This window comes from Marinobacter mangrovi (assembly GCF_016798325.1).
Classification (GTDB): Bacteria; Pseudomonadota; Gammaproteobacteria; order Pseudomonadales; family Oleiphilaceae; genus Marinobacter_A; species Marinobacter_A mangrovi.
The window spans coordinates 341187-398857 of the sequence record NZ_JAERVO010000003.1 but is presented as its reverse complement, the minus strand read 5'-3'; the positions used below and the strand labels follow the sequence as shown (position 1 = coordinate 398857).

Annotated in this window: 54 protein-coding genes (2 of these 54 cut by a window edge); 38 read left to right on the top strand and 16 right to left on the bottom strand. The window is 64.0% G+C overall.

Annotated features, from left to right (window positions below; all coding sequences use genetic code 11):
* From JL474_RS11490 to gshB, 6 genes are all read right to left on the bottom strand, one after another.
* Positions 1-766, bottom strand: partial view of an aspartate carbamoyltransferase catalytic subunit gene (locus JL474_RS11490; protein WP_203142170.1) — the 5' portion only. 242 nt of this gene lie to the left of the window's left edge; the window shows 766 of its 1008 coding nt (coding positions 1-766); the start codon lies at positions 764-766; its stop codon lies off the left edge, out of view.
* 4 nt (positions 767-770) lie between these two features.
* Positions 771-1298 (bottom strand): bifunctional pyr operon transcriptional regulator/uracil phosphoribosyltransferase PyrR, encoded by a 528-nt coding sequence (gene pyrR, locus JL474_RS11485; protein ID WP_123633776.1) that lies wholly within the window; start codon positions 1296-1298, stop codon positions 771-773.
* A 93-nt stretch (positions 1299-1391) separates the two neighbouring features.
* Positions 1392-1820, bottom strand: a complete 429-nt coding sequence (gene ruvX / locus JL474_RS11480) for a Holliday junction resolvase RuvX (RefSeq protein ID WP_123633777.1) — start codon at positions 1818-1820, stop codon at positions 1392-1394.
* On the bottom strand, positions 1813-2370 hold the full coding sequence (locus tag JL474_RS11475) for a YqgE/AlgH family protein (RefSeq protein WP_203142169.1): 558 nt from the start codon (positions 2368-2370) through the stop codon (positions 1813-1815). Before JL474_RS11475 ends, ruvX begins: the two co-directional genes overlap by 8 nt.
* Before the next feature lie 74 nt (positions 2371-2444).
* Positions 2445-3311, bottom strand: coding sequence for an energy transducer TonB (locus tag JL474_RS11470; RefSeq protein WP_203142168.1), 867 nt, complete (start codon positions 3309-3311; stop codon positions 2445-2447).
* 148 nt (positions 3312-3459) lie between these two features.
* Positions 3460-4404, bottom strand: coding sequence for a glutathione synthase (gshB, locus tag JL474_RS11465; protein ID WP_123633780.1), 945 nt, complete (start codon positions 4402-4404; stop codon positions 3460-3462).
* A gap of 461 nt (positions 4405-4865) precedes the next feature.
* On the opposite strand from gshB, the gene pilG reads away from it, so the two are divergent.
* From pilG to JL474_RS11405, 12 genes are all read left to right on the top strand, one after another.
* Positions 4866-5258, top strand: coding sequence for a twitching motility response regulator PilG (gene pilG, locus JL474_RS11460; RefSeq protein ID WP_123633781.1), 393 nt, complete (start codon positions 4866-4868; stop codon positions 5256-5258).
* Between the two features lie 33 nt (positions 5259-5291).
* Entirely contained in the window at positions 5292-5654 is a 363-nt protein-coding gene (pilH, locus tag JL474_RS11455; RefSeq protein ID WP_123633782.1) for a twitching motility response regulator PilH, read from the top strand.
* A gap of 19 nt (positions 5655-5673) precedes the next feature.
* Positions 5674-6219 (top strand): chemotaxis protein CheW, encoded by a 546-nt coding sequence (locus JL474_RS11450; RefSeq protein WP_123633783.1) that lies wholly within the window; start codon positions 5674-5676, stop codon positions 6217-6219.
* Positions 6220-6296: 77 nt separating this feature from the next.
* Complete coding sequence (locus JL474_RS11445) at positions 6297-8369, top strand: methyl-accepting chemotaxis protein (RefSeq protein WP_203142167.1); 2073 nt, start codon at positions 6297-6299, stop codon at positions 8367-8369.
* 48 nt (positions 8370-8417) lie between these two features.
* Complete coding sequence (locus tag JL474_RS11440) at positions 8418-9311, top strand: CheR family methyltransferase (protein WP_203142166.1); 894 nt, start codon at positions 8418-8420, stop codon at positions 9309-9311.
* Between the two features lie 11 nt (positions 9312-9322).
* A complete protein-coding gene (locus tag JL474_RS11435) occupies positions 9323-17458 on the top strand; it encodes a hybrid sensor histidine kinase/response regulator (protein WP_236012196.1) in 8136 nt (2711 codons plus the stop codon).
* Complete coding sequence (locus JL474_RS11430) at positions 17458-18507, top strand: chemotaxis protein CheB (protein ID WP_203142165.1); 1050 nt, start codon at positions 17458-17460, stop codon at positions 18505-18507. Before JL474_RS11435 ends, JL474_RS11430 begins: the two co-directional genes overlap by 1 nt.
* Before the next feature lie 10 nt (positions 18508-18517).
* On the top strand, positions 18518-18982 hold the full coding sequence (locus JL474_RS11425; RefSeq protein WP_123633788.1) for a chemotaxis protein CheW: 465 nt from the start codon (positions 18518-18520) through the stop codon (positions 18980-18982).
* A gap of 85 nt (positions 18983-19067) precedes the next feature.
* Positions 19068-19559, top strand: coding sequence for a Fur family transcriptional regulator (locus JL474_RS11420; RefSeq protein ID WP_203142164.1), 492 nt, complete (start codon positions 19068-19070; stop codon positions 19557-19559).
* Positions 19552-20325, top strand: coding sequence for a zinc ABC transporter ATP-binding protein ZnuC (znuC, locus tag JL474_RS11415; protein ID WP_203142163.1), 774 nt, complete (start codon positions 19552-19554; stop codon positions 20323-20325). The genes JL474_RS11420 and znuC overlap by 8 nt, the downstream gene beginning before the upstream one ends.
* Positions 20312-21127 (top strand): zinc ABC transporter permease subunit ZnuB, encoded by an 816-nt coding sequence (znuB, locus tag JL474_RS11410; protein ID WP_203142162.1) that lies wholly within the window; start codon positions 20312-20314, stop codon positions 21125-21127. The genes znuC and znuB overlap by 14 nt, the downstream gene beginning before the upstream one ends.
* Positions 21128-21363: 236 nt before the next feature.
* Positions 21364-22818, top strand: a complete 1455-nt coding sequence (locus tag JL474_RS11405) for a PAS domain S-box protein (protein WP_203142161.1) — start codon at positions 21364-21366, stop codon at positions 22816-22818.
* 4 nt (positions 22819-22822) lie between these two features.
* Here the strand turns inward: JL474_RS11405 and JL474_RS11400 are convergent, their stop codons facing one another.
* Together JL474_RS11400 and JL474_RS11395 are read right to left on the bottom strand one after the other, a co-directional pair.
* The gene (locus JL474_RS11400) at positions 22823-23068 is read right to left on the bottom strand and encodes a CDGSH iron-sulfur domain-containing protein (protein WP_203142160.1); all 246 of its coding nucleotides are present in this window, start codon (positions 23066-23068) and stop codon (positions 22823-22825) included.
* Between the two features lie 55 nt (positions 23069-23123).
* On the bottom strand, positions 23124-24203 hold the full coding sequence (locus JL474_RS11395; RefSeq protein ID WP_203142159.1) for a patatin-like phospholipase family protein: 1080 nt from the start codon (positions 24201-24203) through the stop codon (positions 23124-23126).
* A gap of 166 nt (positions 24204-24369) precedes the next feature.
* On the opposite strand from JL474_RS11395, the gene JL474_RS11390 reads away from it, so the two are divergent.
* The gene (locus JL474_RS11390) at positions 24370-25011 is read left to right on the top strand and encodes a TetR/AcrR family transcriptional regulator (RefSeq protein WP_203142158.1); all 642 of its coding nucleotides are present in this window, start codon (positions 24370-24372) and stop codon (positions 25009-25011) included.
* Positions 25012-25115: 104 nt separating this feature from the next.
* Positions 25116-26207: a GGDEF domain-containing protein gene (locus tag JL474_RS11385; RefSeq protein WP_203142157.1), complete on the top strand. Its 1092-nt coding sequence runs from the start codon at positions 25116-25118 to the stop codon at positions 26205-26207.
* 39 nt (positions 26208-26246) lie between these two features.
* Here JL474_RS11385 and JL474_RS11380 read toward each other — a convergent pair whose 3' ends face one another.
* A complete protein-coding gene (locus tag JL474_RS11380; protein ID WP_203142156.1) occupies positions 26247-27158 on the bottom strand; it encodes an alpha/beta fold hydrolase in 912 nt (303 codons plus the stop codon).
* A 353-nt stretch (positions 27159-27511) separates the two neighbouring features.
* Here JL474_RS11380 and JL474_RS11375 point away from each other — a divergent pair, with 353 nt between their 5' ends.
* The 3 genes from JL474_RS11375 (at position 27512) to JL474_RS11365 (ending at position 29175) form a co-directional block, all read left to right on the top strand.
* Positions 27512-27700 (top strand): hypothetical protein, encoded by a 189-nt coding sequence (locus JL474_RS11375; protein ID WP_123633798.1) that lies wholly within the window; start codon positions 27512-27514, stop codon positions 27698-27700.
* A gap of 171 nt (positions 27701-27871) precedes the next feature.
* Complete coding sequence (gene folE / locus JL474_RS11370; RefSeq protein WP_203142155.1) at positions 27872-28435, top strand: GTP cyclohydrolase I FolE; 564 nt, start codon at positions 27872-27874, stop codon at positions 28433-28435.
* A 17-nt stretch (positions 28436-28452) separates the two neighbouring features.
* Positions 28453-29175: an SDR family NAD(P)-dependent oxidoreductase gene (locus JL474_RS11365; protein ID WP_203142154.1), complete on the top strand. Its 723-nt coding sequence runs from the start codon at positions 28453-28455 to the stop codon at positions 29173-29175.
* On the opposite strand, the gene folK is transcribed toward JL474_RS11365, so the two are convergent.
* Both folK and JL474_RS11355 read right to left on the bottom strand, forming a co-directional pair.
* Positions 29059-29604, bottom strand: a complete 546-nt coding sequence (gene folK, locus JL474_RS11360; RefSeq protein WP_203142153.1) for a 2-amino-4-hydroxy-6-hydroxymethyldihydropteridine diphosphokinase — start codon at positions 29602-29604, stop codon at positions 29059-29061. The genes JL474_RS11365 and folK overlap by 117 nt on opposite strands.
* A 51-nt stretch (positions 29605-29655) precedes the next feature.
* Positions 29656-30381 (bottom strand): MBL fold metallo-hydrolase, encoded by a 726-nt coding sequence (locus JL474_RS11355; RefSeq protein ID WP_203142152.1) that lies wholly within the window; start codon positions 30379-30381, stop codon positions 29656-29658.
* Between the two features lie 162 nt (positions 30382-30543).
* Here JL474_RS11355 and JL474_RS11350 point away from each other — a divergent pair, with 162 nt between their 5' ends.
* The 8 genes from JL474_RS11350 (at position 30544) to JL474_RS11315 (ending at position 40373) form a co-directional block, all read left to right on the top strand.
* Positions 30544-30972, top strand: a complete 429-nt coding sequence (locus JL474_RS11350; RefSeq protein WP_203142151.1) for a CoA-binding protein — start codon at positions 30544-30546, stop codon at positions 30970-30972.
* Positions 30973-31436: 464 nt separating this feature from the next.
* Positions 31437-32705: an HD-GYP domain-containing protein gene (locus JL474_RS11345; RefSeq protein ID WP_203142150.1), complete on the top strand. Its 1269-nt coding sequence runs from the start codon at positions 31437-31439 to the stop codon at positions 32703-32705.
* Positions 32706-32711: 6 nt separating this feature from the next.
* Positions 32712-33662, top strand: coding sequence for an AEC family transporter (locus JL474_RS11340; protein ID WP_203142149.1), 951 nt, complete (start codon positions 32712-32714; stop codon positions 33660-33662).
* A 183-nt stretch (positions 33663-33845) separates the two neighbouring features.
* Positions 33846-36116: a putative bifunctional diguanylate cyclase/phosphodiesterase gene (locus JL474_RS11335; RefSeq protein ID WP_203142148.1), complete on the top strand. Its 2271-nt coding sequence runs from the start codon at positions 33846-33848 to the stop codon at positions 36114-36116.
* A gap of 79 nt (positions 36117-36195) precedes the next feature.
* Complete coding sequence (locus JL474_RS11330; RefSeq protein WP_203142147.1) at positions 36196-36522, top strand: hypothetical protein; 327 nt, start codon at positions 36196-36198, stop codon at positions 36520-36522.
* 78 nt (positions 36523-36600) lie between these two features.
* Complete coding sequence (locus JL474_RS11325) at positions 36601-37041, top strand: MerR family transcriptional regulator (protein ID WP_203142146.1); 441 nt, start codon at positions 36601-36603, stop codon at positions 37039-37041.
* Positions 37038-39803, top strand: a complete 2766-nt coding sequence (locus JL474_RS11320) for a heavy metal translocating P-type ATPase (protein WP_203142145.1) — start codon at positions 37038-37040, stop codon at positions 39801-39803. Before JL474_RS11325 ends, JL474_RS11320 begins: the two co-directional genes overlap by 4 nt.
* A 120-nt stretch (positions 39804-39923) precedes the next feature.
* Positions 39924-40373, top strand: coding sequence for a DUF411 domain-containing protein (locus JL474_RS11315; protein WP_203142144.1), 450 nt, complete (start codon positions 39924-39926; stop codon positions 40371-40373).
* A 6-nt stretch (positions 40374-40379) separates the two neighbouring features.
* Here JL474_RS11315 and JL474_RS11310 read toward each other — a convergent pair whose 3' ends face one another.
* Positions 40380-40736 (bottom strand): EF-hand domain-containing protein, encoded by a 357-nt coding sequence (locus JL474_RS11310; RefSeq protein ID WP_203142143.1) that lies wholly within the window; start codon positions 40734-40736, stop codon positions 40380-40382.
* Between the two features lie 102 nt (positions 40737-40838).
* Here JL474_RS11310 and JL474_RS11305 point away from each other — a divergent pair, with 102 nt between their 5' ends.
* The 4 genes from JL474_RS11305 to JL474_RS11290 all read left to right on the top strand — a co-directional run bounded on the left by JL474_RS11305 (position 40839) and on the right by JL474_RS11290 (position 45391).
* A complete protein-coding gene (locus JL474_RS11305; RefSeq protein WP_203142142.1) occupies positions 40839-41393 on the top strand; it encodes a hypothetical protein in 555 nt (184 codons plus the stop codon).
* Positions 41394-41523: 130 nt separating this feature from the next.
* Entirely contained in the window at positions 41524-43509 is a 1986-nt protein-coding gene (locus JL474_RS11300) for a ribonuclease R family protein (protein ID WP_203142141.1), read from the top strand.
* 75 nt (positions 43510-43584) lie between these two features.
* Entirely contained in the window at positions 43585-43779 is a 195-nt protein-coding gene (locus JL474_RS11295) for a hypothetical protein (RefSeq protein WP_123633812.1), read from the top strand.
* A gap of 91 nt (positions 43780-43870) precedes the next feature.
* Positions 43871-45391 carry a putative bifunctional diguanylate cyclase/phosphodiesterase gene (locus tag JL474_RS11290; RefSeq protein ID WP_203142140.1) on the top strand — a complete coding sequence of 507 codons (1521 nt, stop codon included), beginning with the start codon at positions 43871-43873 and terminating at the stop codon, positions 45389-45391.
* A gap of 23 nt (positions 45392-45414) precedes the next feature.
* Here JL474_RS11290 and JL474_RS11285 read toward each other — a convergent pair whose 3' ends face one another.
* Positions 45415-46302: an acyltransferase gene (locus tag JL474_RS11285; RefSeq protein ID WP_203142139.1), complete on the bottom strand. Its 888-nt coding sequence runs from the start codon at positions 46300-46302 to the stop codon at positions 45415-45417.
* 122 nt (positions 46303-46424) lie between these two features.
* Here JL474_RS11285 and JL474_RS11280 point away from each other — a divergent pair, with 122 nt between their 5' ends.
* Positions 46425-47597, top strand: a complete 1173-nt coding sequence (locus tag JL474_RS11280; protein WP_203142138.1) for an alpha/beta fold hydrolase — start codon at positions 46425-46427, stop codon at positions 47595-47597.
* Here the strand turns inward: JL474_RS11280 and JL474_RS11275 are convergent.
* A complete protein-coding gene (locus JL474_RS11275; RefSeq protein ID WP_203142137.1) occupies positions 47594-48268 on the bottom strand; it encodes a haloacid dehalogenase type II in 675 nt (224 codons plus the stop codon). The two genes, JL474_RS11280 and JL474_RS11275, sit on opposite strands and share 4 nt — an antisense overlap.
* Positions 48269-48378: 110 nt before the next feature.
* Here JL474_RS11275 and JL474_RS11270 point away from each other — a divergent pair, with 110 nt between their 5' ends.
* From JL474_RS11270 to JL474_RS11255, 4 genes are all read left to right on the top strand, one after another.
* On the top strand, positions 48379-49293 hold the full coding sequence (locus tag JL474_RS11270) for a LysR family transcriptional regulator (RefSeq protein WP_203142388.1): 915 nt from the start codon (positions 48379-48381) through the stop codon (positions 49291-49293).
* 135 nt (positions 49294-49428) lie between these two features.
* A complete protein-coding gene (locus JL474_RS11265) occupies positions 49429-50646 on the top strand; it encodes a multidrug effflux MFS transporter (RefSeq protein WP_203142136.1) in 1218 nt (405 codons plus the stop codon).
* A 217-nt stretch (positions 50647-50863) separates the two neighbouring features.
* The gene (gene tpx / locus JL474_RS11260) at positions 50864-51361 is read left to right on the top strand and encodes a thiol peroxidase (protein ID WP_203142135.1); all 498 of its coding nucleotides are present in this window, start codon (positions 50864-50866) and stop codon (positions 51359-51361) included.
* 167 nt (positions 51362-51528) lie between these two features.
* Positions 51529-52815 (top strand): MATE family efflux transporter, encoded by a 1287-nt coding sequence (locus JL474_RS11255; protein ID WP_268890326.1) that lies wholly within the window; start codon positions 51529-51531, stop codon positions 52813-52815.
* Between the two features lie 169 nt (positions 52816-52984).
* Here JL474_RS11255 and JL474_RS11250 read toward each other — a convergent pair whose 3' ends face one another.
* The gene (locus JL474_RS11250) at positions 52985-53410 is read right to left on the bottom strand and encodes a thioesterase family protein (protein ID WP_123633819.1); all 426 of its coding nucleotides are present in this window, start codon (positions 53408-53410) and stop codon (positions 52985-52987) included.
* 128 nt (positions 53411-53538) lie between these two features.
* On the opposite strand from JL474_RS11250, the gene JL474_RS11245 reads away from it, so the two are divergent.
* The gene (locus tag JL474_RS11245; RefSeq protein ID WP_328797814.1) at positions 53539-55182 is read left to right on the top strand and encodes an MBL fold metallo-hydrolase; all 1644 of its coding nucleotides are present in this window, start codon (positions 53539-53541) and stop codon (positions 55180-55182) included.
* Positions 55183-55191: 9 nt separating this feature from the next.
* Here JL474_RS11245 and JL474_RS11240 read toward each other — a convergent pair whose 3' ends face one another.
* Positions 55192-55734 (bottom strand): macro domain-containing protein, encoded by a 543-nt coding sequence (locus JL474_RS11240; RefSeq protein WP_123633820.1) that lies wholly within the window; start codon positions 55732-55734, stop codon positions 55192-55194.
* A gap of 335 nt (positions 55735-56069) precedes the next feature.
* On the opposite strand from JL474_RS11240, the gene JL474_RS11235 reads away from it, so the two are divergent.
* The 3 genes in view from JL474_RS11235 to JL474_RS11225 are tightly spaced (at most 57 nt apart) and all read left to right on the top strand, a layout consistent with a single transcriptional unit that may run on beyond the window.
* The gene (locus JL474_RS11235; protein ID WP_123633821.1) at positions 56070-56447 is read left to right on the top strand and encodes a DUF4398 domain-containing protein; all 378 of its coding nucleotides are present in this window, start codon (positions 56070-56072) and stop codon (positions 56445-56447) included.
* A 25-nt stretch (positions 56448-56472) separates the two neighbouring features.
* Positions 56473-57282, top strand: coding sequence for an OmpA family protein (locus JL474_RS11230; RefSeq protein WP_123633822.1), 810 nt, complete (start codon positions 56473-56475; stop codon positions 57280-57282).
* A 57-nt stretch (positions 57283-57339) separates the two neighbouring features.
* Positions 57340-57671 carry the 5' portion of a DUF2784 domain-containing protein gene (locus JL474_RS11225; protein ID WP_203142134.1) on the top strand. It continues 40 nt past the right edge of the window, so the window shows 332 of its 372 coding nt (coding positions 1-332); the start codon lies at positions 57340-57342; the stop codon falls past the right edge of the window.

Sequence of the window (57671 nt, the reverse complement as noted above, 5' to 3'; positions counted from 1 at the left end):
CCCGCTCACTGGGCAGCAAGGCGCCTTCCATGCGTTCGCGCTGCAGGCGCAGCATGATGATCACGTCGATGTCCTTGAGCCCCGAGCGCATGTCGTAAGCCACGGAGCAGCCCAGGCTCTCCACGTCCGTCGGCAGCAGCGTGCTGGGGGCAATCAGGCGCACCTCTTCAGCACCGAGGACGTTCAGCGCCTGGATCTGGGAGCGAGCCACCCGCGAGTGCAGGATATCGCCGACAATCGCCACTTTTAGCCCTTCGAAACCGCCCTTGTGCTGGCGAATGGTGAGCATGTCCAGCATCGCCTGGGTCGGGTGCGCGTGACGGCCGTCGCCGGCGTTGATGATGGCCACGCCCGGCGTCACCGATTGGGCGATGAAATGCGGCGCGCCACTGCGGGAATGGCGCACCACGAACATGTCGCTGGCCATGGCCTCCAGGTTAAGCAGGGTGTCGGACAGGGACTCGCCCTTGGAGGTGGCGGAGGTGCTGATGTCCAGGTTCAGCACGTCCGCCGACAGGCGCTTGGCCGCCAGTTCAAAGGTGCTGCGGGTGCGGGTGCTGGATTCGAAGAACAGGTTCACCACCGTGCAGCCCCGCAGCAGCGGGACTTTCTTGATGCGGCGCTCGCCCACTTCGATGAAGGAGTCGGCGGTGTCCAGGATGCGGGTGAGCAGCTCCCGGTCGAGGCCGTCGATGGTCAGGAAATGGCGCAGCTGGCCCTGTTCGTTGAGCTGCAGCGCGCGCGCTGAGGCGTCCGTTGTCGTCATCGAATCAGGCTCCTTTTGCCGGCGTTGCATCGGCCTGGCGCAGTTCCACGCTCAGTGGATCCGGGCCCTTGAGCTTGACCCGCTCATTGGCTTTCAGCGTCAGGGTCTGCCCCACCACGTCCGGCTGGATCGGCAGTTCCCGGGCGCCCAGGTCGATCAGCGTCGCCAGGATGATGCCGGCGGGGCGGCCGTAGTCAAAGATCTCGTTCATGGCAGCGCGGATGGTGCGCCCGCTCATGATGACGTCGTCCACCAGGATGATGTGGCGGTCCTCGGTCTCGAAAGGCAGATGGGAAGGCCGGACTTTCGGATTCAGTCCGATCCGGGAAAAGTCGTCCCGGTAGAAGGAGATATCCAGCTCACCAAAGGGCTCGTCCAGGCCCAGGCGCTTGTGCAGGATATCGGCGAGCCAGACACCGCCGGTACGGATGCCGATCAGTACCGGCCGTTCGATGCCACGCTCCTTGAGGAGGCGGCGCAGGCCCTGCTCGAGATCGTCGAGCAACGCGTCCACGTTCAGCAATGCCGTCATTGTAGTCCCCCGTGCGAACAGCGGCGCTAGTCTACCATGGCCAATCGGGGGAAGCAGCGGGCAGACGGGGTCGCAAGGCAGGGAGGCCGGCGGTCAGCCGTTGCTGGAAAACCAGGTCTCCAGAATGATGACTGCCGCCAGGTCGTCGACGCCGTGGGTGCCGAAATCACGGGAGCCGCCGCGGGCCATGACCTCGCCTTTGGCTTCGAAACTGCTGAGGCGCTCGTCCACCATCTCTACCGGATGATGGAAACGGCCGTGGAGGCGCTTGCCGAACTTGCGGGCACGCAGGCACATCTCGCTCTCGGTGCCGTCCATGTTCAGCGGCAGGCCGACCACAAACAGGTTGGGCCGCCATTCGTCCACGACTTTGGCAATTTCATCCCAGTTGGGTTGCCCGTCCCGGGCCTTGAGCATGGCCACCGGCTTGGCGGTGCCGAGCATTTCCTGGCCCACGGCAATGCCGATGCGGCGGGTGCCGAAATCAAACCCCATCACCCGGCGCTGACCGACCTCAGGCATGGCCCACCGTATCGGTCAGCTGGTTAAGGTCGATGCCCATGGCGCGGATGACTTCGGCGTAGCGCTGCTCGCTCTCCACCCGGAACAGCAGGTCGTGATTGGCCGGACACACCAGCCAGCTGCTGGTATTGAGCTCTTCTTCCAGCTGGCCGGGCGACCAGCCGGAATAGCCCAGGGCCATCAGGAACTCCGACGGGCCCTCACCGCAGCCAATGGCTTCGAGAATATCGCGGGACGTAGTCATGGTGAGCTGATCGGTAATGGCCATGGAACTTTGCCATTCCCCGAACGGACGATGCAGCACGAAGCCCCGCTCCGGCTGCACCGGGCCGCCGGCGTAGACGGGCTGGCTGACTTCCTCGCCGTCCAGGTCGAGCTGTTCCAGCACTTCACCTACGGAAATATCCAGCGGCCGGTTGATCACCAGCCCCATGGCCCCGTCGCTGTTGTGCTCACACATGAAGATCACGGTCCCGTGAAAACCCGGGTCCTCAAGATAGGGCGAAGCCACCAGCAGGCGGTTACGGAGTGAATCGTCAGCAATCGTCATAGGATCTAGTATTCGTGCGGAGGCGCGCCGGTGCAAGCCTGGAAATGTGACCGGCCGATGGCAACGCCGGGGAATCAGCCGGAGGACAGGCCCCGGCGCTGGAACGACCAGGTGCGAATAATTTCCAGCTGGTCGAACTGGTCGCGCATTTTATCCGAGAACGGGGCGAAAGGCGCAGACAGACGCACAATGCGGATGGCCGCATCGTCCAGCACCTTGTTACCGGAGGAGTTGAGGATCTGCACGTCCTTCACGCTGCCGTCCTTCTCCAGCACCACGACCATACGCAGGGAGCCATAGATGCCCGAGCGGCGGGCTTCCGGCGGGTAGTTGAGGTTGCCCACGCGGGTCACCTTGCTGACCCAGTTCTGCACGTACCAGGCGTTATCGGACTTGAGTGTGGAGGCCGCCGTCACCCGCTTGATCCGCGGTTTCTTGGCGTAGGCGCGCTGCTGCTGGTCAAGCCGGGCTTCGAGACTGGCAATTTCCAGACTGCGGTCCATCAGGCTCTTTTTCTTCTTCACCGGCGCCTTTTCAACCGGCTTCTCTTTCTCTTTTTTCTGCTGCGCCGGACGCGACTTGGCCGTCGTGGTGACGACCTGCTTATCGGGCTGGGGCCTGGGTTCCGGCTGAGATTGCTGCACCGGCTGGGGCTGGACGGGTTTGACCTGGGTATTCTGCACCGGCGCCTGGTGCGTGGTGGTCAGCTCCTGCTTTTCCTGTTCGGTGCCGCTGCCTTTCTGGTTGGTCTGCGCCAGGAAGTCGGCCTCGTCGGGCGCCTTCTGGTCATCGTGCTGGGCCAGGGTGATTTCCAGCGTCTCGGCGGCCGGTGCCGGGTCGTCCGGGGCAAACGAAATCCCCAGCACGATGACGGCATGAAGCGCCAGTGCCATAAAAAAGGTAAAGGAAAACCGATCGAAATCACTGACCTGGACAGCCATGCTCGCCACTTAATCAACCACTGACCACTGCATGAGACGCGACGGTGCGGCGAAGCGCACCCTCAGATAAGGCCCCAAGTTTGCTGTCTTCGCCGGCACTTGTCCATCCTGCCAACAAATCGTCACAGGATGTCACGGTACGTCGACATCACAACCGGGCTTCGATGGCGTCCAGCAACTGCGACGAAATGTCGATGCCGAATTCCCGGTCCAGCTCGCGCACGCAGGTGGGGCTGGTCACGTTGATTTCGGTGAGGTAGTCGCCAATGACGTCAATACCGACAAAAATCAGCCCTTTCTCTTTCAGCGTCGGCGCGATGCGCTCGCAGATTTCCCGGTCCCGATCGGTCAGCGGGCGGCCTTCGCCGCGACCACCGGCCGCCAGGTTGCCCCGGTTCTCGCCCTGGGACGGAATGCGCGCCAGCGCATAGGGAATCGGCTCGCCGTCGATCATCAGGATGCGCTTATCGCCGTCCTTGATCGCCGGCAGGAACTTCTGCGCCATGATCTGGTGATTGCCGTCGTTGGTCAGCGTCTCGATGATGACCCCCAGGTTGGCGTCCCCTTCCTTCACCCGGAAGATGGACTTGCCGCCCATGCCGTCCACCGGCTTCATGATCACGTCGCCATGGCGGGCATAGAATTCCCGCAGGCGTTCGGCGGAGCGGGTCACCACCAGCGGCGGCGTACAGTCAATGAAGCGGGTGGCGAACAGCTTTTCATTGCAGTCGCGCAGCGCGTTCGGCGGATTCACCACCAACGCGCCCTGGTCGGCGGCGGCATCGAGAATATAGGTGGCCATCATGAATTCCCGGTCCACCGGCGGGTCCTTGCGCATCAGGATCACGTCCAGTTCGCCCAGCGCCATCTCGAACTCATCACCGAACGTGTACCAGTCGTCCGGGTCCATGCGCACCGTCAGTTCGCGCACCCGGGCACGGGCTTCGCCGCCGTCCAGGAAGAGGTCGTGCTGCTCCATGTAGATCAGTTCCCAGCCCCGCTGCTGGGCGGCCCATAGCATCGCCAGCGACGTGTCCTTCTTGTAGTGGATGTCCTCGATGGGATCCATGACGATACCGAGTCTGACGGTCATAGCGCGACTTCAACCTCTTTCTGGAAACAGGAACGGGTCAGCAGAGCAGCCCGACGCTCAGGTGCTATGCTGGCAGGCACAGCGGATATTTCCGGGCCGGACCGATGGTAGTGTACCGACGTTCAGTATGCATTACCCAAAGCCGCCGAATCACTACGCAAAAGCCGGCCCCGCAAGCGCTCTTGTAAGCGCAAGAGTACATTTGGTCACAAACTTATGCTTTTTCTCAAGCGACCTATAATCTATAAATAGTCAGGCTTTATAGAACGCCCCTTGAATGTGTGTTAAAAAGGCCCGTCAAATCTCCCACTGGTCTCGGAAACCGGTCTGACGGCGCCAACGAAGCCGGGCTGGAAGCAAGGCCAGCTACCGAATCGACTGCGTGACCGGCTGGAACAGCCAGAGTGATTCGAATCGGAGCTGAACAACAACGATCCTGTAGAGCGCAAGGCTGTTGGATAATGGATGACAACTTCGAAAACCTGAAGATTATGGTGATTGACGATAGCAAGACGATTCGTCGCACCGCCGAAACCCTTCTCAAAAAGGTTGGCTGTGAAGTCATCACCGCAACGGATGGATTCGATGCCCTGGCCAAGATTGCCGACACCCAACCTGACATCGTGTTCGTCGATATCATGATGCCACGCCTGGACGGCTACCAGACCTGCGCCCTGATCAAGAACAACTCCGCGTTCAAGAAGACTCCCGTCATCATGCTCTCCAGCAAGGACGGCCTTTTCGACAAGGCCAAGGGACGTATAGTCGGTTCCGACCAGTACCTGACCAAGCCTTTCAGCAAGGACGAACTGCTGAACACCATTCGTCAGTACGTTCCCACGGCGGAACAGTAAACCGATTGATACAACGCATTTATCGAGGAACTCATGGCCCGCATCCTGATTGTCGACGACTCTCCGACCGAGGTTAAGAAAATCTCCAGCATCCTGGAAAAGCACCAGCATGAAGTGCTCTCCGCGGACAACGGTGCCGATGGCGTCGCCAAGGCCCGCGCCGAACAGCCCGACCTGGTCCTGATGGACGTCGTCATGCCCGGGCTCAACGGTTTCCAGGCTACCCGTCAGCTGACCCGCTCGCCGGACACGGCTTCCATTCCCGTGGTGATCGTCACCACCAAGGATCAGGAAACCGACCGCGTCTGGGGCACCCGTCAGGGCGCCAAGGGCTATCTGGTCAAACCCGTCAACGAAGATGAGCTGATCAAGACGATTGCCAGTCTGATCGCCTGACCGCCAGTATGGAGTAAGCATGTCCGCCCAGGCTGCCCCTTTTGCCGTACTGACGGATATCGCCCGGCGTAGCAAGGCCCTCGCTTCGGGCCTGCCGGCCCAGCAGGAAGCCATTGAGCTGTGGAATGGCATCGGCTTCACGCTGGCCGGACAACGCTACGTCGCCCCGATGGGCGAAGTGGTCGAAATTCTTCACGTCCCCCGGTACACCCATATACCGGGGGTTCGTCCATTTATGCTCGGCGCGGCGAACGTCCGTGGCCGGCTGCTGCCCCTGATCGACCTTGCCCACTTCTTTGACCTGGGCCGCAGTTCCCGCAGTCACCGGGAGCGTCGCGTGCTGGTCATCGAACAGGGCGACGTGTTCAGTGGCCTGGTCGTCGACAGCGTCTCAGGCATGCAGTATTTCGCGCTGGAAAGCTTCACCGAAGATCCGGCGCAAGTCCCAGACATCGTTCAGCCTTTCGTTCACGGAGGCTATCGACGCAACGAAGAAACCTGGAATGTGTTCTCGACCTTCGCACTGATGGACGATGAGCGTTTCCTGGATGTTTCTCAGTGGTGAACAGGACGGCAGGGCCTGTTCACTGAATCCCCAGACCCGAAGGACCAACTTGCCGACATAAGGCCGGGAGCCAGAAAATGAAGAAAAGAGCCGGAAGATTCAATGCGGGTCAGGGCGCCAACAAGCTGGTTGGCGGCCTGATCGGTGCATTGATCGTACTGACCGTCCTGCTCGTTGCTGTGCTGTTCATCATCAACCGCGACAGCCGCCACGATCAGGAATACATCGCCCACGCCAGTGAGCTGCGGGTCCTGTCACAGGAGATCGCGAAAAACGCCTCGGAAGCGGCCGGCGGTACGCCGGAAGCGTTCGACCAGCTGCAGCGCTCCCGTGACCAGTTCGCCAAACTCTGGGGATTCCTCACCGAGGGCAATCCGAAGACCGGTCTTCCGGCGAGTGAGCTGGCCACCAAGAGCGGCGTACAGGCCGACTGGAACGCCGTTCGCGAGCGCGCCGACACCATCATCTCCACCCGCGAGGCGGTGCTCGGCCTGCACAAGGTGGCCCAGACCCTGAACGAGAACATCCCGCAGCTGCAGGTGGAGTACGACGACATCGTACAGATCCTGCTGGATAACGACGCGCCGGCAGAACAGGTTGCCCTGGCCCAGCGTCAGTCCCTGCTGGCGGAACGGATCGTGCGCTCGGTCAACAACGTATTGTCCGGTGACGAAGACGCGGTAATCGCCGCCGACCGCTTCGGTCGCGACGCCAAGCTGTTCGGTCGCGTCCTCGACGGCCAGACCAACGGCAACGCCGCCATGGGCATCTCCAAGGTCCAGGACGAAGACGCCCGCTACGGTCTGGACGCGGTTTCCGAACTGTTCGAATTCGTCTCCCAGAACGTTGACGCCATCCTGGACGCCTCCCCGGACCTGTTTACTGTCCGCCGCGCGTCCAACGAGATCTACCAGAGCTCCCAGGCCCTGCTGAACGAAACGTCCACATTGGCGGATCAATTCCGTGACCAGGCCGACTCCCGCCTGATCAGCCCGATGCTGGCCTACATCCTGCTGGCCGCCCTGGCTGCCGTTATCGTCGTCATCGGTCTGACCATCTACCGGACCTCCCAGGCGCGACTGGCGTCGACCCAGGACCAGAACGAACAGAACCAGAATGCGATCCTGCGACTGCTGGACGAACTGGCCGACCTGGCCGATGGTGACCTGACCACCGAGGCCACGGTCACCGAGGACTTCACCGGGGCCATCGCCGACTCCATCAACTACGCGATCGACCAGATGCGCGGCCTGGTACAGTCCATCCGGGGTACCGCGGTTCGAGTCTCCTCCGCCGCCCAGGAAACCCAGGCGACAGCGATGCATCTGGCCGATGCTTCCGAGCACCAGGCCCAGGAAATTGCCGGTGCCTCTGCGGCCGTGAACGAAATGGCCGTGTCCATCGACCAGGTCTCCTCGAACGCTGCCGAATCCTCCGCGGTTGCTGAGCGGTCGGTTGCGATCGCGAAGAAAGGCGCGGAAGTGGTACAGAACACCATCCGTGGCATGGACAACATCCGTGAGCAGATCCAGGAAACGTCCAAACGGATCAAGCGACTGGGTGAATCCTCCCAGGAAATCGGTGACATCGTCTCCCTGATCAACGACATCGCCGACCAGACCAACATCCTGTCCCTGAACGCTGCGATCCAGGCCTCCATGGCCGGTGACGCAGGTCGAGGCTTCGCGGTGGTTGCGGACGAGGTTCAGCGCCTCGCGGAACGTTCCTCTGCGGCCACCAAGCAGATTGAAGCCCTGGTTAAGACGATCCAGTCTGACACCAACGAGGCGGTTATCTCCATGGAACACACCACCGCCGAGGTGGTCCGTGGTGCCCGTCTGGCCCAGGACGCGGGTGTGGCCCTCGAGGAAATCGAGAACGTCTCGATGAACCTTGCGGAACTCATCCAGAACATCTCCAACGCGGCCCGTCAGCAGGCGTCGTCCGCGGCTCACATCTCCAACACGATGAACGTTATCCAGGAGATCACCTCGCAGACCTCCTCCGGTACCAACGCGACCGCGAAGTCGATCGGTAACCTGGCCGAAATGGCCGGTGAGCTGCGCTCCTCCGTTGCCGGCTTCACGCTGCCGGAGGAAGATCTGCCGGAAGAAGAAGAGGAAGACAGCGACGTTCCCGTGGTGAGCTGATAGCGGGGTGCAAGTGACGACGCCGGAAAGCACGGCTGAATCATGATCATGGCCGAAACGCGCGACGACAGATCCGCCGGTATCTGGACGCTGCGGCCCCTTCCCCAGATGGACGGGGCCCAGTTCCAGCAGTGGCAGACGCTACTGGAGGAGCGGACCGGAATGACCCTGACGCCGGATCGACAATCGTTCCTGCAGACCAATCTGGGCATCCGGATGCGCGAAATCGGTTGCGAGACCTATCAGGCCTATTACGAGAAAGTGGTTTCCGGCCCCGGCGCCATCGTCGAGTGGGCCACTCTGGTGGACCGACTCACCGTTCAGGAAACCCGTTTCTTTCGTGATCCGGACGCCTTCCGACTGGTCTCGGACTATGTCATGACCCGGCCACGGGACAGCCTCAAGAAACGCCCCCTGGAAGCCTGGAGCGTGGGCTGTTCAACCGGCGAAGAACCTTACACCCTGGCGATGCTGCTGGATCAGTGCATGCAGCAGCTGGAACTGGAACCCCTGTTCGGGGTGACCGGATCGGACATCAGCAAGCCGGCCCTGGAAAAGGCACAGAGAGGGGTATTCGGGGGCCGCAGGCTATCCACAACAGAGCCTGCGGTTCGGGAACGCTACTTCCATCCGGCTGCCGGCAATGAATGGGCAATCGACCCGGCGATCAAACAGCGGGTCTGTTTTACCCGACTGAACGTGCTGGACCTGAATCAGGCACCGATGCATGGCATGAATATCATTTTCTGCCAGAACCTGCTGATCTACTTCCGCCGCTGGCGGCGCAGGGAAATTGTCAGGCGACTGACCGAACGACTGGCACCGGGTGGACTCCTGGTGCTGGGTCAGGGCGAACTGACGGATTGGCAGCATCCCTCCCTGCAGCGGGTGCCATCGGATAGCGTGCTGGCGTGGATCAAACGCCAGACAGACGAAGAATAACCGGAGTGGTTATGGGCAATCACCATGACAGCATCGCCCTGGATTGGGTTAGGGGCGAAATTCAGGACACCCTGAAACAGGGTCAGCAGGCATTGGAAGCCTATGTCGACAATCGTGACGACACGGCACGCCTGCGTTTTTGCCTGAACTATCTCCATCAGGTGCACGGCACCCTGCAGATGGTCGAACTCTATGGTGCGGCCCTGCTCACCGAAGAGATGGAAAAGCTGGCCCAGGCCGTCCTCAACGACGCTACCAGCAACGTCGATGAAGCCATCGAAGTCCTGATGCAGGCGATCCTGCAGCTGCCGCAGTACCTGGAGCACCTGGACAGCAACCGCGATGATTTCCCGCTGGCGCTGTTGCCGCTGCTCAATGACCTGCGCGCCGCCCGCGGCGAAGCCCTGCTTTCCGATACCTCGCTGTTCAAGCCGGACCTGTCGGCAGCGGACTTCCGGGCCAACCCGGCGGCCACCCAGCGTCTGCAGGATCCGAAAGTCCTGGGCCATGTCCGCAAGCTGCGCCAGATGTTCCAGTTTGCGCTGGTTGGCATCATCCGCGAAGCCGAACTGGACTCCCACTTCGACTACATGGACAAGGTGATCCAGCGGGTCATCAAGCTGTGCCAGGGCACCCCCCGCGGTGAACTCTGGCAGGCTGCCGGTGGTTTTCTGGACACGCTCAAGAGCCGGCACAACCCGATCAACTCTGCCGCCAAATCCCTGCTGCGCCAGCTGGATGCGGAACTCAAGCGTCTGCTGGACGAACACGGCGATATCCTGCAGCAACCGGTGCCCGAGGCGCTGTTCAAGCATCTGCTGTACTACGTCGCCCGGGCCGACGACCTGGGCATGCCCCGGGTCAACGACCTGCGCAGCCGCTATAAGCTGGCGGACGCCCTGCCCTCCGACGAATCCGTGGACGATGCCCGCCAGCGGGTCTCCGGACCGGGTCGCGAGGCCATCCAATCCGTGGTCAGCGCCCTCAACGAGGAACTGGCCCGCCTGAAAGACCAGCTCGACCTGTTCGTGCGCGCCGAATTCCGCCAGAACAGCGAACTGGAAGAATTGCTGCCGGGCCTGCAACAGGTAGCCAATACCCTGGCCGTCCTGGGTCTGGGCATCCCGCGCCGGGTGGTCACCGAGCAGATCGAAATCGTCCAGCGCCTCAGCCACGATGACGAGCCGGCCGACGATGGCATCCTGATGGACATCGCCGGCGCCCTGCTCTATGTCGAAGCCACCCTGGCCGGACTGGAAAAAGAACGTCAGACCCATTCCGAAGACACCGGCGACGCCGTCCAGTACGGCACCCAGGAACTGAACGACGCGAACCGGGCGCTGCTGCGCGAGTCCCGCAATTCGCTGGAACAGGTCAAGACCGCCATCGTCAATTTCATTGCCGCCCAATGGGACCGGCGTGAAATCGAGCATGTCCCGGGCCTGCTGCACAGCATCCGCGGCGGCCTGCAACTGATCCCGCTGGAGCGTGTCGGCGACATGCTCGCGTCCGCCGAGCGCTACGTCACCGATGTCCTGCTGGACGGGCAGCGCGTCCCGGACTGGCAGCAGTTGGACACCCTGGCGGACATGGTGACCAGTATCGAATACTACCTGGAGCGCCTGGCGGAAGGCATTGAGGACAACGAAAGCGTCCTCAAGATCGCCGAAGACAGCCTGCGCAGCCTGGGCTTCCCGGTGGGCGAAGAACCCACCTGGAACAACGAGCCGGCCGTCACATCCGCCGAGCCAGAACCGGCGCCGGCCACCTCCGGACCCGACGTCCCGAAAACCTCCGACGCCGACCTGGTGGACGACGAAATCCTCGAAATCTTCATCGAGGAAGCCGAGGAAGTCCTGGCCACCATCCGCGATTTCTACCCGCGTCTGCGTCAGGATCACGACGATCGCGAAGCGCTCACTGAAGTCCGTCGCGCGTTCCATACCCTCAAGGGCAGCGGTCGACTGGTGGGTGCCACCAGCATTGGCGAACTGGCCTGGGCGGTGGAGAACCTGCTCAACCGCGTGATCGACCAGAGTGTACGGCCTACGGAAGAACTGTTTGCCCTGGTGGATACCGCCATTGATCGCATTCCGGGCCTGATCGCCGAGTTCCGTGACGGCAGCGCCGATGGCGACGTCAGCGATCTGATTGCCCAGGCCGACGCTCTGGCCACCACCCGCAAGACCGGCCCGGACAGCGAAACCACCGCTGAACCGGCAGCCGACGTCGCCGAGAGCGCGCCGGAAGCGACGACCGACGACACCGTCGAATCCGCCGCGCCGTCGCAGGACGACGGAATCGACGACGACCTGATCGATGACGAAATCCTCGAGATCTTCATCGAGGAAGCGGGCGAGGTACTGGAGACCATCCGCGAATACCTGCCCATGCTGCTGCGCCAGTTTGACGATCGGACCGCGCTGGCCGAAGTTCGCCGGGCATTCCATACCCTCAAGGGCAGTGGCCGCATGGTGGGCGCCAGTGCCGTCGGCGAGCTCGCCTGGGCGGTGGAGAACATGCTCAACCGGGTGATCGACGGCAGCGTGTTCATGAACGACGACATCGCCCGTCTGCTGGATGACGTGGTTGGCGTGATTCCGGCCCTGGTCAGCGATTTTGAGGCCCGCCGCCCGGCGTCGCTGGACACTTCATCGCTGGAGGCCCGGGCGACCGCGCTGGCCAACGGCGAGATCCTGGAATCCAGCCGCATGCCGGAAGACGGCGACAGCGCCGGATTCGAGCCGGATGCACCAGCGGTCGAGGCCGCCCCTGGAGACCGGCAAGAACAGGCGGAAGACGATGACGCCGGCGACGAACAGCTGGTGGACCCGGTCCTGCTGGACATCTTCGAGAGCGAAACCGAAACCCATCTGCAGGCGCTCAAACAATTCCTGGCGGAGGCCGAAGGCCGCGAAACCACCGCCTACACCGATGGCCTGTCCCGCGCCCTGCATACCCTGAAAGGCTCGGCCCACACCGCCGGCATCGAGCCGCTGGCGACCATCATCTCGCCGCTGGAAAAATTCGTGAAAACCGCCCGCGCCGAGAACCATCGCGCCGATCGCGACGTGATGGCCCTGCTGGCCGACGCCTGCGACTTCATCGAGCGAGGCCTGGGGCAGATCCGATCAGCGCCGCAGCAACCGCTGGCAGGCACGGAGGCGTTCCTCGAACGCCTGGATATGCTCGCTACCCGCACCCTGTCGTCCAATCCGGTCAGTACCGAAAATGCGGAAGCCGAGCACCGCCCGGACCCGCAGCTCATCCAGCTGTTCCTGAACGAAGGCCTGGATATCCTGCTGGACGCCGACTCCATCCTGGACGCCTGGGCCGCGGCACCCGGCGAGAACGAACAGCTCGACAAGCTGGTGCTGGAACTGCGCCAGCTGGCCCGCGGCGCCGATGTGGCCGGCCTGGCCGATGTGTCTGAACTGGCGGACCGGCTCGAGCGGACCTATGCCGCCGTGTTCGACGCCAAGGCCCAGCCGGACAGCGAGTTCTTCAGCGTTGCCCGCGCCGGCCATGAAGCCCTCATCAACATGATGGACCAGGTGGCCGCCGGTCTGGCGACCAAGCCGGATCACGACCTGCTTGGCAAACTGCAGGCCCAGCTCGACCAATTCCGCGAACAGGCCGACTCCAGCTTCGCCCAGGATCTGGAGGACATCGACAACAGCTTCGAGGAAGACCTGGAGCTGCCGACCCTGGACATCGAAGCCGACGAACCCGGCGCCGCCGAGGTCGAAACACCGGAAGCCGACGACGGTCTCGACCCCGAGCTGGTCGAGATCTTCCTGGAGGAAGCCCGCGACCTGATCGAAGGCACCGGCGAACGCCTGCAACAGTGGACCGAGCAGTCGTCCGACACCGAATTGCTGCGCCACCTGCAGCGCGACCTGCACACCCTCAAGGGCGGCGCGCGCCTGGCCGACATCAGTGCCATCGGCGACCTGTCCCACGAGCTGGAAACCCTGTTTGAAGGCTTGACCGACAACCGGCTCAGCACCCGCGAGGATCTCGAAGACCTCCTGCTGCGCAGCCACGACCGGCTCGCCGCCATGGTGGATGCGATCAGCACCGGTGACCAGCCACGCCCGGCGCCGGACCTGATCCAGGAGATCCAGGCCTACATCAGTCAGCATGCCGGCGGCAGTGATGCCACCTCGTTCGACACCGAATCCGAAGATGAGATCGAGCTTGAGCTGCCGCAACTGGATGTCGCCGAAGAGGACGAGTCCGGCACACCGGATGCGACCGACATGGACGACGCCGAGCCGGTGGCGCGCACCGGCGCGCTGCAGAACCTGGATCCGGAACTGGCGGAAATCTTCCTTGAGGAAGCCGGCGACATCATTGATACCACCGCCGAGCAGCTGCACCAGTGGCAGGGCAATCCCGACCAGCCGGAACTGGTCAAGGAACTCCAGCGCGAACTGCACACCCTCAAGGGCGGCGCCCGCATGGCGGAAATCGCGCCCGTGGCCGATATTGCCCATGAAATGGAGACGCTGTTCGAGCGCATCGTCGAAGGCCGCCTGAAAGCCACGCCGGAGCGTACCGATGTCGCCCTGCGCGCCCACGATCAACTGGCGACGATGGTGGATGCCATCGCCGAAGCCGGACAGTGCCCGGAAGCGCCGGACGTTCTGGACGCCCTGAAAGCCGCCCTGACCGACGCGCCGGCCGCGACACCGATTGACGAAGAAACCACCGAATCGCCGGAAGACGAGCCGGCAGCGCCTGAAGCCGAAGCCGAAGCCGAAGCCGAAGCCGAAGCCGAAGCCGAAGCCGAAGCCGAAGCCGAAGCCGAAGCCGAAGAAAGTGTGTTCGACGACGCCCTCCTGGTGGAAGCCATGGACCAGGCCGCGGCGGACGACGACGCCGGCGATGCCGAGGACCTCGACCAGGAGCTGGTCAGCATCTTCCTGGAAGAGGCTTACGACCTGGTCAACTCCACCGCCAGCACCCTGCACAGCTGGACCGAAGATCCCAGCAACACCAAGCTGGCTGGCGAACTGCAACGCGACGTGCATACCCTCAAGGGCGGCGCACGCATGGCCGGTGTCGATGCCATCGGCGATCTGACCCACGTGCTGGAGGACCTGTTCGAGCGCGTCGCTGAAGGCCGCCTGGACGCCACGTCCGACATGACCGACCTGCTGTTTGCCTGCCACGACCGGCTGGCGCAGATGGTGGAGCAAGTGGCCGCGCAGAAACCCTGCGAGCCGGCCACCACACTGATCGAGCGCGTCGAAGCCATCCTCTCCGGCCGGGCCGACAAGGACACACCGGCTGAAGACAGCGCTCCGGTCGATTTGCCGCCCGTGGAGGTGGACGAGACGCCTGCCGAGCCGGCCGTAGCCGACAGCGAGCCGCTGGATCGGGACGACGACCTGATCGGCATTTTCCTGGACGAAGGCGTAGAGATCCACGACGCCATCAAGGAATGCCTGGCGCAATGGCGCGAAGAGCCGGAAGCCTTGGCCAGCATGACGTCGCTGCTGCAGGAGCTGCACACCCTCAAGGGCGGTGCCCGACTGGCCGATGTCGACCCCATCGCGGACCTGGCGGAAACCTGGTACGAGCGCCTGGAATCGACCCTGGCCGACGCCGCCGACGGTGCTGCCGCGCTGGCCCTCAGTGAGAAGGCCTCAGCTCAGTTGGCGCAGATGCTGCGCGATATCGAGGAAGGCCGTACGCCGGTGGCCGACGCCGAGTTGATCGAGGCGCTGGCTCAAGGCGTCACGCCAGTAGATGACGCCCCGGTAACGGAAGAGAACGAGCCTGCCCAGCCTGAAAGCGTCGATCCGGAAGTCCTGGAAATCTTCCTGGAAGAAGCGGGCGAACTGCTCGACCAGATCGAAAACCTGCTGGAAGACTGGCGCAAGGAGCCGTCCAGCGACCACTTCAACCGCGAGCTGCAACGGGCCCTGCACACCCTCAAGGGCGGCGCACGCCTGGCGCAACTGGTTGAGCTGGGTGACCAGGCCCACGCCTTCGAAACCCGCCTGATTGACCTGGGCGGCAACGAACCCGACAGCGCCACCTGGAACGCCATTACCCGGGATCACGACACCCTGACCGACATGGTGGGTGAGATCCGCAAACGCTATGAAGACGCCGGCGCCGGCCCGGTCACCCTGCCGAGCAGTCCGGAGACCAAGGCAGACACACCGGATGAGGCCGTGCCTCCAGCGGAGCCATCCGCCGAAGCCGCAGCGGACGCCAAACCGGAACCACAGGCCAAGCCACAACCCAAGCCGCCGGCCAAAAAGGCCCGGAACCGCAAGGCGGACCCGGCCCGTGCCGCGCAGGAAACCATCCGCGTCAACGCCCCGCTGCTGGATGAGCTGGTCAACTTGGCCGGTGAAACCAGTATCACCCGTAGCCGCCTGGAGCAGCAGTCCAGTGACTTCGGCCACACGCTGGACGAGATGGCCGCGACCATCGAACGTCTGCGCGAACAGTTGCGCCGGATGGACATCGAGACCGAAGCCCAGATCCTGTTCCGCGCCGAAAAAGAGCACGGTCCGGACTACGGCGAGGACTTCGACCCGCTGGAGATGGACCGCTACTCCTCCATCCAGCAGCTGTCCCGGGCCCTGAGTGAATCGGCCTCGGATTTGGCGGACCTGCGCGAGACCATGTCCGACCGGACCCGCGACACTGAAACCCTGCTGGTCCAGCAATCCCGGATCAACACCGAGCTGCAGGAAGGCCTGATGAAGACGCGGATGAACCCGTTCGCGTCCATGGTGCCGCGCCTGCGCCGGATTGTTCGCCAGATCAGCGGCGAGCTGGGCAAGAAGGTGGAGTTTGACGTCCGCAACGCCGAAGGCGAAATGGACCGCAACATCCTTGAACGGATGGTGGCGCCGCTGGAGCACATGCTGCGCAACGCCCTTGACCACGGCATCGAAACACCGGAAGACCGCCGCAAGGCCGGCAAGCCGGAAACCGGCGAAATCATCCTGTCGCTGACCCGAGAAGGCGGTGAAGTGGTGCTGCGGATGATGGACGACGGCGCCGGCATCCGCACCTCGGCGGTTCGCGAAAAGGCCATCAAGCAGGGCCTGCTGCGCGAAGACGAGGATCTGTCGGACCGGGAGGTCCTGCAGTTCATCCTGCAGCCGGGCTTCTCCACCGCCGCCCAGGTCACGCAGATCTCCGGCCGCGGTGTGGGCATGGACGTGGTGGCCAGCGAGATCAAGCAGCTCGGCGGCAGTCTGGACATCGACTCGATGCTGGGCCAGGGCACCACCTTCACCGTGCGCCTGCCGTTTACGGTCTCGGTCAACCGCGCCCTGATGGTGTCCACCGGCGAGGACTTCTACGCCATCCCGCTCAATACCATCGAGGGGATCGTGCGGGTCAGCACCTACGAGCTGGAAGAGTATTACAAGCCGGATGCGCCGCTGTACGAATACGCCGGCCAGGAATACCGCCTGCAGTACCTGGGCGGCCTGCTGCACAGCGAGCACCATCCCAAGCTGCAGGGACAGGCCCTGCCGCTGCCGGTCATCCTGGTGCGCGGGGCTGAACAGCCCATGGCGCTGCAGGTGGACAGCCTGATGGGCAGCCGGGAAATCGTGGTCAAGTCCCTCGGCCCGCAGTTCTCGTCCGTACGGGGTGTCTCCGGTGCCACGATTCTGGGTGACGGTAACGTGGTCGTGATCCTCGACCTGCCGGCGATGATCCGCTCCGACATGCTGTCCGAGCGCCAGCGCCTGGCGGATCTGGAAGCGGCTCAGGCCCAGGCCCGTCGCGACGACCGCGAGACCCTGGTCATGGTGGTGGACGACTCGGTCACCGTGCGCAAGGTCACCTCGCGCCTACTGGAGCGTAACGGCATGGAGGTCATCACCGCGAAGGACGGCCTGGACGCTGTGGCCCAGCTGCAGGATCACCGCCCGGACATCATCCTGCTGGATATCGAGATGCCGCGGATGGACGGTTTCGAAGTGGCCAGCTTCGTGCGCCACGACGACAGCCTGCGCGACACGCCCATTTGCATGATCACCTCGCGAACCGGACAAAAGCACCGGGAGCGGGCCCTGGCGCTGGGCGTCAACGAGTATCTGGGCAAGCCGTTCCAGGAAACCCAGCTGCTTGACACCATTGAGCGCCTGACCGGGAATCAGTGATGACCCGCGAAGTGCTGCCGCCGGGCGTGGCTATCGTTTCCGATAGCCCGCTCCAGCGGCGCCGACTGCAGGACGCCGTCGGAAAATTCGGCCTGGACAGCCGCTTTACCGGAGACCCGGATCGCCTGCTGGCGCAGCCGGCGATCCCGGACGTTGAACTCTGGCTGGTGACGCTTGAAGACGAAGCCGATCATCCCACGCTGTTCGATTTCCTGCTGGAGAATACCGAGGCGCCGATCCTGTTCGGTGTGGACGAGGCTCCGGCACCGGGCACGACCGAGGCCTTTCGCTGGGAACGGCGCCTGCTGGATAAACTGGAACAGCAGCTGGGCGAGCTGGAACAGCTGGACAGCGCCACGACTTTAGAGGCGCTGGATCATCCGGAAGAGCCGGTAAGCCGACGGGAGCGGCCAGCCTGGATTCCCGCCGGCAAGACGGACGAGCCGGCCGAGGAGATCTGGATTCTGGGAGCATCACTGGGCGGTCCGGCCGCGGTGAAAACGTTCCTCGACAACCTGCCGCCGGGGCTGCCGGTCGGCTTTGTCTATGCCCAGCACATCGATGGTCATTTTACCGAGGTGCTGACCCGGGTGCTGGGGCGCCACGCGGACTACAGCCTGCGCCGGGCCGAAACCGGCTATCGGGTACGCAACGGCGACGTGGTGCTGCTGCCGGTGGAAAACGAGTGGTATCTGGACGACAGCGGCCGCCTGCAGGAAAAAGCGACGCCGTGGCCCGGTCCCTATGGACCGTCCATTGATCAGGTACTGCTCAATGTGGCCGACCATTACCGCGACCGCTGCCATGCTATCCTGTTTTCCGGCATGGGCAACGATGGCGCCATTGCGGCCCCGCTGCTGCACGCCTACGGTAGCCGCATCTGGGTCCAGAACAGTGAAAGCTGTGGCAACAGCTCGATGCCGGACTCGATCCGGGCCACGGGCTGCACCAGTTTCGTCGGCGATCCGGCGCAACTGGCCCGAAAACTGACGCAAACCCTTGAAGAAGCCTGTTTGCTCAAGCGCAAGCAGGATCGCGATTCCGCCTGAGGACGACACCATGGCCGACAATTCCCAAGTCCTTCCCTGCGTACTGATTCCGGTGACGGACCGTCAGTTGCTGCTGCCCAACGTTTCCATCGCCGAAATCGTCGACTATGCCGAGCCGGAAGCGGCCGATGGCGGCCCCGAGTGGCTGATCGGCTACCTCAACTGGCGCGGCCTGCGCCTGCCGGTAATCTCCTACGACGCGGCCAACGGCGGCCAGGGCGCCCGCCCGGATGGCGCCCGCGGACGGATTGCGGTGCTCAACACCATCAGCGACAGCCACCAGGCGATGCCGTTCCTGGCCATGGTGACCCAGGGGATTCCCAGCCAGACCAAGCTGGCCGAGCCCGAGATTCAGCAGGTGGAAGGCGACACCGGTCCGGCGGACCTGATGGTGGTGGACGTCGAAGGCCACACGGCCTATATCCCCAATCTCGAATACCTGGAATCCCTCGCCGCCAAATCCTTCGCGGCCTGAACCAGGCGCTGCGATCGATACGGACCTCGTCCGACCGGGCAATGCGATGTTATAATGTTTCATCCATTGACCGATCGGACGCACCATGTCACAGACACCGCTGCCCTACCGCCCGCATAACCACCGGGCCTGCGTGGATCAGGCCCTGGCCGATGCCCATCGCATCTGCAACGACGCCAAGGCCCGCCTGACCCCGACCCGCGAGCGGGTACTGGAACTGATCTGGCAATCCCATAAACCGCTCGGCGCCTACGACCTGCTCGGCGCGCTGGCCCAGGACGGCCACAACGCCGCGCCGCCCACCGTCTATCGAGCCCTCGACTTTCTCCAGCAGCACGGGCTGGTGCACCGGATCGCGTCCCTGAACGCGTTCGTCGGCTGCGCCCACGCGGGGCATCGCCATACCGGTTTTTTCCTGATCTGCCGGGCCTGCCGCAACGTCCTGGAGCTGTCGGCGCCGCACGTTGCCGAAGCGGTGGACCAAGCAGCGCAGGATGAAGGGTTCGCCGCCGAAGACACCACCCTGGAAATTGCCGGACTGTGTCCCGCCTGTCAGCAGGAGGGCGGCCATGAGTGAGGCGCTGGTCACGCTGGACGATGTCAGTGTGCGCCTGGGCGGCCAGAACATCGTCGATCACGTACAATTGACCGTCAGCCGCGGCGATATCATTACCGTCATCGGCCCCAATGGCGCCGGCAAGACCACGCTGATCAAGGCCATCCTGGGGCTGCAGGCCATCAGCGGCGGCCGCATCCGGCGCACGCCGGGCCTGCGGCTGGGGTACGTGCCCCAGCACATCCATTTCCAGCCGACGTTGCCGCTGACGGTGAAGCGCTTCATGGCGCTGACCGGGGCCGCGCCCGCGGAGTGCCGGGCGGCGCTGGAACGGACTGCGGTCCATCATCTCTATGACTCGTCCATTCATCACCTGTCCGGCGGTGAAACCCAGCGTGTGCTGATCGCCCGGGCGCTGGTCCGCCAGCCTGACCTGCTGGTACTGGACGAGCCGGCCCAGGGCGTCGACGTCAACGGTCAGGCCGAGCTGTACGAGCTGATCCGTGAACTGCGGGACAACCTTCACTGCGGCGTCATCATGATTTCCCACGACCTGCACCTGGTGATGGCGGCCACCGACAAGGTGCTGTGCCTGAACCAGCACGTCTGCTGCAGCGGTTATCCGGAGCAGATCTCCCACGATCCCGCGTTCGTGGAGCTGTTCGGCCGTCACGTGGCGGACAGCGTCGCCATCTACCATCACCACCACAATCATGACCACAACCTGCACGGCGATGTGGTGGATAACGCCCCGACGGAGACCTCCCACGATCATGCCTCTCATTGACGCCCTGCTCGACGATTTCTTCTGGCGCGCGCTGATCGGCGGCCTGGGTGTGGCGCTGGTGGCCGGTCCACTGGGCTGCTTCGTGGTGTGGCGGCGGATGGCCTACTTCGGCGACACCCTGGCCCATTCGGCGCTGCTGGGCGTGGCCCTGGGCACGCTGCTGCAGATCCAGCTCAGCCTGGGCATCGCGGTGGTCTGCATCGGGCTGGCGCTGCTGCTGGTGGTGCTGTCCCGCAATCGCAGCCTGGCGACGGACACGCTGCTGGGCATCCTCGCCCACAGTGCCCTGGCCATCGGCCTGGTGACCCTGAGCTTCATGCCGGACGTGCGGCTGGACCTGACCGGCTACCTGTTCGGCGACCTGCTGGCCATCAGCCGCACGGATGTGGCCTGGATCTACGGCGGCGCCGCCGTTGTGCTGGCCCTGCTGGCCTGGCTCTGGCGTGGCCTGCTGATGAGCACCATCCATGAGGAGCTGGCCAAGGCCGAGGGCCTGCCGGTGGAACGGTTACGCCTGGGCCTGATGCTGATGTTCTCGCTGGTGATTGCGGTGGCGATGAAGATCGTCGGCGTGTTGCTGATCACCGCTCTGCTGATCATTCCCGCCGCCACCGCCCGGCGCCTGGCCAGCAGCCCGGAGCGGATGGTGGGTCTGGCCATCGTTGGCGGCGTGATCGCCGTGGGTGGCGGCCTGTCGATGTCCTGGTTCCTCGACAGTCCGGCGGGCCCGTCCATCGTGGTGTCAGCCTTCCTGCTGTTCCTGTTGGTCTACGGACTGGTCCGCGAGCAGCGTCACGGATAACCGACTGATCCGGCGACAGATCCGCCCGATTCGCCGCCGTTAACCGCCAAAGCGGCCACATTCCGGCGACGTACCCGGTAGCGACACTGGACGCCAACGCCCCGGCCCACCTAAAGTTAAGGGGTCCCTGCAAGGAATCTGCGGGGACCCCGACACCCCACACCGGACGACATCACGGACGAACACAGCCATCCGGCTATCGGGGTCGTTACCTCATCAGGCAAGGGAGAGCACCCATGGAAAGGCCTGCAGGACGGGGCATGCACATCTGGCTGCCACTGGTGGTCCTTGTCGTCGGCATTCTGTGTACCGGCACGGTGGACCATTGGACCAGCAAGAGCCTGGACAAACAGACCCGAAGCTTGCTCGAAAGCCAGCACGCCCATTTCACCGACCTGGTGCAGCAGGCCATCAACGTCCGCATCCAGACCCTCGACGTGCTGGCCCGTACGCTGTCGGGACACAGCGACCACAGCCGCATCTTCCAGTACCAGACCGAAGCCGTCCTGCGGCGTTTGCCGGACGTGATCGACCTGGACCGCATCATCACCATCTCCGACGACGAACGCCGCGTGGTGGAGCGCAACCTGAGCGACATCGGCGGCCAGTACATCACCCTGGGGGAATGGCAGGAGAGTGGCATCACCCGCGTTGCGCCGCATCAACCCAGCTACCAGGTGGTGATCCAGGTGGCCGACCGCCACCCGCCGAGCGCCATCCTCGGCCTGGTGGCCCCCTCCGTGCCGCATTGGCGCCAGCCGATAGAAACCGCCCTGCAGCACGACAAGGTGTCCGCCACAGCCCAGACCCGCATCCAGCGTAACGGCAGCAGCCAGGTCGGCGTGCGCCTGTTCCGGGCGCTGGAGGACGGCTCCCTGGTGAGCCTGACGTTTTCCCCCGATCAATTACTCAAGGAGGCCCTGCCTGCACAGATGAGTCCGGCCCTGCAGGTGACGGTGTTCGATCTGGACCAGCACCTGAAGACACCGCTGTTTGCCACCGACCGACTGGAACAGCCGCGCATGGCCTGGGCCCTGCGCTCGGCCATCAGCCTGGCGGACCGGGAATGGATCCTCACCACCATTCCCGACAAACATTACATGGGCGCACCGGTGGAGCGGATCAGCCAGATCGTGTGGCTGGTGGGGGCCGCCGCGTCGCTGGCCGCCGCTGTTCTGGTCTGGCTGCTGTGCCTGAGACTGGCGCGGGATCGTCGGGACCACGCCTTCGTGACCCGGGCGCTGGATATCGAGAGTCAGGCTTTGGAGAACAACCGGATCGAGAAGCACGCCCTGAAACAGGCGTTGCAGAACAGCGAACAGCGCAGCCGCGACCTGGTGGAAATCGCCGGCAGCTGCATCGCGGAAATGGACGAGGAAGGCCGGATCGGCTTCATCTCAGCGATGGCCGTGGACTTCCTGGGCCGCCCGCCGGCGGAGCTGGAGCATCATCCCTTCAGCAACTACGTCATGCCGGAGGATCGTGAGCGCTTCAAACAGGGGCTGACCGCCTCTCGCCAACAACGGCGGCTGGTGCGGATGGACCTGCTGCTGCAGAACAGCGACAGCGTCGGCATACCGGTGACCCTGCGGCTGAAGCCGGTGGTGGATACCCTCACCGGCTGTGCCGGCTTCCGACTGTCCATCCAGGCCCGACCGGGTCAGCCGGAGGAAGACATCTCCACAGGCTGATTCGTCACAGGGTCTTGTGGGTGCCGTCGCAGAACGGCGCATCACCGGTCTGCTTGCAGCCACAGAACCAGACCCACTCGTCCCGCTCGGCGGTGTATTTCACGGGACGCAGCTGGGTCGCCTTATGGGAGCCGTCGCAGAAGGGCTGGTCCGCGCTGCGACCGCAGGCGCACCAGAAATAGGATTTGCCGGCTTCTACCGGAATCGCGTAAGGACTGGATCGAGCCACACGGGGCACATCGTCGGACATGGCGGTCACCTCCAGGCCATGGATGTCGTTTCCCCAGTATAGACGGCAGAGACGATCAGAGCGGCTGGACCGCCTCGGCCACGCGGCCACTGTCCACCAGATCGAGGAAGGCCTCGCCCAGGCGCTCGCTGTCCCCGATGGCCTGCCGCCAGGCCTGTTCCCGGCCGTCGTCGTTGCCCAGGTAACGCTCGAAATCCTTCCGGTCGGGCAGTTTGCGGTCCGGCAGCTGGGCCAGGTAGTCGCGGGACGGGGCCACCAGGACCACGTCCTGCAGGCGCGTATGATCGCCCCGGCGCCAGGGCAACGACTTGTCGAACCAGCCGGGAATGATGCGGTCGGTGAAGTGGGGATAGAGCACCACGCCGGGCTGCTCGTAAGGCAGGTCGAGATGATAGTCGAGCAGGCCGCCGTCGCGGTACATGCCTTCCGGCGCGCCGGCGATTCCGGCCACCCCGGACATCACCATGGGAATCGACGCCGACGCCAGCAGGGCCGCCATCAGGTTGTCCCGGGTCAGCGGCACCTGATGACTCTGGAAGTCGATCAGGTCGCCCAGCGGGGCGCGCTCACGGGGATCGTGCAGAATACCGCGCTCCATAAAGCGGCCCAGGTGCTTACGGCTGACCATGTTGGCGCTGATCGCTGCCATCAGCCCCAGGGCCAGTCGGCCGCGGGTGTCGTGCTGGAGCATGCCGCGGCTGCGTACTACCACAATGTTGAGGCGGTAGTCCGGGTGATTGAGGATGGCGTCTTCCCGTCCGCCCAGCAGCTCTTCCAGGAACACCATGCTGCGGCGCGTCACCTCGGCCATGCTGACGCCCTTGGGAAAACGCTGGCGGGTGTACAGATCCGACAGCCGGGCCAGCTGGCTGACCGGATCACCGGAGGAAATGGCCGCAAACCGCCAGCTGCCAATGGAGGCGCCGATCAGAGACCGCACCTGCGGCGCCCGTGGCAGCCACTCGCCAAAGATCGCCTGGTCCAGCCCACAGATGCCCAGCGCCTTGGGACCACCGGCGGCACCGGGAACCACGTGCACGTCTTCCGGACGCAGGCCGTGCTCCTGGATGCGGGCGTAAGCCCGGCGTCCCGCACGGATGGTCAGGACGGATGGGTCTGGCGAAACGGTGGACATGGCAATTTCCTATACAGCGACGAAGCTGAGCGGGAGTCTAACGGACCCGCTCCCACAGCAAAAGCCTGTTTCGCAACGGCATCCCGGGGCACGCCGCTGCGGACGGGGCCTGATCTGGTCCGGCCACTGCGCTATACTGCCCGGGAATTTATCCGGAACCCCCTCAATGGCGCGCGCGAATCACGGCGAAGCAACCCGCAAGAAGATCATCCTGACCGCCCTCGACCTGTATGCCCGGCACGGGCTGGACGGGGTGTCATTGCGGACCATCAGCGCGGAATCCGGCACCCGCAATTCAGCGGCCGCCCATTATCATTTCGGCAGCCGTCTGGGCCTGCTGGAGGCGGTGATCACCTTTATTACCGATCACACCCGGCCACAGTTCGAAAGCGGGTTCCGGGGCGTCGAGGAGGCTCCCGCGCCGACGCTGCGCGACGTGGTCCGGGCCGTGACCACGCCTTACCTGTCCCTGACCCTGGCACCGGACTGGGGGCCGTCCGCACTGCGCTTCATGGCCCACCTGCACGCGGACAACACACCGGACATTGTCGAACTGCTGAACACCCACTTCCGGCCCGATGTGGAGCGCATCGAGGCCCAGCTGTGCCGGGCGCTACCGGCCATTCCCCGGGATGTCCTGCGTATCCGCCTGGCGTTCACCTTCGTCAGCCTGATCCACGGCGCCGCAGAGATCGATATGCTGTCCCACACGCCGTTCGGCAACATCCGCCCCGACGACCTCACCCTGTTCAACTACTTCCTGGACTTCATTGAAGGCGGGTTGGCCGCCCCACCCGCCAGTGAATAAGTGGCCGCCCAGGCTGTGGCGGTAGCCAGACGATAGGACTTTCGCTTCGCCAAATTCCTGCTATAAGTGTCCGTAACGTCCACAAAAACGCGGGCGTCTGAACGATGGATCGGTCCCGCAACCTGCAGGAGCGCAGTGTGGCCAAGCGGATAGCCCTGAAATACACAGCCACCAACCCGACGGAAACGATCCTGGGCTTCCAGCGCCAGATTGTCTATCACGTACATTTCTGGACCCTGGTGGCCGTGGCGCCGCTGGTGCTGGTCCAGTGGTCCGAACATCATCCGTTGCTGAGCCTGCTGCTGGCGATCTTCTGCCTGAACCTGGTGGCGGTGATCCTCTACCTGCGCCTGCGCGGTCGCTATCTCTTCAAGGGGCGCTTCTTCGCCCTGTTTGCCATTGCCTGCACCGTCTACTCGACGATCATCAACGGGCATAACGGCCTGTTCTGGGGCTATCCGGCCATTGCCGCGATGTTCTTCCTGCTGTCCCTGCGCGAAGCGCTGATCCTCAACGGTCTCTTTATCATCATCCTGGCCGGGGTATCCTTCGAGCGTTTTCCCACGCCGGAATTCTGGCGCATCACCAGTTCCCTGAGCCTGACGGCCGTTTTCGTTGCCGTGTTTGCCTGGCTGGTGGGGCGGATGCAAAGCGAGCTGACGGACCTGGCCACGACCGATCCGTTGACCGGCTGCCTGAACCGTTCCCAGATGGCCGATGAACTGAACAGCCAGATCCAGCTGCGCGAGCGCTACGAGCGGGTCGCCAGCCTGATCCTGGTGGATCTGGATCATTTCAAGACGATCAACGACCGTTGGGGCCACGCCACCGGCGACACGGTACTCCAGGAAGCCGCCACGCGCCTGCGACGGCGACTGCGGGACACCGACATGCTGTTCCGGATCGGCGGCGAGGAGTTCATGATGGTGTTGCCGGAAACCCGGCAGAAAGCGGCCGAAGAGCTCGCGCGGCAGTTGCTGGATACCCTCAGCGTGGCACCGTTCAGCAAGGACATCCAGGTGACCGCCAGCGCTGGCGTCACCGAACTGATCAAGGGCGAAACCTGGTCCACCTGGCTCAACCGGGCCGACCAGGCGCTCTATACCGCGAAAGAGGCGGGCCGCAACCGGGTCATGATCCTGCGCGGCTCGGAACGGGAAGCCAGCGGCGACGACATGCCGGTACCGAATGTCTGATGAAACACCTTCGGCCTGGAATGGTCGGTTTCCGACGGCCTAGACCCGGGCCAGGAAGTCCCGCACGGCCTCGAACACCTGCACCGGATTCTCATAGTGGGGATAGTGCCCCACCCCATCCAGGGCGACGACGTCGGGCTGTTTGATCAGCTGCCGGTAGCGATCCGCCATGGCCACGCCGGACACCGGATCCTCGGTACCCGAAATCAGCCGCAGGGGCTGCTGCGCATTGACCAGCGCGCCCACCCAGCGATTGCGGTGGCAGCGGCGTTCGTCCATGTAGTGGATCAGCCGGTGCAGGATGCCGCGCCCATTGTTGTACAGCAGCAACTGCCAGAAACTGTTCAGCTCGCTGCGGTTGGGGCGGGTGTGGTGGCCGAACAGCTTGGAAAAGTTGTGGTCGAACACCCCACGGGTGAAACCCCGGCTGATCAGCCCGCCCAGGGGGCCTACCAACAGCTTCTGGATCAGGATCGGCTGATGCACTTCCGGAAACAGGGCCCCGTTGAGGAAGCAGGCACTGGCAATCGAGAACGGCAGCTGGCCTTCCTGCTCCCGGGCGAGCAGTTCCTGCGCCACGCTGCAACCGTAATCGTGAGCCAGCAGATGGACCCGCTCAACGCCCATGGCCTCCAGCCAACCCTGTTGCAGGTCCGCCTGGTCGATCAGGCTGTAGGGATAGTCCACCGGCTTGTCGGAAAACCCGAAGCCCAGCATGTCAGCCACCAATACACGGTGGGACTGGGTCAGGTAGGGCCAGAGTCGGTTCCAGTCCCAGGACGCGGTCGGAAAACCGTGCAACAACAGGATAACCTCACCGCGGCCCTCCATGCGGCTGAAGATGGCGTGTTCACCGTAGGCGAACCACTTGCCCGCCTGCTGCCAACGATGAACCGGGATACCGGCGTGATGGTTGTCGGTCGGTACCTCCAGAGAAACTACACGTTCCATATGCCCTTTTTCGTCCCCGCTGCCCTGGCGCGTCAGTTCTGAACCCGGAATGCCCGGCCACCTGTAAAGAATACTTTACACCTTCCTCCGGTTGGGTCGGTACCTTCCCGTCTCGGCTTATTAGACTAGCGCATTCCCTCTTCGGGAAGCACTGCAGGACAGGTCATTTCAGGCATCGCATCACAGTCACCCGGTTGGCCGGGTGTTTTTAAATCAACTGGTACGGAATCTGCTTCGTATATGACTGTGGAAGTTGAAACGACGTGCCCCCATTTCACGATCATGACAGCAAGGGCCGTCAAAGGCGCCCACCCGGCTTTCCGGGCGTCGCGCGAACCGTGTGAGGTTTTGCCATGCGTACCATCGAACCAGTCAACCAGACCCGGCGGGACGACAGCCGTCTCAACCGCCTCTATCATCTGAAACAGCAGCAATTGCAACGCTCCGGGCGACGCAGCGACAGCCTGCTGTATCGTGTGCTTGCCGCCGAGGCCGATGCCATCAGCAATGCCCTTGGCAAAGAGACCAGCGACACGGAGTGACCCGCCCGGGCAGTCATCCGCAGGGAATTTGGGCTTCAGGCCGGAAATGGCTTAGTCTTCTAAGATTCGCCAACGTAAGGCGTCCATCAGAGACGCCCTGAACCGCTTGGCACTCATCCGGTTACCCCGATCGCACGTAGGTGCCTGAAGCCCTCCCCAGAGACATGCGGAATGACTGACACGACCGACACCATCGCCAAACACTACGAACAGATCATGCAGGCCCTCGGTGAAGACACCGCCCGTGAAGGGCTGGCCAAGACGCCGGAGCGGGCCGCCAAGGCCATGGAATTCCTGACCCGGGGCTACCGGCAGGATCTTGCCAGCGTCGTCAACGACGCCACCTTTGAATCCGACATGGACGAAATGGTCGTGGTCCAGGACATCGAGCTCTACAGCCTCTGCGAGCATCACCTGCTGCCATTCATCGGCAAGTGCCACATTGCCTACATTCCCCAGGGCCGGGTCCTGGGCCTGTCCAAACTCGCCCGCATCGTCGACATGTACGCCCGTCGCCTCCAGATCCAGGAAAACCTGACCCGTCAGATCGCCGAGGCGATCGAGTCGGTGACCGGCGCCCAGGGCGTCGGCGTGGTGATTGAAGCCCAGCACATGTGCATGATGATGCGCGGCGTGGAGAAGCAGAATTCGCGGATGAAGACCTCCGTCATGCTGGGCAGCTTCCGCAAATCCCAGGCCACCCGGACGGAATTCCTGCAACTGATCAACCACTGAGAGGAACCGGATCGATCATGAGTTTACCCGCTGCAGTCGTCACCGGCGCCGGACGGCGTCTTGGATATGAACTGAGCAAGGCCCTGCTGGCCCGCGACTATCAGGTGTTCGCCCTCTATCGCACCGCCACCGACGAGGTGGAAGAACTGCGCGAGCGGGGCGCTTCGGTGATCCAGACCGACCTGGCCGACCACGCCAGCGTGCAGCAAGCCATCGAGCGGATCCGTCACACCACGCCCCTGCGGGTACTGATCAACAACGCCTCCCAGTTCGAGGAAAACCCGCAAGATCCGGCCGCGCTGACCGAGTTGGCCGAGCGGCTCTACCGGGTCAACGCCGTGGCGCCGATGCAGCTGATCGAAGGGCTGACCGAGACGATGACAGCCTCCAGCAGCGAGCGCGCCCCGCTGCCGGTGGTGATCAACATTACCGATATCTTCGCCGAGAACCCCAATCCGCGTTACGCCGCCTACTGCGCCACCAAGGCAGCGCTGGCCAACCTGACCCTGAGCTACGCCAAATCGCTGGCGCCGGCGGTGCGGGTCAACGCCATCATGCCGGGGCCGATCCGCTTCCTGCCGCGGCACACGGACGATGAGAAGCAGGAAGTCCTGGACGAAACGTTACTGGCCCGGGAAGGCGGTTTCGAGAGCGTCGTCAAGCAGGCCATGGCCCTGATCGACAACGATTTCATGACCGGTGCGATGATCCCAGTAGATGGTGGCCGTCGCCTGGCCTAGCGCCAGCTCACCCAGGCGGAGCGTCCGGCAGTCGGCAGGATCCACCCGATCCGCCAGCAGGGCCCGGAAATAGGGCTCCTGCACGCTGCGCCCGTCGGGCAGCCCATCGGCACGGGTCTCGAGGATGTCGATATCGATGGTGCGATCCTTGAGGCTCGAGGCCGGATCGCTCCGGTCCCGCCCCAAAGCTTCTTCCACGCCGTTGAACCAGGCTTTCAACTCGGTCGGGGCCAGCGGCGATTGCAACACCACCAGCGCATTGAGAAAGCCCCGGTCACTGTCGATTCCCTGGGGGCGAGTGGCCACCACCGGGCTGATTCGCAGACAGCCGGTTTTCTGGACGAGAAGGTCCAGCGCCCGCGGCAGGTTCTGTTCCGGGCGGATATTGCTGCCCAGGCCACACAGGTACCACATGGTTACCTCAGTCATTTCCGTCACAAACGCTGTTTCATACGCTGATCCCGGGCGGATCGATTGCCGTTACAGGTCAAACGTCTGTCCCTGCCGGGCGTAGCCGGCGAAATTCGAGGCCACCCGGGTTTCGAATTCACGGTAGTGATCCTCATAACTCATCAGGTACATGCGCTCACGCAACGCGGCGGGATAGCTGACCTCCAGCTCCGCCAGGCTGGCGTGGACCGGGTTCCACTCTGCCAGCGTGCAGTCGTGCAGGATGATCTCGGGATCGCGCCGGGTCACCGCCTCCACGATCGGCCGGGTATCGCCGCTGAACAGCAACCGGCGGTTGATGAACAGACCATAGGACGGTTTGTTGGGCGTGTGGTTATTCTGGAAATACTCCAGCTGCACACCCTCGAATTCAAACGCGCCGTCCAGCCGGATCACCTCGAAATAATCGTCCAGTGTGGCCGGCCCTTCACCCACCTGCCCCATCACGCCCTTGAGCGTCTGGTCCCAGAGCTCCTCGTAGACGCCCGGAGGCAGGTACAACCGGGGCTTGAAGCCGTAGCGGAAACGGCATTCGTAGGCCAGGCGCTCCAGACCGAAACAGTGATCGGCGTGCACGTGGGTAATGAAGACACCGTCCACCTGGCTCAGGTCCAGCCCCAGGTCGCGCAGGGCAAACTTGATGGTGTAGCCGGCATCGATCAGCAGGCGGCGCCCGCCGGCGGTGATCATCGCGTTGTTGTTCCAGTGCGCGATGGCCTCGGAATGGCCGACGCCGGTCATGGTGAATACTGCCATTGATTGTCCTTCGTCCATTACAGGGTTCTGGCTTGTCCAGAGGTCACGTCTTGGGCCAGAATCGCTCAGGAGTTCATCAGCGGCTCCCGAATGCCGAACCGCCGGTTGCCCGGGCACCGGCAACCATAGCCCTTTATGCCAGCACTTGGAACCGGAAACCCTATGGCCACGCCTGAGCAGCTTCGCAAGATCCTTGAGTCCGTCCGCACCATCGCCCTCGTCGGTGCCAGCGAAAAACCCCATCGCGACAGCCATACCGTCATGGCTTTCCTGCAGGGCCGCGGCTACCGGGTGATTCCGGTCAATCCGCGTCTGGCAGGCGGCACCCTGCTGGGCGAACACGTCTATCCGAACGTCACGGCGATCCCCGGAAAGATCGACATGGTCGACCTGTTCCTCGCCAGTCACCGTGTGGGGGCGGTGGTGGACGAGGCTCTGCGTCGGGGTGACGTGGATGCCATCTGGATGCAGATCGGCGTCATCGATGAAGACGCCGCTGCCCGGGCTGAATCCGCCGGCCTGCAGGTGGTCATGGACCGCTGTCCCAAGCAGGAAATTCCGCGGCTGGGTGTGCCATTGGCCACACCATGAGGCGCGTTGTCACTTTCCGACCCAAACCGTTGCGTTTTTTTACACCTGCCCTTCACGGCTGGTTGAGGCAGGACCTGAAGTTCGTCCGCCAACCCGATCGTTGCTGACCACTTTTTCATCAAACGGTCTTATTCTTGCGAGAAGCTGGAGGTAACCGGTCCCGGAGACAATCACTCAGTGTCTCCCCGACGCCCCGATCCATCTTCGTCGGCGGCAGGTGAGGAACACCGCCCCGGCGCCCCCACAACGGAGGTGCATCATGGTCGATCAACTGGTTTCCTTCGCCAAGATTGCGGCCGTCACGGCCCTGTTCATTGTCGCATCAGCCTATACGGCCGGGCCGGGTATCGGCTTCTGACCCGCCCGACCGCGGCATAATTGTATAAAACATCGTCAAACGCACAGTCACGCGACCGATCCCGTGCAATACTGACCGTACGCTCATTGTCAGGATCGGTCGCGTCATGCCGTTCAGACGTCAACCTAACCGAAAGCCCGCCAAAGCTTCCCGTCGCGTCGTCGACAATCTGATTCGTTCACGGATTCCGGTGGATCTGCTGGGCATCGGCATGCGCGTCATCAAGCTGGATCGCCCGTGGACCGAAGTGCCGGTGCTGTTCCAGGGCTTCACCATCGACCGCGCGGACCAGCTCGCAATCCTCCGCCAGCACTGCGAATGGGTCTGGGTGGAAGCCCTGTCGACGGAATTGACACCGGTACTGGAGCAGATCGAAATCCAGCGGCGCCGGCGTGACGAGCCCATGCCGGAACAGCATCCGATCCATGTCGAACTGCCCCGCGCCCGGAAAATCTTCGAATCCACCAGCGACTATGTCCGTGACCTGCTGGACCGGGTCGAGAGCGGCGTCGACGTGGATCTGTCGATGGCCCGCCCCCTGATCCAGCGCTGCGCCGAGAGCATCACCGCCAACCCCAGCGCCATGTTCTGGATGAACCGCATCAAGCATCGCGACGCCTACACCGCTGAGCACTGCCAGCGGGTCGCCATCCTGGCCATGGCGTTTGCCCGCTACCTGGGGATGTCGACGGTGGACATGGAAACCGCCGGGCTGTGCGGGCTGCTGCACGACATCGGCAAGATGCAGGTGCCGCACCGGGTGCTCAACAAGCCCGGCGCCCTGAACGCGGCCGAGATGGAGATCGTTCGCCAGCACACCCGCCACGGCCATGACCTGTTGCGGCAACAGGACCTGGACCCGATCGTGGCTACCGTCTGCCTCGACCACCACGAGCGGCTCGATGGCGCAGGCTACCCCCGCGGCCTGCAGGCCTGGCAGATCAGCCGTTTCGCACGGCTGGTGGCGATCGTCGACGTGTTTGACGCCATCACCAGCGATCGATGCTACCGCGCCGGGCTGCCCACCACCGACGCCATGCGCATCCTCTACCGCGAGCGCGACCGTCAGTTCGATGCCGGCATGATCGAAGCCTTTATCCGCATGATCGGCGTCTATCCCCCTGGCAGCCTGGTGGAGCTCAATTCCGGCGAAGTGGCCGTGGTGATTTCCAACCACCCATCCTATAAACTACGCCCGCGGGTAGAGATCCTGCTCGGGCCCGATAAACAGTCCGTCCCGCCCCAGACCATCGATCTCAAAGACGAACCCCGCACCACAAGCGGCCAGCTCTACACCATTACCGCCCCCCTTCCGGATGGCGCCTACGGAGTCACCCTGTCAGGCCGTATTGAGACCATTACTGAATCAGCCTGAGGCGCCGTGAGCTATCTCGATAACCTGCTGTTTTCACTGTCCGTGACGGCACCGATCTTCCTGGTGATGGCCGCTGGCTGGTTCCTGCGCCGCCTCAAGTGGATCGACGATGCCTTTGTGGAAACCGGCTCACGCCTGGTGTTCAACCTGGCCCTGCCCGCGCTGATCGTCACCAGCCTGGTCAACCTGGATCTGGACAGCCTGGTCAATCCCCGGCAGGTGGGATTTGGTGTGACGGTGACCGTGGCCAGCTTTGTCCTGCTCTGGATCGTCAGTGCCTGGTGGCCGGGTTCCGGACCGGATCGGGGTGTTTTTGTGCAGGGCGCGTTTCGCGGCAACCTGGGCATCATCGGCATCGCCGTCTGCGCCAGCCTCTATGGCAATACCGGGCTGGCGGTCGGGTCGGTCCTGCTGGCGGGCATTACGCTGGCCTACAACATCCTGTCGGTCTATGCCCTCACGGCCAGCGGCGGCCGGCAGCACACGTCCTGGCACCAGATTGTCCGGGGCATCACCCGCAACCCGCTGATCATCAGCATCCTGCTGGGCCTGACGCTGGCCGCCTTCAAGGTGCCGGTCCCGGACCTGATTCTGACCAGCGCCGCCTATTTCGGACAGATGACCCTGCCGCTGGCCCTGCTCTGCGTGGGCGCCACGCTCAGCCTGGACGCGCTCAGCCATGGCACCGCGGCCGCCTTCGTGGCCACCGCCCTGAAACTCGTCGTCCTGCCGATTGCAGGCACCCTGGCGGCGCTGCCTTTCGGCTTTTCACCCATGGAGCTGGGCACCCTGTTTGCGATGTTTGCCTCGCCCACGGCCACTGCCAGCTACGTCATGGCCCGCACCATGGGGGGCAATCACCAGCTGGCCGCCAGTATCGTGGCCTTGACGACCCTGCTGGCGCCGATCAGCCTGAGTGTGGGAATCTACGCCCTCCGGACTCTGGGCCTTATTTAGAGATCGAGCATGTCTGGCGCTTATCGCGACAGGTTCCGTCAATTTGGCGCCACGATGCCGAGACTTCCCGCAAATTACTGACACATCAATTGCAAATACTTGTAAACTCTACTGAAGTATTCGTTGTACTGGCCGAGAATGTGAGGACAGTACAACAGACAAATGTCGTGTTTCAGGAGTTCCATGCATAACGAAACGTCCAGGTGGTACGCCAGGCTCATGCGGGTGGTCGTCAGCCCCGCATTGCCGGCCGTGTTGCTGTTGACGTTTATCGTGCTGGCGGCGGTCCTCTGGCAGGGCATCGAACGCCAGGTCCGGCATCAGATGGAACTGACCCTGGATGCCGAGGCCACCGCCCTGTCGCGGGAACTGGCGTCCGACTTCACCGCCCACGTTCATGCCTTGCGCCGGATGGCGGAACGCCGGGCTGCCAGCCCGAATATGCCCCGGGAGATCTGGCAGGAGGACGCCGAACACTACCTGCGGGATTTTCGCCACTACCAGGCCATCGAGTGGATCGCTCCCGACTACCGCATTCGCTGGGTGGCGCCCCTGGCGGGCAACGAGAATGTGGTCGGCTTTAACGTCGCCTTCAACGCCGAGCGACTCGCCAGCCTGAAGCAGGCTGCCCGCACCGGTGTGGCCGACTTTTCCGGCATCATCGAGTTGCGCCAGGGCGGCACCGGCATTGTCATCTACGCCCCTATCGTTGACGACGAAGGGGGCCGGCACGGCTTCATCGCCGGTGTTTTCCGTATGGAAGGTCTGGCCGAAGCCCTGATCACGCCCCGCATCCACGACAACTTCCAGGTCGATATCGAAGAAGACGGCCAGGTCCGCTACACCAACAAACCCGACAGCCCGATCGCCGGCCGTCTGTCGCAGGAAGCCACGCTGTCGGTGCCGGGCCTGGCATGGACGCTCCGGATCACCCCAACCCGTGAGTGGACCACAGACCACCAGGGCATCTGGCCGGACCTTGCCCTGGTCAGCTTCCTGATCCTCGGCCTGCTGATCAGCCTGCTGGTGTGGCTGACCCAGGCGGTGATGCGCCGCAACCGGGCACTGGAACACGCCCGCAGCGCCCTGGAAAACGAAATCTACCAGCGTGAGTCGGTGCAGCAGGATCTGGCCCGAATCGAATCCACGGACAGCCTGACCGGCCTGGCCAATCGCCGCTTCTTCGTCGAAGACCTGACCCACACCCTGGCCATCGCCGACCGCCAGTACCGCCAGGTCGCGTTGATCATGCTGGATCTGGACCGTTTCCAGATCCTCAACGATACCCTCGGCCACCAATTCGGCGACGAACTGCTGATCAAGGTGGCCGAGCGCCTGAACCAGCTCAGCAGCGAACGGGTGCTGGTGGCCTATTCCAGCGGCGACGAGTTCATGATCTGCCAGCAGCACATCGACGACATCGACGACGTCATCGCGCTGCTGGGCCAGATCAAGCAATGCTTCGTGGACCCGTTCGAGGTCCAGGAACAGAGCCATCAGATCACCGCCACCATGGGCGTGGCCATCTACCCACAGAGCGGACTGGACGCGGATATCCTGCTGCGCAATGCCGACGTCGCCCTCTACCGGGCCAAGGAAAACGGCCGCAATCACTATCAGTTCTACACCGAAGGCATGCAGGACCGGGAGGTGCGCCGGCTGGAACTGGACAAGGACCTCAACCGCGCCCTCAGTGAGGATCAACTGGTGCTGCACTTCCAGCCTCAGCTGGATCTGGCCACCCAGCAGATCGGCAGCGTGGAAGCGCTGATCCGCTGGCAGCATCCGACCCGCGGCCTGCTGCCACCGGTGGACTTCATCCCGCTGGCCGAGGAGAGCGGTCGCATTACCGATATCGGGCGCTGGGTGGCGATGGCGGCCTGTCGCCAGCTGGCCGCCTGGCAGGGCGGTCCCTTCGACCACCTGCGGATCGCCATCAACCTGTCCGGACGCGAGCTGGAAGACCGGGACCTCGTCAGCAACATCGAACGGGCCCTGCGCGATAACAACGTCACGGCCGACAAGCTGGAAGTGGAGCTGACCGAGGAAATCTTTATCGATAACCTCGAGCACAACCTGGACCAGCTCAAACGCCTGCACCAGATTGGCGTGCACCTGGCCATCGACGACTTCGGTACCGGCTATTCCTCGCTGGCCTACCTGCGGGACTTCCCGGTGGACCTGCTCAAGATCGACCGCTCGTTCATCACCCGGGTGACCGAACGCCACGACGACGCCATCATCACCCGGGCGGTGATCAACCTGGCCCACAACCTGGGCATCCAGGTCGCCGCCGAAGGCATCGAAACCGAAGCCCAGCTCAACTTCCTCAATACCCACCGCTGCGACCTGGCCCAGGGCTACCTGATCGGCCGTCCCATGCCGGCATCGGAGCTGGAGGCACTGGTCAGCCGGGGCTTTCGACTGCCCAACCCGCTGCACCAGCCCGACTGACCGGCTCCGGTGAACGCAACGCGGCGTTCATGCGTAAACCACGATAAGATACGCACTCATTTATCCCGGTCGGAGCACTATGAACACCCCCTCCCCGCACTACCTGACAGCCGAGCAGGACCAACAGGTCCGGCGCTGGGAGCGCTGGAACCGCCGCTATTTCATCTTTGCGTTTGTGGCCCTGGTCATCCTGCTGGTCTTCAGCAGCCAACTGGGATTGTCCAGCGGCCAGGACTGGGGCGCGCTGGGCCCGCTTCTGGTGTTGCTGATTGTCCCGATCATCGTGCTGCAGCTGCGTCTGCGCTGCCCCGCCTGCGACCATCGCATCGGCTGGCAGGCCAAGCTGCAGGCGCCGGATCAATGCCGGCATTGCGGCACCGTCCTGCGCGCCCGCCAATCCCGCTGACGCTTGCCCAGAAAACCCTTGACCTTTGAGTTGCTCAAGGGTTTTAAACTGTCCCTGAATCCATCGGGAGAGTGTCCCATGAAGGTGAGCGAACTGGCCCGCGCCGCAGGTGTGAATCCGGAGACCGTGCGTTTTTACACGCGGGAAGGGTTGCTGCATCCCCAGCGCAACCCGGATAACGGCTACCACATCTACTCCAGCGACGATCTCCAGCGCATGCAATTCGCCCGCAAGGCCCGCCAGCTGGGATTCGCGCTCAGCGAGATCCAGTCCATCCTGGGGGAAGCCGACCATCACACCTCACCCTGCCCCATGGTGCGCGACATTTTCGAGCGCCGCCTGCAGGACGTGGAAAACCGCCTGGCCGAACTGGAAGCCTTGCGCAATCGTATGCGCGATGCCATGGCGGCCTGGGAAAACATGCCCGACGGCACACCCGACGGTCACACGATCTGCCGCCTGATTGAACACTGGGACGATTCCGAAGTGAAAACAGCCAAACCAGGAGGGCACGCATGAACACCGCAACGCGACACCCCATCCAATTGGCCATCCAGGGAGCCTCCTGTCAGGGTTGCGTGCGCAAGATCCGCGCGTCCCTGGCCGATCTGGTGTCCGATCCGGAGCAGGTCACCGTCGACCTGGACCAGCAGCGCGTGACCCTGCCCGAAGCCACCGACGCCGAAGCAGCCGCCCAGCGGGTGACCGACGCCGGGTATCCGGCCCGGCCCGTCGAGGCGCAAGCCGGCGAGACCCTGACCATCCGCGGCGCCTCCTGCCAGGGCTGCGTCAAGAAGATCCGGGAGGCGGTGACACCACTGGTAAACGCAGCGGATGATATTGATGTCGACCTGGCGAGCCAGACCGTTACCCTGCCGGCCGGTATCGACGCGGAAGAGGCCGTCCAGCGCATCTCCGACGCGGGCTATCCGGCACAACGGGCGGACGCCGTTGATAACGGAGAGGCGGACAGCGGCCCGCCCGAGCCCGCAACATCCGCCGCCACGTCACCCCAGGACCGATCCAGTAGCGGCTCCCACGCCGACGATAGCGAGATCCACCTGTCGATCACCGGCGCCACCTGTGCCTCCTGCGTACGCACCATCGAGACTGCCATGCAGCGGGTTCCCGGCGTGACCGAGGCGCGCATGAACCTGGCCGACCTGACCGCCACCGCCCAGGGGCATGCCAGCGCCGATGCCCTGATCCAGGCCATCAGCAGCGCCGGCTACGGCGCCAGCGAGATTCACGACCAGGAGGCGGTGGATGACGAGAAGGAAGCCGCCAGCCGCAAGGAATACCGGACCCTGCTGATCAAGATGGCCGTGGGTCTGGGACTGGGCCTTCCGCTGATGGCCTGGGGGCTGTTCGGCGGCACCATGGCCGTCACCGGTGACACCCGCATCGGCTGGCTGATCGTCGGCGCCGTGACACTCGCTGTGCTGGTGCTGGCCGGCGGCCATTACTTCACCGGCGCCTGGAAGGCCTTTCGCCATCACAACGCCAACATGGACACCCTGATCGCCCTGGGCACCGGCACCGCGTGGCTCTATTCCATGGGCGTCGTGCTGGCGCCTGAGCTGTTGCCGGAAGCCGCCCGGCATGTCTATTTCGAGGCGTCGGCCATGATCATCGGCCTGATCAACCTCGGCCAGGCGCTGGAACTGCGTGCCCGAGGCCGGACGTCACAGGCCATCCGCCGTCTGCTCGACCTGCGCGCCCGCACCGCCCGGGTCATCCGCGACGGTCAGGAGGTCGACATCCCGGTGGAAGAGGTGCAAGTGGGCGATAACTTCCGCGTGCGCCCCGGCGAAAAGGTCCCGGTGGATGCGGTGGTCGTTGAAGGCGAAAGTCGCATCGATGAAAGCATGCTCACCGGTGAGCCCATGCCAGTGAACAAGGCCAAAGACGACGAGGTGTCCGCCGGCACCATCAACAGCAGCGGCGCGCTGGTGTGCCAGGCGACCCGGGTCGGCTCGGAAACCGCCCTGGCCCAGATCATCCAGCTGGTGAAAAAGGCCCAGGGCGAGAAACCACCCATCGGCCGGCTGGCGGATCGGATCTCGGCGATTTTCGTGCCCACCATCCTGCTCATCGCCATTGCCGCAGCGCTGGTCTGGTACAACGTCGGCCCGGCCCCGGCAGCGGCGCACATGCTGGTGGCCGCCACCACGGTGCTGATCATCGCCTGCCCCTGCGCGCTGGGGCTGGCCACGCCCATGTCGGTGATGGTCGGCGTGGGTAAAGCCGCCGAACACGGCATCCTGATCCGTCAGGGGGAAGCCCTGCAGCTGGCCGGCCAGCTCGACACGGTGGTGCTGGACAAGACCGGCACCATCACCGAAGGCAAGCCCCGCGTCACCCAGCTGGTGCCAGCGGACGGTGTCAGCGAGAACGAGCTGTTGGGGTTGGCTGCCGGCCTCGAGCAACACTCCGAACACCCGCTGGCGCAGGCGATCCTGACCGCCGCCGATGAGCGGAGGGTGGAACGGTTCAGCAGCAGCGGCTTCGAAGCCCTGAACGGCCAGGGCGTCACGGCCCAGGCCGATGGCCAGACACTGCGTCTGGGCAATCGCCGCTGGCTGGAAAGCGAAGGCGTGGACCTGTCCGGCCTGAGCGACGCGGCCGAGGCCATCTCGAACGATGCCGGCACACCGCTGTTCCTGGCCCGGGACGCCCAGGCGCTGGGTGTCATCGGTGTCGCCGACCGCATCAAGGACGACTCCAAGGCGGCCATCGCCCGCATGACCGACCAGGGCATTCGAGTCGTGATGCTCACCGGCGACGTCGAAGCCAGCGCCCGGGCGATTGCCCGTCAGGTCGGTATCGACGAGGTGCATGCCAACGTATTGCCGGAAGACAAGGCCAGCATCGTCAAACAGCTGCGTGACGAGGGGCGGCGTGTGGCCATGGTGGGCGACGGCATCAACGACGCCCCGGCCCTGGCCGCCGCCGATGTTGGGTTTGCCATCGGTGCCGGCACCGATGTGGCCATCGAGAGCGCGTCCATCACCCTGATGCGCAGTTCCCTGCAGGGCGTCACCGATGCCATCGAGATCTCCCGGGCTACGGTGCGCAATATCCGCCAGAACCTGCTGGGGGCCTTTGCTTACAACAGTCTCGGGGTTCCGATCGCCGCCGGCATCCTGTATCCGGTCTGGGGCATCCTGATGAGTCCGATCCTGGCAGGGGCGGCCATGTCCCTGTCGTCGGTGACCGTCGTCTCCAACGCCAACCGGCTGCGCTTTTTCAAACCCGTTAAACACCAGGAGGCCTCCTGATGAGCACGTTACTGATCAATGGCGCCGGCCTGTTGCTGGCCGCCTTTATCGTCTACTGGTTCTGGCTGAGCGGCCCGTCCGGTGGCGATTCCTCCCATCACCACCACTGAGGCCATTTCCATGAAAGCGTCACATCCACTGCTGCGCGCCGCCCTGTTCGGCGGCACCACCCTGCTCAGCACCCTGGCTGCGGCCGGGGAGGCCATCACCGTCTACAAGTCGCCGACCTGTGGCTGCTGCGAGGCCTGGATCGGCCACCTGAAGGACAACGGCTTTGAGGTGACCGCCCACGACACCACGGCCATCAACCGCATCAAGGCGGATGCCGGGCTGCCCCGCAATCTGGCCAGCTGCCACACCGCGTTCATCGGGGATTATGTGATCGAGGGCCACGTGCCGGCGGCGGATATTCACAGGCTTTTGGCCGAGGCGCCCAAGGCGCGGGGACTGAGCGTGCCCGGCATGCCGATTGGTTCACCGGGTATGGACATGGGCAACCGTCGCGACGCCTATCAGGTGCTGCTGTTCAACGCGGACGGCCAGACCCGCCCGTTCGCCCGGTACGACTGACGGGTTCTATCGATTGCTGTTGCAGTGGGCGCGGAATTCCAGCTTGCTGATGCGGTTGTCGCCGTCCGCGTCCATCACTTCCAGCATCCGGCGGCCGCCTTCAAACTCGTCCCTGGCCGGGATCGGCGCCATCGTGTCGGGGACTGAGCCGCAGCGCAGGTCCTCGCCGACACCGCACTGGCGTAAGTAGACCAGCTCCGCCCGGTCAATGTAGTCGTTGCTGTTACGATCGGCGCATTCAAACTGACCCCGCGGGCCGTCCGCCAACTTCCGGCTTTGTGGTGGCTGGTCCGGGGGCGCGGCACAGGCGCCCAGGAAGACGACAAGCGGCAAGATCGCGTAAACTGCGGTGGGCTTTATCATTTTTGAGACTCCCGGCAGGATGCAGATCGTTTGTCCACAGTATGGCCGACATTCCCGGGACTGCCACCTGCTGCCAGAGCGCGACCGAGGACCTGCGGGATCATGCGGAATATCACCGGCAAACGCCCGAAACGACTGCAGATACTCCTGATCGGGCTGTTTCTCTACGGCAGCCTGAGCTACAGCCTCAGCCTGGCGGAATACGCGCTGTTCCAACTCCGGGGCGAGGCACTGTTCAGCCCCAGCCTGACGTTCACCAACGTCAACACGCCGGAACTGGATCGGCTGGACGCCGACTGCGGCACCCAGCTGCTACCCGCCGCCGGCCGCACGCCAGCGGCTCTGGGAGAGCCGGTCGTGCTGCGCTGCGGCCGCTTCTGGCCGTTCTATCGCTACAGCATCCAGGCGCCCCAGACCCGGGCCAGCCTGGACCTCGGCGACGATAACAACGTCGCCATCCGGACCGTCAACCAGGTCACCCTGGCGCTGACGCTGCTGCTGGTGGCGCTGATCGGGGTGATTCTCGGTCTGGCCCGGCGTGATGCCCGGCACACCCTGCACTGGAGCCTGGTGACCTTCGCCGCCAGCCTGGCCCTGGCCGGCGCCTACACCGGCGTTATGTTCATGACGGACCCCCACTTCGGTCTGGGCTGGTAGCCGGGACGCCAACCCGGGGAAGGTCCAACGTGCGGTTGCACGATCGTCACCATTTCCCATCTGACGACACGCGCCATAACCGGTATACTGCCGGTCCATTTTCAAGTTCCCGCCAGTCAGGTTCCATCGCATGCTAAACGCCGACGCCCTTTCGCAGTTGCGCCAGCTCAAAACCGACATCGAAGCCAACAAGGTGGTTCACCCCGGCACAGTCAAGGCCACCAACGGCCGTTTCGGCTTCGTGGCTCTGGACGACGGCCGTGACCTGTACCTGCCCCAGGAGCAGATGCAGCGCGTGCTGCCCGGCGACCGTGTCGAGGTCACCGAACACGAAGGCGAAAAGGGCAAGACCTACGGCCAGATAGACAAGCTGCTGGAATCGCCGCTGAAAACCTTTGTGGGTCGTTATAAGGTACGCGGCAAAGGGCATTTCGTGGCGCCGGAAACCCCCGGCCTCAATCACTGGCTGTTCATTCCGCCCAAGCAGCGTGCCGGGGCCGAGCCGGGCGACTTTATCTACTGCGAGGTGGCCAAACATCCGGTGAAAGACGGCAAGGGTCAGGCCGGTATCCTGCGCGTGCTGGGCAAGCCTGACCGGAGCGGCATCGAGCGCGCCGTCACCCTGGCCCAGTACGACCTCAATGAAGACTGGCCACAAGACGCAGCAGACGAGCTGGAGCAGCTCAACGAGGATCGGGTGGCGCAGTTGGCCGAAGGCCGCGACGACCGCACCGGCGACCCGTTCGTGACCATCGACAGCCCCAGCACCCAGGACATGGACGACGCCCTCTGCGCCATTCCCAACGCCACCGGCTGGACCCTGTCCGTCGCCATCGCCGACCCCACCGCACTGCTCCAGGTGAACGGACCGGTCGAGCGGGAGGCCCGCCGGCGCGCGACCGCCATCTACTTCCCGGGCGAGCCGCGGCCGATGCTGCACGACACCCTGAGCACCCAGCTGTGTTCACTGGTGCCGGACGTGCGGCGGCTGGCGGTCGTGTGCGACATCCAGGTCAACAACGACGGGTCACTGGGCGAATTCAGCCTGAAGGAAGCGGTCATCCGCTCCCACGGTAAGCTCAGCTACGATCTGGTGGACGGCGTGATTGCCGGGCGCAGCGACGAAGAGATCCAGGCCCTGCCGGACGCGGTCAGTGCCAATATCGACCAACTGGCGCAAGCCGCCAACGCCCTGCGCCGCTGGCGCGAGGAACACGCCCTGCTCAGCCAGGATCGCCCGGAATTCCGCCTGCGCCTGGATGAGAACCGGCATATCCGCACCATCGAGCCGTCCCAGCAGAACGAAGCCCACCGACTGGTGGAAGAGTGCATGGTCGCCGCCAACCGCTGTGCCGCCAGCGCGCTCGAGGCGAATAGCCCGAATGGCCTGTTCATCACCCATCCAGGCCTGCGGGACGATCGGCTCGACAACATCCGCGAGTTGCTCAAGCGCTATGCGCCCGAACTGACCGAACTGGACATCACCAGCGCCGAGGGTTTCCGCGAGCTGATGCGGGCGACTGAAAAGCTCGAGGCCGAGGTCCCGGTCAAATCCATCCTGATGCGCCAGCTGGCCCGGGCGGAGCTCTCGGCCACCCCGGCCCCGCACCAGGGCATGGGGCTGCCAGCCTACACCACCTTTACGTCGCCGCTGCGCAAATATTCCGACTTCCAGGTCCACCGCCTGCTGCGGGCCGCCCTGTGGAATGGCAAGAAGGCGGACATGAACGCCGAGGCCATGGCCGCATTGCAGGACGCCCAGTTCAACGCCCGCCGGGCGGCCAACGCCCTGGAGCAGTGGCTGAAGTCGCTGTACGCGCCGCAACTGGGCAAGCAGACCCACACCGGTGTGATTTCCCGGACCACCTCAGCCGGTTTCTTTGTGCGTCTGGACAGCAACGGTATTGAGGGCTTCGTGACCACCCGGGACATGACCGGCAAGTACAGCTTCGACCCGGTGACCCTGCGCCTGACGGGCCCGGAAGAGCGTATCTTCCAGCTCGACCAGCCGGTCACCGTGACCTTTGCCGGCGTGGATGCGGACAAGCGTCAGGTGCAGTTCAAACTGGCGGAAACCGGCGACAGCGAGACCCCGGACCCGGCAGAACGCTCTTGAAAAGACCGAGTGGGACGCTCATAGTCGAATGAACGTCCCCAAAACAGCCTGGCACCACCCCTCAGGAGGTGAACCATGCGACCCGATGAATTCCTCAAGAAGTACGGCTTCGACGAAGAGGACGAGAAAGACCACAGCCTGCGCGGTCGGGCACTCGACCACGCCCGTCACCTGAAGCGGCCCCACGCCGGGACGCCTCATGACTGGGAAGACTGGGAACGGTATCGGCACGAACACCCTGAAGACATCGAAGACGAACCAGAAGAATAAAACCCGGTTTTCCAACAGACTGGTAACGCCGCACCACGCCACGTGATGTATCCGTCTTGAATCCGGTGCAATCCGGCAGAGGTGAGAGTCAGTGTCCAGGGACAGTGAGTACAGGGAAAGCGACGCCTTATTCCGGCAGAACATACAGGACATCACCCGCCAGCTGCGTGAGCGGCTGGCCCGGGGTGATATTGTGCCGGTGGTGTCGGACTCCGACGACGCCGATATGCTGCAACTGATGGATACGGTCCATCATCTGCTTGCGGTGATGGACCAGGCGATCCACGACCAGCAGTACCTGGACACCGAGACCGGCTTCGCCAACGCCGATTATCTGGAAGAACAGCTCGACCGTCGCCTGCGCGGCGCCAACACTCCGGTCCTGTCGCTGATCCTGCTGAGCATTCCCAACCGCACCCTGATTGCCGAAACCCTCGATGCCCGGGAAACCCGGCAGCTCCGCACCGCCTTGCGCGAACGCCTGCAGCGCACCCTGGCCACCAACGAACTGGTCGCCAGCCTGCCCGACGGTACGCTCGCGTTCGTGGTACCCATGGACAGCGAACCCAAGTTGCGTCTGCGCGCCCAGCACATCATGAACGCCCTGGATGACCCCTTCAGCCTGGGCGAGCGCCAAGTCTGGTTATCGGCAGTAGCCTCGGCGGCGCGGGTGCGCCCGGAGGGTCCCGACACCACCCACACCCTGATCCAGGCCGCCAGAGCGGCCCTGGGCGAGTCCCGCAGCAAGGGCACCGGCAGTTTCGTGCTGTTCGAGGACACCATGCGCGCCCAGCGCCACGGTCGCCTGGACATGGAACAGACCATCCGATCGGCCCTGCGCCGGGGCTGGCTGGAGACCTTCCTGCAACCGTTGGTGGATTTGCAGCACGGCCAGGTGACCGGCTTTGAAGTGCTCTCGCGTATCCGTCATCCCGAACGCGGACTGATCTCGCCCTCGGTCTTCGTGCCCGTGGCCGAACGCACCGGCCTGATTCGTCCGCTCAGCGACCAGATGATGCGCCAGGCCGTGCCGCTGATGCAGGACGCCCGCCTGCAAAAGCATTTCGGCGACGACTTTACCTTCAGCGTGAACCTGTCACCGACCCAGCTGCACGACCCCAACCTGGCCGACCAGATTCTGCAGATCCTCAAAACCGCCGACGCCGATCCGCGGCGGCTGAAAATCGAGTTGACCGAAACCGCCGTAATGGCCGATCCCAACGTAGCCATCCACCTGATCCACCGCCTGCGCAAGCAGGGCATCGCCATTGCGCTGGATGACTTCGGTTCGGGCTATTCGTCGCTGGCCTACATCCGCAACCTGCCCCTGGATCAGCTCAAGATCGACCGCAGCCTGGTCTCCGGGCTGGATCACGACAACGAGAAACGGGCCATCCTGGAAATGATCTTGACCCTGTGCGAGCGACTGGAGCTGGATGTGGTGGCCGAGGGCATTGAAACCGAGGCGGAACTGGGTTGCCTGCTGGGCATGGGTGCCCACTACGGTCAGGGCTTCCTGTTCAGCCGGCCCCAGGCGGTGGACGACCTGCTGAAGGCCGTGCCCGCCAGCGGACTGCTGCAGTCCGCCGACGCCGGCGAAGAGGTGCGCTAGGGCGCCTCTGATTCGCGCCTGAATCAGGCGTTCAGCGACTCCAGCATCTGGTCCTTCTCGGACCATACGCTGCCCAGCCAGGCCTTCATCTCCTTACGGAAGGCGGCATCCTCGCTGTAATCCCGCCCCTTGAGGTGAGCCGGTATGGGCACGGTGTCGATGCGCAGGCGAACCGTCGACACCCGGCCGCAGAGGAAATCCCAGAAGCTCGGCGCCCCGTCCGGGTAGGCAATGGTCACGTCCACCAGCGTTTCGATCGAATCGCCCATCGCGTCCAGCACGAACCCTGCCCCACCGGCCTTGGGCTGCAGCAGGTGCTTGTAGGGGGATTTCTGTTTGGCGTGCTTGGCCGGGGTGAAACGGGTCCCTTCCACGAAGTTCATCACCGAGACCGGTGCAAAGCGGAATTTTTCACAGGCCTTGCGGGTGGAGACCATGTCCTGGCCGCGCTTTTCCGGGTGCTTGATCAGGTACTCGCGGGAATAACGCTTCATGAACGGGAAATCCAGGCCCCACCAGGCCAGGCCGATCACCGGCACGTAGATCAGCTCCCGCTTGAGGAAGAACTTGAGGAACGGCGCCCGGCGGTTGAACACCCGCTGCATGGCAAAGATGTCCACCCAGCTCTGGTGGTTGGACAGCACCAGGTACCACCCCTCTCGGCGGAGCTTATCGGCCCCTTCGACGTCCCATTTCGTGCTCTGGGTCAGCATCTGCCAACCCGTATTGCAGGCCACCCAGGCCTCGGAAATCATGATGATGATCCGGGTGCAGAAGCCCTGCCAGGGCTTGATCGGAATCAGCTTGAGCAGCGCCGGAATGTAGAGCAGCACGCACCAGAAAACGGTGTTGATGGCGAGCAGTACGGCGGCAATGACACCCCGGACCGGGGCGGGCAGAAAACTCAGCATTGTTGTTGTCCATTCAGGCATCGGGAAACCGGCGCTCATGATAACAAGCGACTGGCCAAAATGCCCGACGTGGATGCCGGGTCCGCCACTGATTGGTGGACCTGAGTCATTACACTGCGACCATGTTTCGCCAACAGGACCTGACCGTGAACCTGATCCAGTCCACCCTGCAGCGCGGCGCCCGGTTGAGCCGGCAAACCCGGGACTATGCCGGCAACGCGTTCGATCGCGTCTTCCGCTCCGCGGAGATGGTGCTGGCCGGCAAGACGCCCTATGAGACACTGGCCGAAGACGGCCTGGTGAGCCTGCGCTACTACCCGCCGCTGGAGAGTTTCAGCATCCAGCTGGGCGACGATACGGTACCGGTGGAACCCACCACCCACCGCGTACCGATCGTGATTGTCCCGCCGCTGGCGGTGAACATGCTGATCTACGATCTCTTCCCGCAACGCAGCCTGGTGCGCTACCTGCGCGCCCGGGGTTTCGACGTGTACCTGATCGACTGGGGCATGCCCACCCGGCGGCATAGCCACTACAACCTGCACACCTACGTGGCCGAACTGCTGCCCCGCTACCTGGATGCCGTGCGCCAGCACAGCGGCGAGCAGGACCTGAGCCTGCACGGCTGGAGCATGGGCGGGATGTTCACCCTGTTCTACACGGCCCTGAGCGGCGATCGCCATATCCGCAACGCGGTGGTGCTGGGCTCGCCCATCGACAGCCACGCCTCCGGCCTGATGGGGCTGATGTACCGCCGTTTCAGCGATGTGGCGGGACTGGTGCGCCGCCATACCGGCTTCCGCATTCACGATGTGCGCCCGCACTGGTTGCACACGCCGGGATGGGCCAACACCATCGGCTTCAAGCTGACCAACCCCATTGGCAGTGCCATGGGCTACTGGGAACTGTTGCTGCGCCTGGGAGACCGGGAATTCGTCACCAACCACGCCACCACCTCGGCGTTCCTCGACCGCATGGTGGCCTACCCCGGCGGCATCATCCAGGACACGCTCGTGCGGGTCTGGATCGACAACCAGCTGTCGGACGGGGAAATCCAGATCGGCGAGGACATGGCCCGGCTGGAGAACGTGCACGCCAACCTGTTGGCCATTGCCGGCGAAGGCGACACCATGGTCACACCGGGCGCCGCCAAACGGGTGATGGACCACGTCAGCTCCAGCGACAAGACCTTCCGCGTGGTGCCCGGTGGACACATGGGCATCCTGGCGGGCAGTCAGGCGCCGGAAGCCAGCTGGATCGAGATCGCCGACTGGCTGGCGGAGCGCTCGGACTAGGCGATGTCGTCCAGGGCCTCACGCAATCCCTGCAGGCTGTGGATAACGGCCGACGGCGCCAGCCCCCAATCCTCGAACGGTACGGCCGGGTCCCGCTGCACCCAGATCGCGGACAGCCCGGCCGAGCGGGCCCCAATTACGTCCCAGGCATTGGACGACACCAGACAAAGCGGCTGGTCGTAGGCGCCGGTGGCACGCCGGGCGTGGGCGTACACCGCCGGGTCGGGCTTGAAACTCTTGATGTCGTCCACGGAGACCAACCCGGTCAGATAATCCCGCAAACCATTATGGCCGAGCACTTTTTCCAGCGCCGGGTAGCTGCCGTTGGAAAACGCATAGCAGGGATACACCTCACCCAACTCCGCCAGCATGGGTTTGGCGTCAGGGAAGGCCGGCAGGGTCAGGTACGCCTGCATCAGTTCGTCCTCCCGCGCCTTCGACAGCGTCAGCCCCTGCAGCGCCATGGCGTGGCGCAGGGCCTCGCGGGTACAGACGCCAAAATCCGCGTACAGACGCATCAACCCACGGCGGAACGAGAACTCCAGTTGCTTCTCCCGCCACAGGCGGCTGACCGTGGCGGCCTGTTCACCGCAATCCGCTTTCAGGTGATCGCTCATGCCCTGGGGATCCACCAGGGTGCCGTAGACATCGAACGCCAGATGCATGCTCATGGGAAATTCGCCTTGTTCAGGGCCCGATCCGGCGGGCCGGGGAATGGAACCTTGCCAGTCAGTGTATGCGACGCTGGCCGTCTCTGAACAACCGCCGTACACTGCGATTCATGAATCCGATCGATCAATTCAACCTCGATGTCCGCTCGCTCAGCGTCTTCCTGGCGGTGCTGGACGAAGGCAGCGTGTCCGCCGCCGCGGTATCCCTCGGGGTAAGCCAGTCCGCGGTCAGCCATACGCTGGACCGCCTGCGCCAGGCCCTTGGTGACCCGCTGTTTGTCAAGGCGGGCCGGGGCATTACACCGACCCGTTACGCGCTGGACACCGGTCCCCACGTGCGCCAACTGGTGCAGGAACTGCGTGGGCTGGCGCTGGGCCCGCCGTTCATACCGGCCGAAGCCCGTCTGACCGTCACCATCGCCGCCAACGATTACCAGCGCGACCTGTTGCTGCCAGCCCTGGCGAAGGTGCTGCAATCGGAAGCACCAGGCATCGAACTGCAGGTCATGCCGTCCGGCATTCCCACGCCGGACCGGTTGCGCCGGGAGCTGTGCGACCTGATGATCACCCCGCATCCGCCGCCCGCCAGCGACATCATCCAGCGCCGCCTGCTGGACGACCGCATGGTGGTGTTCTACGACCCGGCCCAGCGGGACGCGCCGGCCAACATGGCCGATTACCTGGCCAGCCGCCACATCTCCATCGTCTTTAACACCGGCGAGCGCCTGGGCATGGACGAGGTCCTGGCCAGCCAGGGCGTGGTCCGGGAGGCAGCGGTGACCGTGTCCAACTTCTCGGGGTTGCCGGCCTTCCTGCGGGATACCCCGCTGCTGGCATCCGCGCCCGCGCGTCTCAAGGACGGCATCCTGCGGGACTTTGCCGTCGCCCCGCTGCCTTTCCGCCATCGCACCTTCAGTCTGTACCTGCTCTGGCATCAGCGCCACCACAAGGATCCGGCGCAGCGCTGGGTCCGCAACCAGCTGCTGACGATCGCCAGCCAACTGCCGGAACACCCGCCGCAATAACCCATCACTTTTATTCATATATCGAATGAACGATCCGGCCGTTATCGGACGCCGGTCTTTCCGTAAGCTGTCTCCTGATAACTGACGAACACATTTATTCGCAGTCCTTCTCAAATCTCTGGAGTCCTCCGGCTCATGCTGTCCTTGACCAGCCTGTCCACCACAATCCTGCTCGCCGCGGCCGTTGCCTTGGGACCGCTGGCCACGGATATGTACCTGCCGGCCTTGCCGGAGTTGGGGGCGACGCTGCAGGCGGACACCGGCCAGGTCCAGCTGACCCTGAGCCTCTACCTGGCCGGTTTTGCCCTGGCCCAACTAATCTGCGGCCCCCTGGCAGACCGTTTTGGCCGCAAGCCGATCATGGTGGGCGGCCTGTTGCTGTTTGCCCTGGCCAGCGTCGGTTGCGCCCTGTCTGAAAGCATCGAGGCACTGACCCTGTGCCGCTTCCTGCAGGCCCTGGGCGGCTCCGCCGGACCGGTGCTGGGCCGGGCCGCCGTGCGAGATATCCACAGCCCCCGGGAAGCCGCCCGCATCATGGCGTTGCTGGCGGCGATCATGGCGGTGGCGCCGGCGCTGGCGCCGACCCTGGGCGGGATCCTGCTGGCCGGACTCGGCTGGCCGTCGATCTTCCTGGCACTGGGAGGCTACGCGGTAGCGCTGAGCCTGATCATCGCGCTGCGCCTGCCCGAGCCGTTGCCGCGCCATTACCGACAAACCCTGAAGCCGGCGAACCTTGTCCGGAACTACTGGACCGTTGCCTGCGACCGGTCGTTCCAGGGCTACGCACTGACCAACGCGCTGCTGTTCTCCGGCCTGTTCGCGTTCCTGTCCGGCGCCTCCTTCGTGCTGATCGATTTCCTGGGCGTGTCGCCGACAGCCTTCGGCGCCTATTTCTCGGTGATGGTGTTCGGCTACATGGCTGGCAGCTTTCTGGCGGCCCGACTGGGCCGTCGCCTGTCGCCCGACCAGATGCTGCGCCTGGGCCTGATCATCGCCGTCACCGGCGGCACCCTGATGGCCGGGCTCGCCTGGGCGGAGGTGTTCACCCGGGCGGCCGTGATCCTGCCGCAGATGGTGTTCATGATCGGCGTGGGCATGGTGATGCCCCAGACCATGGCGGGCGCCCTGGCGCCGTTCCCGCACATGGCCGGATCCGCCTCGGCGCTGTATGGCTTTATCCAGATGGCGGCCGCCGCCGGCACCGGCGCCCTGGTCGGTCACCTGCATAACGGCACCAGCCAGACCATGGCCGGCATCATTGCCGGCTGCGCCCTGGCCGCCGGTGTCGCCTACCTGCTGCGCACCGCCCGCTACCCGGCGCCCAGTTTTGACGTCGTGCCCAGTCATGGCTGAGGATAAGGGTTCGGCGTCGACTCGCACCTGACGATGAGCAGTCAGTCCACGCCAACCGCCGGACACCTGATTTCCGAACCTCCAGGACGAATTCCGGTCTAGACTTCTCTCACGGTTTTCGCCGACGCCTAATCCAAAAGTCGACAGATCCGTTTTGCGCCAGGCGTGGTAAAACGATCCATCACTCAAGTACGGCCAAACGACAAGGAGCATTTTCATGAGCAAGGTCACACTCGATGGCAACCCGCTGGAGATCGGCGGTCAATTCCCTGCCAAGGGCGACAAAGTCCCGGATTTCTCGCTGACCACCAGCGGCCTGGAAGACAAGGGGCTGAGCGCCTGGGCCGGCAAACGCAAGATCCTGAACATCATCCCCAGCGTCGACACCGGCGTCTGCGCGGCGTCCACCCGCAAGTTCAACGAAAAGGCCGGCAGCCTCGACAACACCGTCGTGCTGGTGATCTCCGCTGACCTGCCGTTCGCCGCGGGCCGCTTCTGTGGCGCCGAGGGTCTGGAAAACGTGGAAACCCTGTCCACCTTCCGCAACGACGACTTCCGCGAAGACTACGGCGTGGCCATCAACAGCGGCCCACTGAAAGGCCTGTGCTCCCGCGCGGTCGTCGTGCTGGACGAGAACGACACCGTCCTGCACAGCCAGCTCGTCGGCGAAATCAAGGACGAGCCGGATTACGAGGCGGCCCTCGCCGTTCTCTGATCCATCGTCAATGCGCCGGGGCCTGTGGGCCCCGGTCATCCCGCACTGCCCTTCCTGGCTCCGGCTGGTAAACTGCCCGTTCATTTTGTGTCCGGACCCGCAGGTTTCCCGCTGACGTGAGAGCCCAAATCGACCCCAACCGCCCCCTTGGTCGCCAACTGCTGGTCATGACGTGGCCCATGCTGTTCGGCGTGCTATCGCTGATGAGTTTCCAGCTGGTGGACAGCATCTTCATCGGGCAACTGGGTCGGGATCCGCTGGCGGCGCTGGGTTTCACCGTACCGATGCAGCAACTGATCATCGGCCTGCAGGTGGGACTGGGGATCGCCACCACGGCCATCATCTCCCGCACGCTGGGCGCCGGCGATGAAACCCGGGCCGAACGGCTGGGCGGTCTCGTGGTCTTCATTGGCGGCGGCATGGTCCTGCTGTTGGTGGGCCTGCTCTGGCTTTCCCGCTACCCCATCCTGAAACTGCTGGGCGCCGAGCCCGGCCTGATGCCGCTGATCTCCACCTACTGGATCCCCTGGCTGGGTGCCGCCTGGCTGGGCGCCATGGCCTATTTCGGCTACAGCGTGTGCCGCTCCCACGGCGATACCCGCCTGCCCGGCTACATGATGGTGGCCACCAGCCTGGTCAACATTGCGCTGGACCCGCTGTACATTTTCGTCTTCGACTGGGGCCTGCCCGGCGCCGCGCTGGCCACCATGACCTCTTTCACCGTGGGCATCCTGGGGGTTTATCCCAAACTGCTGAAGCGCGGCTGGCTGCGCTTTGACCTGTCGGCCCTGACCCTCGGACCCGCCGTGCGTCAATTGGGAGGGATCATGGCCCCGGCGATGATGAGCCAGTTGATGCCGCCCCTCGCCGCCAGCCTCGCCACGGCGCTGGTCGCCGGTTTCGGCACCGCGGCCGTCGCCGCCTGGGGTCTGGGTACCCGGCTCGAGTTTTTCTCCATCGTCGTGGTGCTGGCCCTGACCATGTCCATGCCGCCCATGATCGGCCGCTTCCTGGGCTCGGGCGATATCGACCGCATCCGCAAGCTGGTGCGCATTGCCGTTCGCTTCGTCGTGATCTGGCAACTGGCCATCGGTCTGGTGTGGCTGGCACTGTCCGGTTTCGTATCGGACCTGTTCACGGCGGATGCGTCGGTCACCACCGTCCTGCACAGCTACCTGGTGCGAGTGCCGCTGAGTTACTGCGGGCTGGGGGTGTGCATGCTGATGGTGTCGGTCTGCAACGCGCTGGGGCTGTCGATGCGGGCCCTGTTGGTCTCGGTGCTGCGGCTGTTCCTGTGCTACCTGCCCTGCCTCTGGATCGGATCGCAGATCGGCGGCATCGAAGGGCTGCTCAGCGGGGCGCTGGTGGGCAACCTGGCGGCCGGGACGCAGGCTTATCTGTTCTATCGGCAGGGCATGGTGAAGCTGCGCACGGCCGTCGCCGAACCAGCCTGAAACCGGTCACGTCAACTCGAGGTATGAAGGAAGCGAATGGTCATCCTTGCCGGAGGAGGCACAGGGACGTGCCGGTCGCATTAGCCGGCCAGGGACGGCCGTCTAATGCAGCGCAGGCAAGGATGACCATTCGCTTCCCGCCCCCCAAGCCAAATCACTTTGATAAGGCCTAAGGAAACTTAGCCCGAAACGCCTCCGGCATCGGCACGACTTTCTTCTCCCGATAGTTGAAGAAAACAAACCCGTACTTGGCCAGCGCCACCGGCTGCCCGGACTCCGCCTTGGTCACCCGGAACACGAAATCCCCGCCGTATTTATTGAAATCCGTCAGCCCGATCTCAAAGCGCAGCACTTCCGGAAAAAACGACTCCGACTGATACATGGTGGCCAGGTCCGTCACGATGATCCCGGCACCGTCCCGATCCACCTCCCCGATCCCGTACTTCACCAGCAACTGCGCCCGGGCCTCGGACAGCATGGAAATCAGGGCATCATTGCCCAGGTGGCTGGCGCCGTTAATGTCGGTGATCCGCACCGGCATTTCCGTCGAGAAAACAAAAACGTCATCGGGAAAGGAGAGTTGAACTCGGGCCATAATCCTGCTCGTTCGTGACACGTTGGAGACAAAAGGAGCCGTAGTCTACGCGTTTACCGCCACGGTCGCATTCGCATTCAAGGCGCGCTATCGTTGATGCTTTCATTCTCCAGTCAGCGAACGTCACCATGATGCAACCGCGACCTGCCTCAACGCTGGCGCTCCTGCGGGAGGCCGCCAACGGCTTCGAAGTCCTGATGCTGCAGCGCAGTCACCAGGCCGCGTTCCTGCCCGGTTATTACGTGTTTCCCGGCGGCGCCGTGGACACCATCGACACCCACCCGGACCTGATGCCCTGGCTGACCGGCCACTCCGAAGCGTCCGCGTGCCAGATGCTGGGCATCGACACCGACGGACTAGGCTACCTGGTGGCGGCCATCCGCGAGTGTTTCGAAGAAGCAGGCCTGCTGCTGGCCCTGGATGACGACGGCACCCCCATCGGCGCCGACCATCCAGCCCTGGACGAGGACCGCCACGCCATCATGCACGGCAACCGGCCGATGGCGGACGTCTGCCGGACCCATGCGTTGACCCTGCCACTGGACCGACTGCATTACATCGACCACTGGGTCACACCGCCCGGCGCTCCTCGCCGCTTCGACACGCGGTTTTTCGTGGCGCAGGCGCCGGAGGACCAGGTCGCAGCCCACGACGGCCGGGAAACCATCGACCATTGCTGGCTCAACCCGCAACGGGCGCTGGAAGAGCATCGCATGGGCAAACGGCAGTTCGGCGCCCCGACGCTGACCGTCCTGCGCCGGCTGGCCCGTTTTGACCGACTGGACGACGCCCTGGCGGACGCCCAGCGCAACCGGCCACAGCCGTTTCCCACCGAACCCTGGCCAGCCCGCAAGAATGGCGATCTGGTTACCCTCGATCCCGGCGATGCCGCCTATCCCGAGGTGCGCAAACGCGATCCGCAAGGCTACGGCACCGCAGAAGCGACGATCGAACCCAGCCTTTGGGTGCGCCTGGGCGAACACATCTGGCGCCTGACCGTCCCCAACCCGGGCGTGATGACCGGCCCCGGCACCAACACCTACCTGATCGACGACGCCGACGGCGCCCTGATCATCGATCCCGGCCCCTATCACGCCGAACACATCGAACGTCTGCTAACACGCACCGAAAACCGCGTACGGGCGATCCTCGTCACCCACACCCACGGCGATCACAGCCCCGGCGCCCGCGCACTCAAGGAGGCCACCGGCGCGCCGCTGATTGGCCTAGCGCCACCGGACGACGGCTTCCAGGATACGTCATTCGTGCCCGACCACGAACCCGCCCATGGTGAATGGATGACGCTGACGGAGTCACGGCTGAAAATCCTGCACACGCCCGGCCATGCCTCCAACCACCTGTGCTTCCTGCACGAAGGCGAGCGCATGCTGTTTTCCGGCGATCACATCATGCAAGGCTCAACCGTCGTCATTAATCCACCGGACGGCGACATGGCGGACTACCTGGATTCCCTGCATCATCTGCTGGAAGAAGAGATCGACTGGATCGCGCCGGGGCACGGCTTCCTGCTCGCTTATCCACAGATCGTGATTGACCTGCTGGTCACCCACCGTCTGAACCGCGAGCGCAAGGTCATCCGGGCGCTACGCAAAACCGGACCCGCGCCGCTCGACGATCTGGTGCCGGAAGCTTACGCCGATGCCGCGCCGGCCCTGCATGGCCTGGCCTCGCGCTCGCTGCTGGCGCACCTGCTGAAGCTGGAAAAAGATGGCCGGGCAACACGGGACGGCGAGCACTGGGCCCTCCGCTGATCCCCACGCTCAGTTGGATACCCCAACCCGCCGCAACACCCGTCCATGCAGGGCCGCGTCGTCGTGGCTGAACAGCACAAAACGGATCTGCTGCACATGGCTCAGGGACGCGCACAGCGCCAAGAGTGTCTGGAAAGCCACCTCGGCCGCCGCCTCCATGGGATAACCAAAGGCTCCGGTCGATAGGGCGGGAAAGCCGATGGAGTGCAGCTGCTCCTTGTCCGCCAGCTCCACTGCATTGCGGTAGCAGTCCGCCAGCAGGCTGTCTGATGGCGTATCGCGGCCATACACCGGACCCAGGCAGTGAATCACCCAGGGGTTGGGCAAACCATATCCCGCGGTGATCACTGCATCCCCCGGCCGAATCGGGGCCAGGGAACGGCAGGCCGCATCCAGCTCCGGCCCGGCCGCCCGATGGATGGCCCCGGCGACGCCGCCACCGGGTCGCAATTCCGCATTGGCCGCGTTCACGACCGCGTCGAGATCCGGCTGCCGGGTGATGTCCCCCTGCACACAGCTCACGGTGACGCCATGGCGATTCAGTTCAAACATCCTGCCTCCCCCTTGTTGGTCCGGGCCGGTGATCGCGTTTCCGCAGACGCCAACAGCTGGTAATCGCTGAAAAATCAGGAATATGACCAGATCGTAAGGGTGCCGGAACCGCGGTCAGCCTGCCTCAGGGCCGCGGCGCGCGCATGCGTACAGCCCGACGATCCACCCCGTCAAGTTGCACATTTTTCATACAGAAATAAAAGCCAGCTGCTATTTTTAATCGTAGTCAAGAAGTGTGCTCCTGGTGAAACAGCCCCTCCCAGAAAGGGGCAATCGGCGAGTGACGAGCAGCCATGCAGGCTGGACCTACAACCGCAAGCACAAGGAGAGGGTGAATGATAAGGCAGACTTATTACCTCCGTTTGGCACTGGCCCTGGGGCTGTCGACCATGTTGGCAGCCTGCGCCAGTTCGGGAAAGATTCCCACCGAAGACAAGACCGCTGCTGAGAACGCCATCCAGCAGGCGGAATCCTCCGACGCCCGCGACTTCGAACCAGTGCTGCTGAACCGGGCCCAGAACAAGGTGGCGGATGCCGAGCAACTGATCAAAGACGAGAAGTTCAACGAGGCGGGGGATCTGCTGCAGCAGGCCACCGTTGACGCCCAGTTGGCGGCCGCCCGCTCGGAAACCGCGAAGGCCCGTAAGGCCGTCGAGGAAATCAACGCCAACATCGAACAGCTGCGCCAGCGTCTGAACCAGGCGCAGCAGTAACAGCGGATTCCAGGAGGTTATCATCATGACGAAACGGATATTGATGTCGGGTTCCGCGTTGGCGCTGTCCGCCCTGCTCACCGCCTGCGCGAGTACTCCCCAGCAGAATGCCAAGGTGGACGAGGCACGCGCCTCCTATCAGGCGATCGCCGACGATCCCTACGTCGCCCGCGCCGGCTCGACCCAACTGCGCGAAGCCGAGCTGTCCCTGAAGAAGGCCGAGAACCTGCTTGAGGACGGCGCTGACACCGACAGGGTGGAACAGGCCGCTTACCTGGCCAATCGCCACGCCGAGATCGCCAGCCAGCAGGGCGAACGCGCCCGGTTGCAGGAGGAAATCAAATCGGCGGAAAGCCGCCGCGATCAGTTGACCCTGCAGGCCCAGACCATGAAGACCCAGCAGGCGCAATCCGAAGCGGAACGCCTGAAAGCCGAAATGGCGGCGCTGCAGGCCAAACAGACCGAGCGCGGCATGGTCCTGACCCTGGGCGACGTGCTGTTTGACGTGAACAAGGCGGACCTCAAGCCTGCCGGCGAACGCACGGTGCAAAAACTGGCGGATTTCATGAACGAGTACCCGGAACGACGGGTGCGGGTTGAAGGCTACACCGACAGTACCGGCGCCGCGTCCTACAACCAGACGCTGTCCGAGCGGCGCGCCGAATCCGTGCGCAATGCCCTCATGCTGGCGGGGATCGCCTCATCCCGGGTCGAAGTGAAAGGCTATGGCGAGCAGTACCCCGTAGCCACCAACGACACCTCGGCCGGACGTCAGCAGAACCGTCGGGTCGAGATCGTCATTTCGGATGAAAACGGCGACATCAAGAGTCGCTGACCCGGACCCGCTGGCCGGTCATCCCAAGGCCGGCCAGCCTTTCCCGTTTAAGCCCCGATGATCTGGCGCCTGGCGGCGGATGCCGTCCTCGTCCTGCACCTGCTGTTTATCGCGTTTGCCGTCCTCGGAGGCCTGCTCATCCTGTGGCGGCGCGGTTTCGTCTGGCTACACGTGCCGGCCCTGGTCTGGGCGACGCTGGTCATGCTCAACGGCTGGCTCTGCCCACTCACACCCCTGGAAATCGAGTTGCGGCAATGGGCCGGTGAGGCCGGCTACCGCGGCAGCTTCATTGCTCACTACCTGCTACCTTTAATCTATCCACCGGGCCTGACCCGCACGGTCCAGATTGCACTCGGCGTCAGCGTGGTCCTGATCAACCTGACGATTTA

Coding starts and splice junctions, on each gene's coding strand:
- JL474_RS11305 (WP_203142142.1), top strand. CDS start 40,839: ATGCGGAATATCACCGGCAAACGCCCGAAACGACTGCAGATACTCCTG.
- ruvX (WP_123633777.1), bottom strand. CDS start 1,820: ATGCCTGAGGTCGGTCAGCGCCGGGTGATGGGGTTTGATTTCGGCACC.
- JL474_RS11280 (WP_203142138.1), top strand. CDS start 46,425: ATGTTTCGCCAACAGGACCTGACCGTGAACCTGATCCAGTCCACCCTG.
- folE (WP_203142155.1), top strand. CDS start 27,872: ATGACTGACACGACCGACACCATCGCCAAACACTACGAACAGATCATG.
- JL474_RS11400 (WP_203142160.1), bottom strand. CDS start 23,068: ATGTCCGACGATGTGCCCCGTGTGGCTCGATCCAGTCCTTACGCGATT.
- JL474_RS11470 (WP_203142168.1), bottom strand. CDS start 3,311: ATGGCTGTCCAGGTCAGTGATTTCGATCGGTTTTCCTTTACCTTTTTT.
- JL474_RS11380 (WP_203142156.1), bottom strand. CDS start 27,158: ATGGAACGTGTAGTTTCTCTGGAGGTACCGACCGACAACCATCACGCC.
- JL474_RS11385 (WP_203142157.1), top strand. CDS start 25,116: ATGGATCGGTCCCGCAACCTGCAGGAGCGCAGTGTGGCCAAGCGGATA.
- folK (WP_203142153.1), bottom strand. CDS start 29,604: ATGACTGAGGTAACCATGTGGTACCTGTGTGGCCTGGGCAGCAATATC.
- JL474_RS11235 (WP_123633821.1), top strand. CDS start 56,070: ATGATAAGGCAGACTTATTACCTCCGTTTGGCACTGGCCCTGGGGCTG.
- JL474_RS11255 (WP_268890326.1), top strand. CDS start 51,529: ATGACGTGGCCCATGCTGTTCGGCGTGCTATCGCTGATGAGTTTCCAG.
- pilH (WP_123633782.1), top strand. CDS start 5,292: ATGGCCCGCATCCTGATTGTCGACGACTCTCCGACCGAGGTTAAGAAA.
- JL474_RS11445 (WP_203142167.1), top strand. CDS start 6,297: ATGAAGAAAAGAGCCGGAAGATTCAATGCGGGTCAGGGCGCCAACAAG.
- JL474_RS11355 (WP_203142152.1), bottom strand. CDS start 30,381: ATGGCAGTATTCACCATGACCGGCGTCGGCCATTCCGAGGCCATCGCG.
- JL474_RS11285 (WP_203142139.1), bottom strand. CDS start 46,302: ATGCTGAGTTTTCTGCCCGCCCCGGTCCGGGGTGTCATTGCCGCCGTA.
- pyrR (WP_123633776.1), bottom strand. CDS start 1,298: ATGACGGCATTGCTGAACGTGGACGCGTTGCTCGACGATCTCGAGCAG.
- JL474_RS11270 (WP_203142388.1), top strand. CDS start 48,379: ATGAATCCGATCGATCAATTCAACCTCGATGTCCGCTCGCTCAGCGTC.
- JL474_RS11335 (WP_203142148.1), top strand. CDS start 33,846: ATGCATAACGAAACGTCCAGGTGGTACGCCAGGCTCATGCGGGTGGTC.
- pilG (WP_123633781.1), top strand. CDS start 4,866: ATGGATGACAACTTCGAAAACCTGAAGATTATGGTGATTGACGATAGC.
- JL474_RS11250 (WP_123633819.1), bottom strand. CDS start 53,410: ATGGCCCGAGTTCAACTCTCCTTTCCCGATGACGTTTTTGTTTTCTCG.
- JL474_RS11240 (WP_123633820.1), bottom strand. CDS start 55,734: ATGTTTGAACTGAATCGCCATGGCGTCACCGTGAGCTGTGTGCAGGGG.
- JL474_RS11405 (WP_203142161.1), top strand. CDS start 21,364: ATGGAAAGGCCTGCAGGACGGGGCATGCACATCTGGCTGCCACTGGTG.
- JL474_RS11265 (WP_203142136.1), top strand. CDS start 49,429: ATGCTGTCCTTGACCAGCCTGTCCACCACAATCCTGCTCGCCGCGGCC.
- JL474_RS11390 (WP_203142158.1), top strand. CDS start 24,370: ATGGCGCGCGCGAATCACGGCGAAGCAACCCGCAAGAAGATCATCCTG.
- JL474_RS11420 (WP_203142164.1), top strand. CDS start 19,068: ATGTCACAGACACCGCTGCCCTACCGCCCGCATAACCACCGGGCCTGC.
- JL474_RS11345 (WP_203142150.1), top strand. CDS start 31,437: ATGCCGTTCAGACGTCAACCTAACCGAAAGCCCGCCAAAGCTTCCCGT.
- JL474_RS11440 (WP_203142166.1), top strand. CDS start 8,418: ATGGCCGAAACGCGCGACGACAGATCCGCCGGTATCTGGACGCTGCGG.
- JL474_RS11275 (WP_203142137.1), bottom strand. CDS start 48,268: ATGAGCATGCATCTGGCGTTCGATGTCTACGGCACCCTGGTGGATCCC.
- znuC (WP_203142163.1), top strand. CDS start 19,552: ATGAGTGAGGCGCTGGTCACGCTGGACGATGTCAGTGTGCGCCTGGGC.
- JL474_RS11435 (WP_236012196.1), top strand. CDS start 9,323: ATGGGCAATCACCATGACAGCATCGCCCTGGATTGGGTTAGGGGCGAA.
- JL474_RS11395 (WP_203142159.1), bottom strand. CDS start 24,203: ATGTCCACCGTTTCGCCAGACCCATCCGTCCTGACCATCCGTGCGGGA.
- JL474_RS11320 (WP_203142145.1), top strand. CDS start 37,038: ATGAACACCGCAACGCGACACCCCATCCAATTGGCCATCCAGGGAGCC.
- JL474_RS11245 (WP_328797814.1), top strand. CDS start 53,539: ATGATGCAACCGCGACCTGCCTCAACGCTGGCGCTCCTGCGGGAGGCC.
- JL474_RS11430 (WP_203142165.1), top strand. CDS start 17,458: ATGACCCGCGAAGTGCTGCCGCCGGGCGTGGCTATCGTTTCCGATAGC.
- JL474_RS11310 (WP_203142143.1), bottom strand. CDS start 40,736: ATGATAAAGCCCACCGCAGTTTACGCGATCTTGCCGCTTGTCGTCTTC.
- JL474_RS11375 (WP_123633798.1), top strand. CDS start 27,512: ATGCGTACCATCGAACCAGTCAACCAGACCCGGCGGGACGACAGCCGT.
- JL474_RS11425 (WP_123633788.1), top strand. CDS start 18,518: ATGGCCGACAATTCCCAAGTCCTTCCCTGCGTACTGATTCCGGTGACG.
- JL474_RS11325 (WP_203142146.1), top strand. CDS start 36,601: ATGAAGGTGAGCGAACTGGCCCGCGCCGCAGGTGTGAATCCGGAGACC.
- JL474_RS11475 (WP_203142169.1), bottom strand. CDS start 2,370: ATGACGATTGCTGACGATTCACTCCGTAACCGCCTGCTGGTGGCTTCG.
- JL474_RS11230 (WP_123633822.1), top strand. CDS start 56,473: ATGACGAAACGGATATTGATGTCGGGTTCCGCGTTGGCGCTGTCCGCC.
- JL474_RS11450 (WP_123633783.1), top strand. CDS start 5,674: ATGTCCGCCCAGGCTGCCCCTTTTGCCGTACTGACGGATATCGCCCGG.
- tpx (WP_203142135.1), top strand. CDS start 50,864: ATGAGCAAGGTCACACTCGATGGCAACCCGCTGGAGATCGGCGGTCAA.
- JL474_RS11295 (WP_123633812.1), top strand. CDS start 43,585: ATGCGACCCGATGAATTCCTCAAGAAGTACGGCTTCGACGAAGAGGAC.
- JL474_RS11315 (WP_203142144.1), top strand. CDS start 39,924: ATGAAAGCGTCACATCCACTGCTGCGCGCCGCCCTGTTCGGCGGCACC.
- JL474_RS11350 (WP_203142151.1), top strand. CDS start 30,544: ATGGCCACGCCTGAGCAGCTTCGCAAGATCCTTGAGTCCGTCCGCACC.
- JL474_RS11365 (WP_203142154.1), top strand. CDS start 28,453: ATGAGTTTACCCGCTGCAGTCGTCACCGGCGCCGGACGGCGTCTTGGA.
- znuB (WP_203142162.1), top strand. CDS start 20,312: ATGCCTCTCATTGACGCCCTGCTCGACGATTTCTTCTGGCGCGCGCTG.
- gshB (WP_123633780.1), bottom strand. CDS start 4,404: ATGACCGTCAGACTCGGTATCGTCATGGATCCCATCGAGGACATCCAC.
- JL474_RS11330 (WP_203142147.1), top strand. CDS start 36,196: ATGAACACCCCCTCCCCGCACTACCTGACAGCCGAGCAGGACCAACAG.
- JL474_RS11300 (WP_203142141.1), top strand. CDS start 41,524: ATGCTAAACGCCGACGCCCTTTCGCAGTTGCGCCAGCTCAAAACCGAC.